At 70.7% G+C, this 57,671-nt stretch carries 46 protein-coding genes and 1 tRNA gene (1 of these 47 running past the window's edge); 32 read left to right on the top strand and 15 right to left on the bottom strand.

Features of this window, described 5'->3' with window-relative positions:
- On the bottom strand, positions 1-627 hold the 5' portion of the coding sequence (locus tag ACFFRH_RS22595) for a class I SAM-dependent methyltransferase (RefSeq protein ID WP_386159318.1). It extends 102 nt beyond the left edge of the window; 627 of the gene's 729 nt are visible here — the first part of the coding sequence; the start codon lies at positions 625-627; the stop codon falls past the left edge of the window.
- Between the two features lie 153 nt (positions 628-780).
- Between ACFFRH_RS22595 and mfd the strand changes: the two genes are divergently transcribed.
- From mfd to ACFFRH_RS22520, 15 genes are all read left to right on the top strand, one after another.
- Entirely contained in the window at positions 781-4,323 is a 3,543-nt protein-coding gene (gene mfd / locus ACFFRH_RS22590) for a transcription-repair coupling factor (protein ID WP_344749952.1), read from the top strand.
- Between the two features lie 27 nt (positions 4,324-4,350).
- Positions 4,351-4,995 (top strand): SurA N-terminal domain-containing protein, encoded by a 645-nt coding sequence (locus tag ACFFRH_RS22585; RefSeq protein ID WP_386159314.1) that lies wholly within the window; start codon positions 4,351-4,353, stop codon positions 4,993-4,995.
- A 9-nt stretch (positions 4,996-5,004) separates the two neighbouring features.
- The gene (locus tag ACFFRH_RS22580) at positions 5,005-5,949 is read left to right on the top strand and encodes a nucleoside triphosphate pyrophosphohydrolase (protein WP_344749951.1); all 945 of its coding nucleotides are present in this window, start codon (positions 5,005-5,007) and stop codon (positions 5,947-5,949) included.
- A gap of 343 nt (positions 5,950-6,292) precedes the next feature.
- Positions 6,293-7,570, top strand: a complete 1,278-nt coding sequence (gene eno / locus ACFFRH_RS22575; protein WP_350971782.1) for a phosphopyruvate hydratase — start codon at positions 6,293-6,295, stop codon at positions 7,568-7,570.
- Positions 7,571-7,867: 297 nt separating this feature from the next.
- Entirely contained in the window at positions 7,868-8,278 is a 411-nt protein-coding gene (locus ACFFRH_RS22570) for an FtsB family cell division protein (protein ID WP_344749950.1), read from the top strand.
- A gap of 40 nt (positions 8,279-8,318) precedes the next feature.
- A complete protein-coding gene (locus ACFFRH_RS22565; RefSeq protein ID WP_344749949.1) occupies positions 8,319-8,891 on the top strand; it encodes a DUF501 domain-containing protein in 573 nt (190 codons plus the stop codon).
- Positions 8,888-9,847 carry a Ppx/GppA phosphatase family protein gene (locus tag ACFFRH_RS22560; RefSeq protein ID WP_344749948.1) on the top strand — a complete coding sequence of 320 codons (960 nt, stop codon included), beginning with the start codon at positions 8,888-8,890 and terminating at the stop codon, positions 9,845-9,847. Before ACFFRH_RS22565 ends, ACFFRH_RS22560 begins: the two co-directional genes overlap by 4 nt.
- A gap of 231 nt (positions 9,848-10,078) precedes the next feature.
- Positions 10,079-11,146, top strand: coding sequence for a hypothetical protein (locus tag ACFFRH_RS22555; protein ID WP_386159308.1), 1,068 nt, complete (start codon positions 10,079-10,081; stop codon positions 11,144-11,146).
- Between the two features lie 316 nt (positions 11,147-11,462).
- A complete protein-coding gene (locus ACFFRH_RS22550; protein WP_386159305.1) occupies positions 11,463-12,263 on the top strand; it encodes a uracil-DNA glycosylase in 801 nt (266 codons plus the stop codon).
- Positions 12,264-12,410: 147 nt separating this feature from the next.
- A complete protein-coding gene (locus tag ACFFRH_RS22545; RefSeq protein WP_344749945.1) occupies positions 12,411-13,751 on the top strand; it encodes an NAD(P)/FAD-dependent oxidoreductase in 1,341 nt (446 codons plus the stop codon).
- A gap of 202 nt (positions 13,752-13,953) precedes the next feature.
- Positions 13,954-14,026: transfer RNA gene (locus ACFFRH_RS22540), tRNA-Leu, on the top strand.
- Positions 14,027-14,408: 382 nt separating this feature from the next.
- Positions 14,409-15,242 carry a helix-turn-helix domain-containing protein gene (locus ACFFRH_RS22535; RefSeq protein WP_344749944.1) on the top strand — a complete coding sequence of 278 codons (834 nt, stop codon included), beginning with the start codon at positions 14,409-14,411 and terminating at the stop codon, positions 15,240-15,242.
- Between the two features lie 357 nt (positions 15,243-15,599).
- Entirely contained in the window at positions 15,600-16,385 is a 786-nt protein-coding gene (locus tag ACFFRH_RS22530; protein WP_344749943.1) for a Bax inhibitor-1/YccA family protein, read from the top strand.
- A 187-nt stretch (positions 16,386-16,572) separates the two neighbouring features.
- Positions 16,573-16,800 (top strand): DUF4287 domain-containing protein, encoded by a 228-nt coding sequence (locus tag ACFFRH_RS22525; protein ID WP_329093696.1) that lies wholly within the window; start codon positions 16,573-16,575, stop codon positions 16,798-16,800.
- Positions 16,801-16,870: 70 nt separating this feature from the next.
- The gene (locus ACFFRH_RS22520) at positions 16,871-17,281 is read left to right on the top strand and encodes a PPOX class F420-dependent oxidoreductase (protein ID WP_344749942.1); all 411 of its coding nucleotides are present in this window, start codon (positions 16,871-16,873) and stop codon (positions 17,279-17,281) included.
- Positions 17,282-17,356: 75 nt separating this feature from the next.
- On the opposite strand, the gene ACFFRH_RS22515 is transcribed toward ACFFRH_RS22520, so the two are convergent.
- The 3 genes from ACFFRH_RS22515 to ACFFRH_RS22505 all read right to left on the bottom strand — a co-directional run bounded on the left by ACFFRH_RS22515 (position 17,357) and on the right by ACFFRH_RS22505 (position 21,224).
- On the bottom strand, positions 17,357-18,577 hold the full coding sequence (locus ACFFRH_RS22515) for an acetyl-CoA C-acetyltransferase (RefSeq protein ID WP_344749941.1): 1,221 nt from the start codon (positions 18,575-18,577) through the stop codon (positions 17,357-17,359).
- Positions 18,578-18,846: 269 nt separating this feature from the next.
- Positions 18,847-20,190, bottom strand: a complete 1,344-nt coding sequence (locus tag ACFFRH_RS22510) for an outer membrane protein assembly factor BamB family protein (RefSeq protein WP_344749940.1) — start codon at positions 20,188-20,190, stop codon at positions 18,847-18,849.
- A gap of 59 nt (positions 20,191-20,249) precedes the next feature.
- Positions 20,250-21,224, bottom strand: coding sequence for an SGNH/GDSL hydrolase family protein (locus tag ACFFRH_RS22505; RefSeq protein ID WP_344749939.1), 975 nt, complete (start codon positions 21,222-21,224; stop codon positions 20,250-20,252).
- Positions 21,225-21,354: 130 nt separating this feature from the next.
- On the opposite strand from ACFFRH_RS22505, the gene ACFFRH_RS22500 reads away from it, so the two are divergent.
- A complete protein-coding gene (locus tag ACFFRH_RS22500) occupies positions 21,355-22,725 on the top strand; it encodes a cystathionine beta-synthase (RefSeq protein WP_344749938.1) in 1,371 nt (456 codons plus the stop codon).
- A gap of 91 nt (positions 22,726-22,816) precedes the next feature.
- On the opposite strand, the gene ACFFRH_RS22495 is transcribed toward ACFFRH_RS22500, so the two are convergent.
- On the bottom strand, positions 22,817-24,115 hold the full coding sequence (locus tag ACFFRH_RS22495) for a sensor histidine kinase (RefSeq protein WP_344749937.1): 1,299 nt from the start codon (positions 24,113-24,115) through the stop codon (positions 22,817-22,819).
- Positions 24,116-24,433: 318 nt separating this feature from the next.
- Here ACFFRH_RS22495 and ACFFRH_RS22490 point away from each other — a divergent pair, with 318 nt between their 5' ends.
- Positions 24,434-25,573 (top strand): cystathionine gamma-synthase, encoded by a 1,140-nt coding sequence (locus ACFFRH_RS22490; protein ID WP_344749936.1) that lies wholly within the window; start codon positions 24,434-24,436, stop codon positions 25,571-25,573.
- Positions 25,574-25,885: 312 nt separating this feature from the next.
- Here the strand turns inward: ACFFRH_RS22490 and ACFFRH_RS22485 are convergent, their stop codons facing one another.
- Positions 25,886-26,311, bottom strand: a complete 426-nt coding sequence (locus ACFFRH_RS22485) for a hypothetical protein (protein WP_344749935.1) — start codon at positions 26,309-26,311, stop codon at positions 25,886-25,888.
- Positions 26,312-26,841: 530 nt separating this feature from the next.
- Between ACFFRH_RS22485 and ACFFRH_RS22480 the strand changes: the two genes are divergently transcribed.
- Positions 26,842-27,264, top strand: a complete 423-nt coding sequence (locus tag ACFFRH_RS22480) for a DUF6292 family protein (RefSeq protein ID WP_344749934.1) — start codon at positions 26,842-26,844, stop codon at positions 27,262-27,264.
- 40 nt (positions 27,265-27,304) lie between these two features.
- Here the strand turns inward: ACFFRH_RS22480 and ACFFRH_RS22475 are convergent, their stop codons facing one another.
- The gene (locus tag ACFFRH_RS22475) at positions 27,305-29,251 is read right to left on the bottom strand and encodes a vWA domain-containing protein (protein ID WP_344749933.1); all 1,947 of its coding nucleotides are present in this window, start codon (positions 29,249-29,251) and stop codon (positions 27,305-27,307) included.
- 9 nt (positions 29,252-29,260) lie between these two features.
- Positions 29,261-30,658, bottom strand: coding sequence for a sigma 54-interacting transcriptional regulator (locus ACFFRH_RS22470; protein WP_344749932.1), 1,398 nt, complete (start codon positions 30,656-30,658; stop codon positions 29,261-29,263).
- Positions 30,659-31,025: 367 nt separating this feature from the next.
- On the opposite strand from ACFFRH_RS22470, the gene ACFFRH_RS22465 reads away from it, so the two are divergent.
- The 4 genes from ACFFRH_RS22465 (at position 31,026) to ilvA (ending at position 37,894) form a co-directional block, all read left to right on the top strand.
- A complete protein-coding gene (locus tag ACFFRH_RS22465) occupies positions 31,026-32,207 on the top strand; it encodes an FIST signal transduction protein (protein WP_344749955.1) in 1,182 nt (393 codons plus the stop codon).
- A gap of 877 nt (positions 32,208-33,084) precedes the next feature.
- Complete coding sequence (locus ACFFRH_RS22460) at positions 33,085-34,362, top strand: pectate lyase (protein WP_344749931.1); 1,278 nt, start codon at positions 33,085-33,087, stop codon at positions 34,360-34,362.
- A 220-nt stretch (positions 34,363-34,582) separates the two neighbouring features.
- Positions 34,583-36,166: a right-handed parallel beta-helix repeat-containing protein gene (locus tag ACFFRH_RS22455; RefSeq protein WP_344749930.1), complete on the top strand. Its 1,584-nt coding sequence runs from the start codon at positions 34,583-34,585 to the stop codon at positions 36,164-36,166.
- Between the two features lie 519 nt (positions 36,167-36,685).
- Positions 36,686-37,894: a threonine ammonia-lyase gene (gene ilvA / locus ACFFRH_RS22450; RefSeq protein ID WP_344749929.1), complete on the top strand. Its 1,209-nt coding sequence runs from the start codon at positions 36,686-36,688 to the stop codon at positions 37,892-37,894.
- A 133-nt stretch (positions 37,895-38,027) separates the two neighbouring features.
- Here the strand turns inward: ilvA and ACFFRH_RS22445 are convergent, their stop codons facing one another.
- The 3 genes from ACFFRH_RS22445 to hppD form a co-directional block, all read right to left on the bottom strand.
- Complete coding sequence (locus tag ACFFRH_RS22445) at positions 38,028-39,527, bottom strand: M1 family metallopeptidase (RefSeq protein ID WP_344749928.1); 1,500 nt, start codon at positions 39,525-39,527, stop codon at positions 38,028-38,030.
- A gap of 72 nt (positions 39,528-39,599) precedes the next feature.
- Positions 39,600-40,082, bottom strand: coding sequence for an RDD family protein (locus ACFFRH_RS22440; protein ID WP_344749927.1), 483 nt, complete (start codon positions 40,080-40,082; stop codon positions 39,600-39,602).
- A 568-nt stretch (positions 40,083-40,650) separates the two neighbouring features.
- The gene (gene hppD / locus ACFFRH_RS22435) at positions 40,651-41,760 is read right to left on the bottom strand and encodes a 4-hydroxyphenylpyruvate dioxygenase (RefSeq protein ID WP_386159291.1); all 1,110 of its coding nucleotides are present in this window, start codon (positions 41,758-41,760) and stop codon (positions 40,651-40,653) included.
- Positions 41,761-41,862: 102 nt separating this feature from the next.
- On the opposite strand from hppD, the gene ACFFRH_RS22430 reads away from it, so the two are divergent.
- Both ACFFRH_RS22430 and ACFFRH_RS22425 read left to right on the top strand, forming a co-directional pair.
- Positions 41,863-42,342: an Lrp/AsnC family transcriptional regulator gene (locus tag ACFFRH_RS22430; RefSeq protein WP_386159382.1), complete on the top strand. Its 480-nt coding sequence runs from the start codon at positions 41,863-41,865 to the stop codon at positions 42,340-42,342.
- A gap of 102 nt (positions 42,343-42,444) precedes the next feature.
- Entirely contained in the window at positions 42,445-44,646 is a 2,202-nt protein-coding gene (locus ACFFRH_RS22425) for a transglycosylase domain-containing protein (protein ID WP_386159288.1), read from the top strand.
- A 105-nt stretch (positions 44,647-44,751) separates the two neighbouring features.
- On the opposite strand, the gene ACFFRH_RS22420 is transcribed toward ACFFRH_RS22425, so the two are convergent.
- On the bottom strand, positions 44,752-46,830 hold the full coding sequence (locus tag ACFFRH_RS22420) for a thioredoxin domain-containing protein (RefSeq protein WP_386159285.1): 2,079 nt from the start codon (positions 46,828-46,830) through the stop codon (positions 44,752-44,754).
- A gap of 438 nt (positions 46,831-47,268) precedes the next feature.
- Between ACFFRH_RS22420 and ACFFRH_RS22415 the strand changes: the two genes are divergently transcribed.
- From ACFFRH_RS22415 to ACFFRH_RS22405, 3 genes are all read left to right on the top strand, one after another.
- On the top strand, positions 47,269-47,826 hold the full coding sequence (locus ACFFRH_RS22415; protein WP_386159282.1) for a DUF2243 domain-containing protein: 558 nt from the start codon (positions 47,269-47,271) through the stop codon (positions 47,824-47,826).
- A complete protein-coding gene (locus tag ACFFRH_RS22410; protein ID WP_386159280.1) occupies positions 47,823-48,653 on the top strand; it encodes a cytochrome c oxidase assembly protein in 831 nt (276 codons plus the stop codon). The genes ACFFRH_RS22415 and ACFFRH_RS22410 overlap by 4 nt, the downstream gene beginning before the upstream one ends.
- 179 nt (positions 48,654-48,832) lie before the next feature.
- Complete coding sequence (locus ACFFRH_RS22405; protein ID WP_386159277.1) at positions 48,833-49,993, top strand: hypothetical protein; 1,161 nt, start codon at positions 48,833-48,835, stop codon at positions 49,991-49,993.
- Between the two features lie 229 nt (positions 49,994-50,222).
- On the opposite strand, the gene ACFFRH_RS22400 is transcribed toward ACFFRH_RS22405, so the two are convergent.
- The 3 genes from ACFFRH_RS22400 to mca form a co-directional block, all read right to left on the bottom strand.
- Positions 50,223-50,543, bottom strand: coding sequence for a GNAT family N-acetyltransferase (locus ACFFRH_RS22400; RefSeq protein ID WP_344750163.1), 321 nt, complete (start codon positions 50,541-50,543; stop codon positions 50,223-50,225).
- A gap of 93 nt (positions 50,544-50,636) precedes the next feature.
- Positions 50,637-50,834 (bottom strand): hypothetical protein, encoded by a 198-nt coding sequence (locus tag ACFFRH_RS22395; RefSeq protein WP_386159275.1) that lies wholly within the window; start codon positions 50,832-50,834, stop codon positions 50,637-50,639.
- A 34-nt stretch (positions 50,835-50,868) separates the two neighbouring features.
- A complete protein-coding gene (gene mca, locus ACFFRH_RS22390; RefSeq protein WP_386159272.1) occupies positions 50,869-51,765 on the bottom strand; it encodes a mycothiol conjugate amidase Mca in 897 nt (298 codons plus the stop codon).
- A gap of 226 nt (positions 51,766-51,991) precedes the next feature.
- On the opposite strand from mca, the gene ACFFRH_RS22385 reads away from it, so the two are divergent.
- From ACFFRH_RS22385 to ACFFRH_RS22365, 5 genes are all read left to right on the top strand, one after another.
- Positions 51,992-52,420, top strand: a complete 429-nt coding sequence (locus ACFFRH_RS22385) for a DUF4307 domain-containing protein (RefSeq protein WP_350971844.1) — start codon at positions 51,992-51,994, stop codon at positions 52,418-52,420.
- 111 nt (positions 52,421-52,531) lie between these two features.
- Positions 52,532-53,032 (top strand): transcription elongation factor GreA, encoded by a 501-nt coding sequence (greA, locus tag ACFFRH_RS22380; RefSeq protein WP_344750139.1) that lies wholly within the window; start codon positions 52,532-52,534, stop codon positions 53,030-53,032.
- Positions 53,033-53,243: 211 nt separating this feature from the next.
- Positions 53,244-54,518 carry a C40 family peptidase gene (locus tag ACFFRH_RS22375; RefSeq protein ID WP_344750140.1) on the top strand — a complete coding sequence of 425 codons (1,275 nt, stop codon included), beginning with the start codon at positions 53,244-53,246 and terminating at the stop codon, positions 54,516-54,518.
- 407 nt (positions 54,519-54,925) lie between these two features.
- On the top strand, positions 54,926-55,453 hold the full coding sequence (abmR, locus tag ACFFRH_RS22370) for an ATP-binding transcription factor AbmR (RefSeq protein ID WP_344750141.1): 528 nt from the start codon (positions 54,926-54,928) through the stop codon (positions 55,451-55,453).
- A 291-nt stretch (positions 55,454-55,744) separates the two neighbouring features.
- Complete coding sequence (locus ACFFRH_RS22365) at positions 55,745-57,544, top strand: phosphoenolpyruvate carboxykinase (GTP) (RefSeq protein WP_386159267.1); 1,800 nt, start codon at positions 55,745-55,747, stop codon at positions 57,542-57,544.
- Positions 57,545-57,671: the final 127 nt, after the last annotated feature.

Below are 57,671 nucleotides of genomic sequence, written 5' to 3'. Positions count from 1 at the left end.
GCAGGCGGCGCGGGCAAGCTTACCGAGAGGTCCGCGGAGCGCGGACCCGCTGCTGGCGGAGATGTCCTCGGTCACCATCAGCCCGCGCACCAGGCAGAAGGAGTGCATCCCCTCGCGCGAGGCGATCTGCTCGTAGACGGCGGGCAGCGGGCCCACGGTCCCGGCGGGGGCGAACCTGCGCCACACCGCCCGCCGCAGCCTCGACGGCGCCAGCCGGTCGCACGCCCCGTACGCCGAGGCCCGGTCGCGCATCCTGACCAGCAGCAGCCCGCCGGGGCGCAGCCCGGTGAGCAGCCGGTCGAGCACCAGCTCGGCGTGCTCGATCCGCTCCAGCAGGAACGACACGTAGACGATGTCGAACGCCCGCGGGGGCACCGGCACCGAGCGCAGGTCGCCCAGCGCCCATGAGTCCAGGTCCTTGCGGGCGGACGTGCTCGTGCGCAACACGGGCAGGTCCTCGTCGATCCCGATGACCCTGGACTCCGTCTCCGCCAGATCAAGCGGTTCAGGCCATCCGCACCCGGCGATCAGGATGTCGAGCCGCCGGCCGAGCTGGCTGCTCCACTGCTCTCTGATCCGCTGACTCAACAAGTCGTCTCGATCGACGACCGACCTCACCTCTGACATGTAACCAAGAGTAGTCAACTCAGCACGATTCGTCGCGCATTTACCACTCTTTGCGAGAGCGGGCGCCTGGGCAAGTAGCCTTGAGCAGGTACCCCCCGTGTCTTCCCGGCCCGGGGTTGTCGTGTTGCCGTCGTGGGGCTGTGGGCGAATCTGATGAGTCTTTCCGGACTTCTGGACCTTGTCGCCGGGGAGCCTGAGCTGGCTTCCCTTCTTCAGGACGTGCGCGGGGGCGACTCGTCCGACGTGTCGCTGGTCGCGCCGCCGGCGCTGCGCCCCTTCGCGGTGGCCGCGCTGGCCAGGGAGGGGGCCAAGGGGGCGGCCAGGACCGTTCTCGCGGTGACCGCCACCGGGCGCGAGGCCGAGGATCTCGCCTCGGCCCTCACCAGCCTCCTGGACGAGAGCACCGTCGCGGTCTTCCCCGCCTGGGAGACGCTCCCGCACGAGCGCCTGTCGCCGCGCAGCGACACCGTGGGCCAGCGGCTGGCGGTGCTGCGCAGGCTGGCGCACCCGGTCGAGGGCGACCACTCGGCGGGGCCGCTGCACGTGGTCGTCGCGCCGATCAGGGCGCTGCTCCAGCCGATCGTCCGGGGGCTGGGCGACCTGCGGCCGGTGCGGCTGCGCGCCGGGGACGACGCCGATCTCGACACGGTCGTCCACAGCCTCGTGGAGAACGGCTACCACCGGGTCGACATGGTGGAGAAGCGCGGTGAGGTCGCGGTCAGGGGTGGCCTGCTCGACGTCTTCCCGCCCACGGAGGAGCACCCGCTCCGGCTGGAGTTCTGGGGCGACACCGTCGAGGAGATCCGCTGGTTCAAGGTCGCCGACCAGCGTTCGCTGGAGGTGGCCGGGGACGGGCTGTTCGCCGCCCCCTGCCGGGAGCTGCTGCTGACCGCCGACGTCAGGGAGCGGGCGGGGGAGCTCGCCGAGGCGCACCCCTCGCTGGCCGAGATCCTGGAGCAGCTGGCCGAGGGCGTGCCGATGGAGGGCATGGAGGCGTTCGCGCCGGTGCTCGCCGGGGAGATGGACCTGCTCATCGACCACCTGCCGGGACAGGCGGCGATCTTCGTGTGCGACCCGGAGCGCATCCGGGGGCGCGCCGACGAGCTGGTGCGGACCAGCCAGGAGTTCCTGGAGGCGTCCTGGATCAACGCGGCCTCCGGCGGCGAGGCGCCGATCGACCTGGGGGCGGCGGCGTTCCGCGACCTGGAGGAGGTCCGCGACCACGCGCGGCGGCTCGGCCAGCCCTGGTGGTCGCTCGCGCCGTTCGGCGCCGGCACCGACGACGTCGCCCCGGGCGGCGGGCAGGCACTGAGGGCGCGCGAGGTGGAGTCCTACCGGGGCGACACCCAGCGGGCGCTGGCCGACATCAAGGGCTGGCTCGACTCCGACCGGGTCGTCGTCCTGCTGAGCGAGGGCCACGGCCCCGCCGAGCGCATGGTCGAGCTGCTCAAGGGCGTCGACCTGCCCGCGCGCCTGGAGCCGGGCCTCGACACCGTGCCCGACAAGAAGGTCGTCCACGTCACCACGGGCCTGGTCGAGCACGGGTTCGTCACCCCGGCGCTCGCCGTGCTGACCCACCTGGACCTGGTCGGCCAGAAGGCGTCGACCAAGGACATGCGGCGGCTGCCCTCCCGGCGCCGCAACATGGTCGACCCGCTCCAGCTCAAGGTCGGCGACCACGTCGTGCACGAGCAGCACGGCGTGGGCCGCTACGTCGAGATGGTGCAGCGGACCGTGCAGGGCGCCACCCGCGAGTACCTGGTGATCGAGTACGCCAAGGGCGACCGGCTCTACGTGCCGACCGACCAGCTCGACGAGGTCACCCGCTACGTCGGCGGCGAGTCGCCCACCCTCAACCGGATGGGCGGCGCCGACTGGGCCAAGGCCAAGACCAAGGCCAAGAAGGCGGTCAAGGAGATCGCCGGAGAGCTGATCCGCCTGTACTCCGCCAGGATGGCCTCGCCGGGACACGCCTTCGCGCCCGACAGCCCCTGGCAGCGGGAGATGGAGGACGCCTTCCCGTACGCCGAGACGGGCGACCAGCTGGAGGCCATCGACGAGGTCAAGCGCGACATGGAGCGCCCGATCCCGATGGACCGGCTGATCTGCGGCGACGTGGGCTACGGCAAGACGGAGATCGCGGTGCGGGCGGCGTTCAAGGCGGTGCAGGACGGCAAGCAGGTGGCCGTCCTGGTGCCGACCACGCTGCTGGTGCAGCAGCACATGTCGACCTTCGCCGAGCGTTTCTCCGGGTTCCCGCTGAACGTGAGGCCGCTGTCGCGGTTCCAGAGCGACGGCGAGGTCAAGGCGACCATGGAGGGCCTGCGGGAGGGCTCGGTCGACATCGTGATCGGCACGCACCGGCTCTTCTCGCCCGAGGTCAGGTTCAAGCAGCTCGGCCTGATCATCATCGACGAGGAGCAGCGGTTCGGCGTCGAGCACAAGGAGGCGATGAAGCACCTGCGCACCCAGGTCGACGTGCTGGCCATGTCTGCCACCCCGATCCCCCGCACCCTGGAGATGGGTCTCACCGGCATCAGGGAGATGTCCACGATCCTCACCCCGCCGGAGGAGCGGCACCCGATCCTCACCTTCGTCGGCCCGTACGACGAGAAGCAGATCGGCGCCGCGATCCGGCGCGAGCTGATGCGCGACGGCCAGGTGTTCTTCGTCCACAACCGCGTGGCCAGCATCAACAAGGTCTCGGCCATGCTGCGCGAGCTCGTGCCCGAGGCGAGGATCGCCGTCGCGCACGGCCAGATGCAGGAGCACCAGCTGGAGAAGATCATGGTGGGCTTCTGGGAGCGCGACTTCGACGTGCTCGTCTGCACCACGATCGTCGAGTCCGGCCTGGACGTTCCCAACGCCAACACCCTGATCGTCGACCGGGCCGACAACTACGGCCTGTCGCAGCTCCACCAGCTGCGCGGCCGGGTCGGCCGGGGCCGCGAGCGCGGCTACGCCTACTTCCTGTACCCGCCGGAGAAGCCGCTCACCGAGACCGCCCACGAGCGCCTCGCCACCATCTCCCAGCACACCGAGATGGGCGCGGGCATGTACGTCGCGATGAAGGACCTGGAGATCCGCGGCGCGGGCAACATCCTGGGCGCCGAGCAGTCGGGCTTCATCGCGGGCGTCGGCTTCGACCTGTACGTCCGCATGATGGCCGAGGCCGTGCAGGAGCAGAAGGCCAAGCTGGCGGGCACCTACCAGGAGGACGAGCGGCCCGACGTCAAGGTCGAGCTGCCGATCAACGCCCACATCCCGCACGACTACGTCACCTCCGAGCGGCTGCGGCTGGAGGCGTACAAGCGGATCGCCGCGATCGGCTCCGACTCCGACATCGGTGCGGTGCGCGACGAGCTCGTCGACCGGTACGGACGGCCGCCCCAGCAGGTGGAGAACCTGCTGGAGGTCGCCCGCTTCCGCATCCGCGCCCGCCGCGCCGGGCTCACCGACGTCACCCTGCAGGGGCAGAACATCAAGTTCGCTCCGGTGGACCTGAAGGACTCCCAGCAGGTCAGGTTGCAAAGGCTCTACCCGAAGGCGCTGCTGAAGCAGGCGGCCGGTACGTTGCTGGTGCCGGTGCCCAAGACCAGGCCCCTCGGCGGCCAGCCGCTGCGCGACCTGGATCTGCTCAAGTGGTGCGGTGATCTCGTCGAGGCGATGTTCCTCGAAACGGTGCGGGTAGAGTAAGCGGCGTTTGTCGTGAAGGGAACGCATGTGAAGTCGACTCGAATCCGCGTCATCCTGGCGGTCGCCGCCGCCGGTGTCGCGCTGACCGCCTGCACTCCGAACCAGGCCGGCGCCGCCGCCGTCGTGGGCGGGGAGCGCATCAGCTCCGGTGAGCTGGACAGGAACGTGCGCGAGTACGAGGCGGCGCTGGCCAAGGCCAAGGTCACCCCCGCGGACCTCAAGTTCCAGGACAGCGTCCCGCAGCTCGTGCTCTTCCAGATGGCCAACGCCAAGCAGTTCGCGAAGGTCGCGGAGAGCAAGGGCATCACGATCACCGAGGGCGAGATCGACCAGCTGGTCGCCGGCCAGGGTGGCCAGGAGAAGCTGGAGCAGCAGCTGCTCCAGAACGCCGTGGCCCCCTCGCAGATGCGCCCCTTCATCCGGGCGCAGCTGCTGTTCAGCAAGCTCATCGCCAAGTACGGCGGCGGCACGGACGAGGCCGCCCTGCAGCGCGGCCAGGAGCAGGCGATCAAGGACCTGCAGGCCGTGCCGATCACCTGGAACCCCCGGTACGGCACGCCGAACAAGCAGCGGAGCGAGCAGCAGCCCAGCGTCTTCGTCGACGCCGGCCGTTTCGGCGCCCCCGCCGCCCCCGGCCCCGCCGACGCGCCGCCCGCGCCGCCGCAGCAGTAGCCTCCGGGCATGCCGCTGATCGTCGTCACCACCTCGCCCCGGGTCGCCCCGGGGCTGCTCAGCCGTCACGCGTGGCGGGTCCTCGAGGAGGGCCCGGTACGCACCGGGTCCGCGGACCACCCGCACCTGCCCTACCTGGCGGAGGCCGGGGTCGACGTCGAGGTGGTCGTCCCCGACCCGGCCGCGCTGGTCCGCGAGGCCGGGGCGGCGACCGTCGTGTGGCTGGAGGCCGACGAGGCGCTGATGCGCTCCATCGGCTACGCCGCCGTGGCGCTCGACGACCCGCCGGTGATCGAGGTCGTGCCGGGCTCGTACGACCTGCCGGGCGCGCGGCTGCTCGACCTGGTCGCGGTGATGGACCGTCTCCGGGTCGAATGCCCCTGGGACGCCCGCCAGACCCACGAGTCCCTCGCCCCGTACCTCATCGAGGAGGCCTACGAGGTGCTGGAGACCATCGAGGAGGGCGACCACGCCGCGCTGCGCGAGGAGCTGGGCGACCTGCTCCTGCAGGTGGCCTTCCACGCGCGGGTCGCGAGCGACCGGCCCGACGGGTTCGACGTCGACGACGTGGCCGAGGGGATCGTCGCCAAGCTCGTCCGCCGCCACCCGCACGTCTTCGCCGACACCCGGGTGGAGGGCGCGGGCGAGGTCAGCGCCAACTGGGAGACCATCAAGGCCGCCGAGCGCGCGGCCAAGAACGGCGGCGACCCGGGCTCGGCCGTCGACGGCGTACCGATGGGCCAGCCCGCCCTCTCCCTCGCCGCCCAGCTCCTGCGCCGCGCCGAGCGTGCCGGAGCCCCCGCGACCCTCCCCGAGGGTGTTCCCGCCGACAGCCTGGGAGCGAGGCTCTTCGAGCTCGTACGGCAGGCGGGGGAGGCCGGGCTCGACCCGGAGGCCGAGCTGCGCGCGGTGGCCCGCGCCTACCGCGACCAGGTCCGCGCCCAGCCGCTCTGAGGCCGTGCCGAGGCGCTCTGAGGCCGCTCGAAGGGCGCTCCGGGGCGCTCCGAGGGGCGGGGTCCGAGGGAGTGCCGAGCCGCTCCGAGGGCGTGCCGAGGCGGCGCCAAGGCCCCTCCGAAGCCAGCTTCGAAGCCCGGTTCGGGGCTGGAGCCGCCGGCCCGGCGGCTCCGAGGTGAGGCCAGGCGCCCCTCCGATCCGGGGCGGCCCACCGCCGGGTCACCTCCCGGACCCCTTCCGGACCTTTTATGAACATCATCCGGAAACGTCCCTGCTGCCGTACCGGTAAGTAGGTCTCGGTAGGCTTCTGAGGCAAACTGTCCTGCGACTTTAGGAGCGCTTCGTGGCTTCCATCGAGGGCGTCACCGCCCGAGAGATCCTTGACTCCCGGGGCAACCCGACGGTCGAGGTCGACATCCTCCTGGACGACGGCAGCCAGGGGCGTGCCGCGGTTCCCAGCGGCGCGTCCACCGGCCAGTTCGAGGCCGTCGAGCTGCGTGACGGCGACGAGCGCTACGGCGGCAAGGGTGTCGAGAAGGCCGTTCTCGGTGTGACCGACGAGATCGCCGACGAGATCCTCGGGTTCGACGCCGCCGAGCAGCGCAGCATCGACCAGGTCATGATCGACCTGGACGGCACGCCCAACAAGGCCCGCCTGGGCGCCAACGCGATCCTGGGCGTCTCGCTCGCCGTGGCCAAGGCCGCCGCGGAGAGCGCCGAGCTGCCGCTCTTCCGCTACCTCGGCGGGCCGAACGCGCACGTGCTTCCGGTGCCGATGATGAACATCCTGAACGGCGGCGCGCACGCCGACAGCAACGTCGACATCCAGGAGTTCATGATCGCCCCGATCGGGGCGGAGACGTTCCGCGAGGCCGTGCGGATGGGCACCGAGGTCTACCACGCCCTCAAGTCCGTGCTGAAGGAGAAGGGCTACGCCACCGGCCTCGGCGACGAGGGAGGCTTCGCGCCGAGCCTGCCCTCCAACCGCGACGCGCTCGACCTGATCCTGGTCGCCATCGAGAAGGCCGGGTACGTCGCGGGAGAGGACATCGGGCTCGCCCTCGACGTGGCCGCCTCCGAGTTCCACTCGGACGGCGTCTACACCATCGACGGCAAGGGCCTGTCCGCCGCCGAGCTGATCGCCTTCTACGAGGACCTGGTCGCGAACTACCCGCTGGTCTCCATCGAGGACCCGCTGGACGAGAGCGACTGGGAGGGCTGGAACGCCATCACCCGCGCCCTGGGGGACAAGGTGCAGCTGGTCGGCGACGACCTGTTCGTGACGAACCCGGAGCGCCTGGGCCGCGGCATCGCCGAGGGCACCGCCAACGCGCTGCTGGTCAAGGTCAACCAGATCGGCACCCTGACCGAGACCCTCGACGCCGTGGACCTGGCCCACCGCAGTGGATACCGCTGCATGATGAGCCACCGTTCCGGCGAGACCGAGGACACCACGATCGCCGACCTCGCCGTGGCCACCAACTGCGGCCAGATCAAGACCGGCGCCCCGGCCCGTTCCGACCGGGTGGCCAAGTACAACCAGTTGCTCCGCATCGAGGAGCTTCTGGACGACGCGGCCCGCTACGCGGGTCGCGCCGCCTTCCCGCGCTTCCGGCGGTAGTTTCGTCTGACGGCCCGCGCCCGCTCCGGGCGCGGGCCGCACCACCGACCTCACCGTCGGCCGCACCGCGGACGAGTGCCGATCCCCCCGCTCCGACCCCGATGAGGGGACCGGCGCGCGGGGACCGGTGCGGAGCGGCCGGCACCGGGGACCGGCCTCGGCGGAGATCGGCCCCGGAGGCCGGTGCCGGAGATCGATACCGGATCGACGCGGGGAGATCGGTCCCCGCCGGTGTCGCGTCCACCGTACGGGGCACGGCGGACGACGCCACGAGAGCGTGGAGACGGAGGAGGGCGCATGGCGGCACGGCCGCAGCTGACCGGACGGGCCGCGGTGCTCGCGATCGTGGTGTGCGCGATCGCGATGAGCCTCGCCTACCCCATCAGGGAGTACGTCGCCCAGCGCCGCCAGATCGCCCAGCTGGAGCAGGAGAAGGCCAGGGAGATCGCCGCGATCAAGGCCCTGGACGACCGCGCCAAGCAGCTTCTGGACCCCGGGTTCATCAAGCGGCAGGGCAGGGAGCGCCTTTTCTACTGCGACCCCGGGCAGAAGTGCTACGTCGTGATGGGAGGCTCTCCCGCGCCGGGCAAGGGCACGGCCGGTGAGCGCAAGGCCGTCGCCAGGCCGCCGTGGTACGAGACGCTGTGGGACTCGGTCAAGGCCGCCGACAGCGGCAGGGGGCAGAAGGCGGCCAAGGCCGCCGGGTGACGCCGATACCCTGGGTGTCGTCTTTCAGGGGGTGTCACGAATGGTTGATGACCGCGACGTGGCGGCGGTGGAGCGACAGCTCGGCCGGACGCCGCGAGGACTGCGCGCGGTGGCGCACCGCTGCCCGTGCGGGCTTCCCGACGTCGTCGAGACCGCCCCGAGGCTGCCCGACGGGTCGCCCTTCCCGACCCTGTTCTACCTCACCTGCCCCAGGGCCGCCTCCGCCATCGGCACGCTGGAGACCTCGGGGCTGATGCGGGACATGCAGGCCAGGCTCGCCGACGACCCGAAGCTGGCCGAGGCGTACCAGGCCGCCCACGACGACTACGTGGCGCGCCGTGACAGGGCGGCCGCCGAGGACGGCCTGGAGCCGCTGCCCCGCGACATGCAGAGCACCGGGGGCATGCCCACCCGGGTGAAGTGCCTGCACGCCCTCGTCGGGCACGAGCTGGCCGTTCCGGGCAGCAACCCCTTCGGCCGCGAGGCCCTCGACGCGCTCGGCGACTGGTGGTCCGCCGGGCCGTGCGTCGCCGACGCCGCGGCACCGTGTGTCCAAGCCGCGGCACCGGCCACGACATCAGCCACGACACCGACCACGAAGGAGACCGAGTGATCCGCGTCGCCGCGATCGACTGTGGCACCAACTCCGTCCGCCTGCTCGTCGCCGACATCGGCAGGGACAGGCTGATCGACCTGGAGCGCCGGATGGAGATCGTCCGGCTGGGCCAGGGGGTCGACCAGACCGGCAGGCTGGCGCCCGAGGCCCTGGAGCGCACGTTCGCCGCCATGCGCGGCTACGCCGGGCTCATCGACCGGCACGGGGCCTCCTCGGTCCGCGTGGTCGCCACCAGCGCGACGAGAGACGCCGCCAACCGGCAGGACTTCGTGGACGGCGTGCGCGACATCTTCGGGGTGGAGCCCGAAGTGATCACCGGTGCGGAGGAGGCGGAGCTGTCGTTCGCCGGGGCCACCCGCGATCTGGTGCGGTTCTCTGAGGAGACGGGCCTGCCCGCCCCCGACGGCACCCGCCCGCCGTACCTCGTGGTCGACATCGGCGGCGGCTCGACCGAGTTCGTGCTCGGCTCGACGCACGTGGAGGCCGCGCTGTCGGTCGACATCGGGTGTGTCCGGCTGACCGAGCGCCACCTGCGCGACGCGGGTGACCCTCCGTCACCGGAGGCGATCGAGGCGGTGACCGCCGACATCGACGACGCTCTCGACCGGGTCGCGGCCGAGGTGCCCGTGGAGCGGGCGATGACGATGGTCGGGCTCGCCGGATCCGTCACCACCGTCGCCGGAATAGCGCTCGACCTGCCGGAATACGATCCGCAGAAAATCCACCACTCGCGAATTGCCGCAGGTCAGGTGCATGACATCGCCGAGCGCTTGCTTGGAATGACTGTTGAACGGCGGGCGGCGATTCCCCTCATGCACCCCGGAAGGGTCGACGTGATCGGGGCGGGCGCGCTCATCCTGGACCGGATAGTGACCCGGTACGGTTTCGGCGAGGTGGTCGCGAGTGAGCACGACATCCTCGACGGCATCGCGTGGTCACTCGCCGATTCATAACAAGACCTAGACAATTCGCCTGTTTAGGGAGTATTGAGGAAAGCTTCCCGTTTATGGTTAGGTAAAGAAGCTTTAGTGGGGCTTTGCCGTGGGGCCCGGCACAGCTATTGCCGGCCCGGCAACCGTCTCCTTAGCGATCTTGCTTCCCAACGAACGGAGCATCCCCTCATGAAGTCCGGACTAGCCAGAAAGCTAGCCGCAGCAGGAGCCAGCGCGGCCATGCTGGCGACCATGGCAGTAGGCATGCTGGCCACGCCCGCAGCGGCGGTCAGTGGATCGAGCCAGGCGGGGAAGGTGGCCTCGGCCGCCGCCAAGCCGAGGCCGGCCGTCTCTGCCGGTACCCCCAAGGCCTCCCCCGCGAAGTACGCGGGTGAGTGCCCCGTCAACGTGACCTTCTCCTCGAAGATCAAGGTGAAGGCCGTCAAGAGCAAGACCACGGTCGCCTACCGGTGGCTGCGTGGAGACGGCTCCAAGGGCAAGGTGAAGTCCTTCACCTTCCGCGGCAAGGGCACCAAGAGCTTCACCGTCGCCGAGAAGGCCACCTTCAAGGGCGACGTCAAGGGCTGGCAGGCCATCCAGGTCCTGGCCCCGCGCGGCGTGAAGTCCTCGAAGGGCTACTTCTCGGTCTCCTGTGGTTCCGGCGAGGACGACCACGAGATCAAGAGCCCCCCGCGCGTCAGCGCTGACGTGTGGGTCGACGAGGGCAACTGCGAGGCCACTCTGATCGGCCGCATCCACGCCTCCGGTACCCGCTGGGTGCACTACCGCTGGGTCGTCAACGGCCGCGTCGTCGACCGTGACTCCGTCCGCGTCGACGGCTCGCGCAAGGTCTTCCACGTGATCAGGCCCCGTGACGACTTCAGGGGCTGGGCCTCGCTCGAGATCGTCGGCCCGGTGGAGGCCTCCTCCAACCGCGCCTACTTCAAGATCTGGTGCAAGGACACCTCGCCGAAGGTCTGGGCGTCCGTCGACGCCCCGACCACCTACGAGGGCACCTGCCCGACGACCCGTACGTTCAGCGGTGTGATCAGCGCGACCGGTCGCACCACCGTGAAGTACCGCTGGATCACCAACGGCGTGGCGGGCGACTGGAAGTCGCTCTACTTCGGCGGTCACGGCACGCAGAGTGAGCGGGTGTTCGACAGCTGGACGACCTCGGTCTCCGGCGAGTCCAAGCGCGCGATCGACATCGCCGGCGGCCCGACCACCGGCACCGTGGTGGCCAAGGTCGTCTGCGTCGTTCCCCCGACCCCGACTCCCACGCCGTCCCCCACCCCCAGCGCGACCCCCAGCGCCTGATGGCACGGTAGGTCGAGGTAGCGCGCCCGGCGTCTGACGCCGGGCCGCGTCCCGAGTGAGACGAAAGGCGGCGTCCGCACCCAGCGGACGCCGCCTTTCGCGTTCCCGCGCCCATCTTCCGGACCCCGGACCCCGGACCCCGGACCCCGGACCCCGGACCCCAGAGCCCTGGTCCCGGAGCCCAGAGCCCTGGTCCCGGTCCCGCAGCCCGGAGTCCCGGTCCCGGGACCCCGCAGCTCCGGTCCCGCGGCCCGCACGGAGCGAGCGGCGGCGGGGTGTGGGCCCCGTGGGCTCCCGCGTCGGGCACCATCGAAGGATGACCCACGTTCCTCCCGGATCCGGCTGGCCCGACGATCCCGCCCGGCCCGACACCCCCGTCGCGCACGACCCCGCCGAGGTGCGGAAACTCGCGGGGGAGAGCCGTACCCTCGCGGAGCTCACCGCCGCGCAGTCGGTCTGCCGGGCCTGCCCGCGCCTGGTGGGGTGGCGCGAGGAGGTGGCGACGGTGAAGAGGCGGGCGTTCGCCGAGGAGACCTACTGGGGCCGGCCCATCGCCGGATGGGGCGACGAGAGGCCGGAGATCCTCATCGTCGGGCTGGCGCCGGCGGCGCACGGCGGCAACAGGACCGGCCGGATCTTCACCGGCGACCGCAGCGGCGACTGGCTGTTCGCCTCGCTGTACCGGACCGGTCTGGCCGTACAGGAGACCAGTCTCCGCGCGGGTGACGGCCAGCGGCTCGTCGGCGCGCGGATGGTGGCGGCGGTCCGGTGCGCTCCCCCCGCCAACAAGCCCGAGCCCGCCGAGCGGTCCGCCTGCCTCCCCTGGCTGTCTCGCGAGGTCGCGCTGGTCTCGGCGGACGTACGGGTGGTCGTCGCGCTCGGAGGGTTCGCCTGGCAGGCGATCTGGCCCGCGCTGAAGGACGCCGGATACGCCCTGCCACGGCCGCGACCGCCCTTCGGGCACGGCGCCGAGGTGGAGATCACCTCTCCGCGGGGAGACTCCGCGCATCTTCTCGGCTGCTACCACCCCAGCCAGCAGAACACCTTCACCGGCCGGGTGACCGCCCGGATGCTCGACGATCTCTTCGCCAGGGCGAACGCGCTCCGCGGCTTGTGAACTCGATCACAAAGAGAAGATCGGCGGGAATTCTGCCGAGAAGAGCGGGTGTTTCTAGCCGATAGCGGAAATTCTGGTCAGATTGCCAGATGTGCGGCTGGCGTGATCGGAGTCCCGGGCGTATGCTTGTGAAAGGTTTCACAAGCTATGAAACTTAAGGATGGCGTCGAAGTGAACCGCAACTCCAAGCACATCGTGGTCGTCGGTGGGGGCTACGTCGGCCTCTACACCGTGCTGCGCCTGCAGCACACCCTCCGCAGGGAACTCCGCGAAGGAAGCGTGCGCATCACCGTCCTGACCCCCGAATCCCACATGACCTACCAGCCCTTCCTCCCCGAGGCCGCCGCGGGGAACCTCTCGCCCCGGCACGTGGTCGTCCCCCTCCGCCGCGTGCTGTCGAAGGCGACGATCCTCAACGGCAAGGTCTCCAAGGTCAACCACGCGGCCAAGTCCGTCACCTTCGCCCCCAACGTCGGCACCCCGCACGAGATCGACTACGACATCGTGGTCATGGCCGCCGGATCGATCTCCCGTACGCTCCCCATCCCCGGCCTGGCCGACTCCGCGATCGGTTTCAAGACGGTCGGCGAGGCGATCGCGCTGCGCAACCGCGTGCTGGAGCTCCTCGACCGGGCCGAGAGTGACGAGGACGAGGCCCTGCGCAGGCGCGCCCTGACCTTCGTCGTGATCGGCGGGGGCTTCGCGGGCGTCGAGGCGCTCGCCGAGCTGGAGGACATGGCGGTCGACGCCACCCGCTACTACCGGAACATCTCCCGCGAGGACATGCGCTGGATCCTCGTCGAGGCCACCGACCGCATCCTCCCCGAGGTCGGCCCCGAGATGGGCGCGTGGACCGCCGAGCAGCTGCGCGAGCGCGGCATCGAGGTCAAGATGAACACCCGCCTCGAATCCTGCGTGGGCGGCCTGGTCAAGCTCTCCGACGGCGAGGAGTTCGAGGCCGCCACCATCGTGTGGACCGCCGGGGTGAAGCCCAGCCCGGTCGTGAACGCCGGGGACCTGCCGCTCGACGAGCGCGGCCGGATCAAGACGACCTCCCGCCTGACCGTGGCCGGCGTCGAGGACGCCTACTCGGCCGGAGACGTGGCGGGGGTGCCCGACCTGACCAACCCCGGCCAGTACTGCGCGCCCAACGCCCAGCACGCCGTACGGCAGGCCAAGGTCCTCGCGGACAACATCACCCGGAGCCTGCGCGGGCAGGAGCTCGCCGACTACCGGCACAAGTACGTCGGCTCCGTCGCCGGGCTCGGCCTGCACAAGGGCGTCGCCAACGTCTATGGGATCAAGCTCCGCGGGCTCGCCGCGTGGTTCATGCACCGCACCTACCACCTGTCGCGGGTGCCCACCGTCAACCGCAAGGTCCGCGTGACGGCCGACTGGACCCTGGCGCTCTTCTTCAAGCGCGAGACCGTCTCCCTCGGCGAGATCGAGGAGCCGCGCACGGAGTTCCGCGCCGCGGCGACCAACTGAACCCCCGCCCGGAGAGCGGACCCGACTCCCGAACCCGGTGGTGGCCGACGAGGCCCACCTCCGGGTTCGCCGTTCCCCGCGGTGTGCTATTCCTTGACCGGGTCCCTCCGAAGCCAACGCGGTCCACGGGTTTCCAATGGAAGTGATGCGACGGTTGCCTTGAGCAGTTACGCATGAGTGGTCCGTTACGTATGATTACGGCGCCCCCGTAGCCCAATGGCAGAGGCAAACCCCTTAAAAGGGTTCGAGTGAGGGTTCGAGTCCCTCCGGGGGCACTCATGACGATCTGCCGAACAAGGCCCATGACCAGTGGAAACGCGGTCGTGGGCCTTTCCTCGTTATCCGGCTCTCCGCGGCCGGTTCCGAACGGCCACGGCCGCCCATCCCAAATGCGTCCGTGAAACTTTCGGGGTTACCTAAATGTGATCGGTCTCCTCGGGGGCGTTCCGGATTCGCCGGCGGGCGAGGCGCTCCGGCCTCTCGCGCCCTTCGCGTGGCCGGATGCGGACAGATCTGGCCGGATGTGACCGTACGGCGGCCGGGCGAAGTGCGGCGCCGCCGTACGGCGCCCGCTCGGCGGCCTGGCGGCTGGCGCGTCGGCGGGGCGGGCGCCTCGGCGCGCTTTCCTTCTGACTGGCCTGACCGTAACTTGACATTATGGACGGTGAGAATCCGCTCGGGGCGTTTCTCCGCGCTCGGCGGGAGGTCACGACCGTTGACCAGGTGGGGCTGCCACGCACCCCCCGCCGGATACCCGGACTGCGCCGGGACGAGGTCGCGACGCTGGCCGGTGTGAGCACCGACTACTACATCCGGCTGGAACAGGGGCGGGAGCGCCATCCGTCGGCCCGGGTGCTCGAAGCTCTGGCACGGGCCTTCCGGCTCGACGCCGAGGCGACCGCGCACCTTCACGATCTCGTACACGGCCGGAGACCCTGCGAGGGGCCGGTCGGGTGTGCCGACGAGTTGCGCCCGGGCGTGCTGCGGTTCGTGGAGGGATGTGATCACGCGGTGGTGTTCGCGCTTAACCGCCGGCTCGACGTCCTCGCCATGAACTCACTGGCCACCGCCCTTTACCGAGGGCTGGAGGACCGCGGCAACGGGCTGCGGCTGGTCTTCCTCAATCCCGCCGCACGCGAGTTCTACGTGAACTGGGAGCAGCAGGCCCATGCCCTGGTGGCGCACCTCCGCGCCCTCGGGGGAGCGGGTCCCGCGGACCCGTTCGTGCTGGAACTGGTCGACGAGCTCTCACGCGAGAGCGAGGACTTCCGGCGGATATGGGCCCGTCACGACGTCCGGACCAGGACGTACAGGTCCGTTTCCTATCGCCACGGCGAAGTCGGCGAGATGACCCTGCACAACGAGGTGCTCCGCCTCGGGGCCGCCGCCGGCCAGCAGCTCGTCGTCGGCCAGCCCGAGCCGCACACCCCCTCCGAACGCGCTTTCGAGGCCCTGGGCAGGCTCGCCGGCATCGGAACCCGTCGGCGCTGAGGGGGACCCGCCCGGTCGGTGAGCGGGGACGGGGCGGGGGGCTCGAAGGGGCTCGAAGGGGCTCGAATCCCTTCGCGCGGGCACCGCGTGGCCTGTCCGGCGAGCGGCCGGCGGGCGGCCGGCGGGCGGTGCGGACGTGATGTCGAACCGTCCGGGATTCGGCAGGGACCCGGGCGCGGATTCGACGAGCGATCGGCGAAACAGGCGTGGTGGCCGGGAACCAGGTGTGCCACCCGTTCGTTGACCACATCGGCGGTAGCCGTACGGCCACTTGGACAACATAGATATCAGCACGATACGGCCGTGTGACAACCGATCTAATACGCTGATCGCGTAGGTCGCAGCGTGGAGGCAGCGATGGAGAGCAAGAACCCCGTATTCAGTCGGCAGGCCAAGAACCAGCAGCAAGGCTGGGGCTCGCCGCCCCCCACCCCTGAGCAGCTTCAGGGCATGTACAACACGCCGTCGTACGCGCCGCCCGCGCAGCGGACGATGACGATCGACGACGTGGTCGTGCGTGGTTTCATCACGCTTGGCACGCTCGTCGTCTCTGCGGCGGTCGCCTGGGTGCTCAACCTCGGCATGGTCGCGGCGATCGCCGGTGTGATCGTCGGTCTGGTGCTCGCCCTGGTCATCTCGTTCAGGTCCAGCACCAACCCCGCGTTGATCCTCGGTTATTCGGTCGCCTACGGCGTCGCCGTCGGTGTGATCAGCCACGTCTACAACGATCTGTACAGCGGCATCGTCTTCCAGGCGGTGGTCGGTACGGCTCTGGCGTTCGCCGCCATGCTGACCGTTTACTCGCTGCGCATCATCCGCGTGACGCCGAAGTTCACCAAGTTCGTCGTGGCCGCGGGGCTGGGCCTGATGGGCCTCATGCTCATCAACCTGGTCGCCGGTTTCTTCATCCCGGAGGGCATCGGCATCCGCTCCGGTGGCGTGCTGGCCTACGTGTTCAGCATCGCCGCGATCCTCATCGGCTGCTTCTTCCTGCTCCTCGACTTCGACGAGGTCGAGCGCGGGGTGCGCAACGGCGCCCCGGAGAAGTACTCGTGGCTGATGGCCTTCGGCCTGACCGTGACCCTGGTCTGGATCTACCTGGAGATCCTGCGCCTGCTGAGCTACTTCTCGAGTAGCGACTGACGACAACGCCGGGAGGCCTCGCCGGACACGTTCCGGCGGGGTCTTCCGTTTTTTCCGGGCGGACACGTGAGTGAACGGAAGGCAACGGGGGATAGACGAACCGCGACGGAAGAGAGCATCTCGGGGCTTGCTATCTGGGCTTTCGTGATGCACTGTCGAGCAAAGGAGCCTATCCGTGGAGGTGCCCATGTCGTTGAACCACTCACTGGAGACGCAGAGCAAGCTGATCGCAAGGGTCCCGGACATCACGGGACGCGCACTCCCAGAGTGGTTCCAAGCAATCGACAACGGCCCGTCGTTCCTTCGCTGTGACGAGCGAGCCACCTGGCTCGCCGATGAGCACGGGCTGACCCACGGCTACGCCGCCGCCATTGTGCACGAGCACGAACGGCATCGCCGTACCCGTTACCTGTAAGTCGCCTATCTCCGTGAAGCCCGCGCCACTCCGGTGGTGCGGGCTTTGATGTGCGCGCCATGATGGGGTCATGGATCATGACAAGGCACGCGGGTTCGTCCGCGCCAACCACCGCGCGGTCATGCTGACCTCGCACGCCGACGGGCGCCCGCAGCTCTCCCCGGTCACCGTGGGGCTCGACGCTCGCGGGAACGTGATCGTCAGCACCCGGGAGACCGCGGCGAAGGTGCGCAACCTGCGCAGGAATCCGCAGGTCTCGCTCTGCGTGACGACAGATGGGTTCTTCGGCGAGTGGATCCAGGTCGACGGCGTCGCGGAGATCGTTCCGCTGCCCGAGGCGATGGACCTCCTGGTCGACTACTACCGCGACATCTCCGGCGAGCACCCCGACTGGGACGACTACCGGGCCGCGATGGAGCGGGAGCGGCGGGTGATCGTGAGGATCGCGATCACCCGCGCCGGCCCCGACGTGCACGGCTGACCGGCCGCCCTCGGCGCGGGGAACGCCACGGCCGGGTCGTCGGGGGCTCCGATGACCCGGCCGGCTCCGGCCGTCTCAGCTGAGGCGCTCCAGGACCATGGCCATGCCCTGACCGCCGCCGACGCACATGGTCTCCAGGCCGATCGACCTGTCGTGGAAGGCGAGGCTGTTGATCAGCGTGGAGGTGATCCGGGCGCCGGTCATCCCGAAGGGGTGGCCGACCGCGATGGCGCCGCCGTTGACGTTGAGCCGGTCGATGTCGATCCCGAGGTCCTGGTAGGACGGGATGACCTGGGCGGCGAACGCCTCGTTGATCTCGACGAGGTCCACGTCGCCGATGGCCATGCCCGCCCTGGCCAGGGCCTGCTTCGAGGCCTCGACCGGGCCCAGGCCCATGATCTCGGGGGACAGGCCGGTCACCCCGGTGGAGACGATCCGGGCGAGCGGGGTGATGCCGAGCTCGGCGGCCCTGGTGTCGCTCATCACGATCACGGCGGCGGCGCCGTCGTTCAGCGGGCAGCAGTTGCCCGCGGTGACCGTACCGTCCGGCCGGAAGACCGGCTTGAGCTGGGAGACCGCCTCGTAGGTGGTCCCCGCCCGGGGGCCGTCGTCCTTGCTCACCACGGTCCCGTCGGGCAGGGTCACCGGGGTGATGTCCTTCTCCCAGAAGCCGTTGGCGAGAGCCTTCTCCGCCAGGTTCTGGGAACGGACACCGAACTCGTCCTGCTCCTGCCGGGAGACGCCCTTCAGCCCGGCGAGGTTCTCCGCCGTCTGGCCCATCGCCACGTAGACGTCGGGCACCTGGCCGTCCTCGCGCGGGTCGTGCCAGACTCCCTTGCCGCCCTCGGCGGCACTGACCGAGCGGGCGTGGGCGTCGCCGAACAGCGGGTTCATCGTGTCGGGCAGCGAGTCGGAACTGCCCTTGCCGAAGCGGGAGACGCACTCCACGCCCGCCGAGACGAACACGTCGCCCTCGCCGGCCCTGATCGCGTGCAGGGCCATCCGGGTGGTCTGCAGCGAGGACGAGCAGTAGCGGGTCACGGTGGTGCCCGGTACGGTGTCCAGGCCGAGCAGGGTGGCGACCACCCGGCCCATGTTGAAGCCCTGCTCGCCGCCCGGCAGGCCGCAGCCCAGCATGAGGTCGTCGATCGTGGTCGGGTCGAGCTGGGGGACCTTGGCAAGCGCGGCCTGGATGATCTGTACGGTCAGGTCGTCGGGGCGGATGTCCTTGAGGGACCCCTTGAAGGCGCGTCCGATGGGCGAGCGCGCGGTCGCGACGATGACTGCCTCGGGCATGTGGCTCTCCTGGGTTCGTGTCTGCTCCTCCAGCGGAGCGTACCGCGCGGTATGCCGGAAGCCACGCCCGGGGGGCGTAGAAACAGAACTTTGTACGGTAAGCACAAGGCCCCGTCCGGTCCGGTCCGGTCCGGGACAGGACGGGGCGGGGCCTCGCCGCGCGTCGGCGCCCCTCCGGCCGCGAAGGCCGACAGAGGAGCCGGCCGGGGAGCCGGCCGCGAAGGCCGACCGGGGAGCCGGCCGGGTGGACGGTGGCGGGCGCGGGGTGGTCAGCCGTACATGCCGGGAGAGGTGCCGTCGCCGTCCTTGATCCCGTGAAGGCCGCCCTTCTCGTCGCGCCACATCCGCCAGCCGTTCTGGCTGCCGGTGAACCACAGGGGCGGGGCGCCCGAGCCGGACACCCGCGTGCCGTCGGCGAGCCTGAACTGGCACAGCGAGGCCACCGAGTAGAAGCCGGGGTTCTGGCCCTTGAGCGCGAGCGGCTTTGGATCGGTCACGCAGAAGGACCAGGCCCGCTCGTCCTTCACGTCGGCGTTGCGGCCGGTGGGCAGGTCGAAGGCGTTGCCCGGCTTGCCGTGCCGCAGGAAGCCGACCTTCTCCATCCGGGGCGGGAAGGCCAGCCACCAGCCCGACTCGGGAACCTGCTCGGCGGAGATCTGGCCGAGCACCCGGCCGCTGCCGGCCTCCAGCCGGGCGAACCCGCCGTAGCGGCCCTCCTGGTCGACCGGGCGGACCACCGGCGCGAAGCCGGGGCTGCCGCTGGGGTAGACGCGGACCACCGACGGGCGCATCCAGTTGACCGTGCCGTCGGTGAGTTTGACGGAGAACAGGCCGAAGGCGGAGACCTTGCTCGTCTTCGGATTGGTGTAGGGGGCGACGTATCCGACGAGGTTTCCCGCCGTCGCGCCGAAGGACCAGCCTCCCGACAGGTCCACCCCGGCGCCGAGGGGCTGCTCGACGGGGGTCCGCCAGATGGTCTTGCCCGTCTTCAGGTCGTGCGCCTCCAGGACGGGATGGCGGGCCAGGCGGAGGAACACCACGCGCGAGGCGTCGGACCACTCGGCCTCGGCGATGCCGGGGATCTTCCACATGACCTTGCCGGTCGCCGGGTCGAGGACGACGACGCGGGCGCTCGCGAGCGCGGTGTTCTCGGGCACGCACACGAGCGCCCCGCACCGCTGCGGGCCGAAGGTGGAGTGCACCGGGCGGCTCCACCTGCGCGCCCCGGTCCTGCCGTCGAGGCCGACGAGCGTGGCCTTCCAGCGTCCCCGCCTGGCGGGGTCGATCGTCACCGCGACGGCCTGCCCCGCGGAGGTCTCGACGATCGCGGGGGCGGGCACCCCCATCCCCGGCAGGCGGCCCGCCATGGTCGAGGGGTGGGCCCACAGCTTCCTGCCGGTGGCGAGGTCGAGGGCCACCGTCTCCAGCGTGCCGTCGGGCCTCATGGAGGTCGTCGTGGCGACGCCGGCGGCGGTGGTGGTGCGGCTGACCGCGTTCACCTCGGTGTTGTGCCAGGTGGGATGGTCGGGGGTGGCCGCTTCTGTGCCGGAGCAGCCGCCCAGGGCCAGAGCTCCGGCGAGCACCAGGGCCGGGTTCGCGAGGGGCCGGATCACGGGTATTCCACTCCAATGCGGGCGAGGCGTTACGGCTTCGCAGCGGAGGGTGACCGTGGTCAGGCGTCGTTGGGCCGCATCCACGGCCTGCGGCCGAGCATGGTCACCCACCGTCCGTGAGGTCCGGTCGCTCGTCCGGCGACCCGGGTCGCGGAGACCTCGGCGCCGGGCTCCTCCGCGGCCTTGGCCGCCGCGAGGTAGATCGACTCAGTGCGCCGGGCCCGGGGTTCGGGCCAGAGTTCCAACGCACTGCATACGGAAGGTAGCACCGCGTAAGCGATCTGGAGATAGCCTTGGGCAGATGGGTGATAACGATCAAGGCCGAACATCTCCGCGGGGTTCGTGTCGAACTCCGGCCCCAGCAGGTCCGCGAAGGCCACCGTCCGCCCGCCCGCCTCGACCACGGCGACGGTCTGCGCGGCGGCCAGCTGGCGGCTCCACCTCCGTGTCACCCAGCGCAGCGGCTGCGCGATCGGCCGGACCGTCCCGAGGTCGGGGCAGGTGCCCACGACCACTTCCGCCCCCGCCTCACGCAGCCGCCTGACCGCCTTCTGCAGGTGCCGTACGGCATGGGCGGGCCTGCTCTGCGAGGTGACGTCGTTGGCCCCGATGAAGACGACCGCGATCTCGGGACGGGCCTTCAGCGCCTTGTCCACCTGCTCGCCCAGCTGCGCGGAGGTCGCTCCCGACATACCCGCCACGGTGAGCCGCACCGGCCGCTCGGCGATCACGGCCAGCCCGTTGGCGATCAGTACGGCGGGCGTCTCCGCGGGGTCGGAGGTGCCCAGGCCGACGGAGGTGGAGTCGCCCAGCATGACCATCCTGAGCGGCTCGCCGCCGAACGCCCCGTACACACCGTCCGAGGGCGGTCCCTCCATGCCGTGCGGGCGTCCGACGGTGCGCCGGGCCACCAGCGCCTCGGCCAGGAGCAGGCCGTAGGTCGCCGCGCCGAGCGCGGTGAGGCCCCCTCCGCCCAGCGCGGCCGCCGCGGCGATGCGGCGGGCGGTTCTCGCCACTCCGGGTGTCCAGATCACGTGGCGTCGCTCCCTCCGTACGGGGCGGTAGCGTTGCCTTTGGTAGCACAGCCGAGTCCCTGCCACCGCCATGGGATCACGGTGACCACAACAAGCCGACCGAGCTTTGGTATTTCGAGGTGATATCCCGGTGCGCGTACATGACTCGCTCGTCGAGCTGATGGGCAACACCCCTCTCGTCCGACTGAACAAGGTGACGGAGGGCATCTCCGCCCAGGTACTCGCGAAAGTGGAGTACTTCAACCCGGGCGGATCGGTGAAGGACCGCATCGCGGTCCGGATGATCGACGCCGCCGAGCGGTCTGGGGAACTGCGCCCGGGGGGCACGATCGTGGAGCCCACCTCGGGCAACACCGGGATCGGCCTCGCCATCGTGGCCCAGCAGCGGGGATATCGCTGCCTGTTCGTGGTGCCGGACAAGGTGGCCCAGGACAAGATCTCGGTGCTGCGCGCCTACGGTGCCGAGGTCGTGGTCTGCCCGACGGCGGTCTCTCCCGACCACCCCGACTCCTACTACTCGGTCTCCGACCGGCTGGCCAAGGAGACGCCGAACGCCTGGAAGCCCGACCAGTACTCCAACCCGCACAACACCGAGAGCCACTACCACTCCACGGGCCCGGAGGTCTGGGAGCAGACCGAGGGGAAGATCACCCACTTCGTGGCGGGCGTCGGCACCGGAGGCACGATCAGCGGCACCGGCCGTTACCTCAAGGAGGTCTCCAGCGGCCGGGTCAAGGTCATCGGAGCCGACCCGGAGGGCTCGGTCTACTCCGGTGGCACCGGGCGGCCGTACCTGGTGGAGGGGGTCGGCGAGGACATCTGGCCGGCCAACTACGACACCACGATCTGCGACGAGGTCATCGCGATCTCCGACAGGGACTCCTTCATCATGACCCGCCGCCTGGCCCGCGAGGAGGCGCTGCTGGTGGGCGGCTCCTGCGGCATGGCGACGGTCGCCGCGCTGCGCGTGGCCGAGCGGGCCGGGCCCGACGACGTGATCGTGGTGCTGCTGCCCGACGGCGGCCGGGGCTACCTGTCGAAGATCTTCAACGACGAGTGGATGGCCGACTACGGCTTCCTGACCACCTCCAGCGAGGAAGGGCTGGTCAGGGACGTCCTGACGCGCAAGAGCTCGGGCATGCCGGAGTTCGTGCACACCCACCCGCACGAGTCGGTCGACACGGCCATCTCGATCATGCGCGAGTACGGCGTGTCGCAGCTTCCGGTGATGAAGGAGGAGCCGCCGGTCATGGCCGCCGAGGTGGTCGGCTCGATCCTGGAGCGCGACCTGCTCGACGCCCTCTACCGGGGCCGGGTGCGGCCGACCGACCCGCTGGCCGCCCACATGTCGCAGCCGCTGCCGACGATCGGCGCGGGGGAGCCGGTCTCCATCGCCGTCGAGGCGCTGGAGAAGGCCGACGCCGCGGTCGTCCTCGACGACGGCAAGCCCGTCGGCCTGATCACCCGTCAGGACCTGCTCGCCTTCCTCGCCAACCACTAGGGCCCGCCGACCACCAGGGCTCGCCGCGCCACCAGGGCCGTGCCCTCGGCAGGGTCTCCCGGGTCCTCCGGGTCCTCCGGGTCCTCCGGGGTCAGAGGGGGAACTCCGCCATCACCTCCCAGGCCCCGGAGGGGGTGGGCCCGGCCATGAGGCGGCCGCCGAGCGCCTCGACGCGCTCGGCCATGCCCACCAGGCCGAAGCCGCCACCGAGGCGGGAGATCCTGATGTCGGCCATCGAGCCGTAGTTGCGCACCCGCAACCGCACGGCACCCCCGGTGGCAGAGGTGGCGCCGGGAATCGAGGTGGCACCCATGCCCCCACCGGCCGAGGTGCCCGCGGAGACGTAGGCGGCACGCCGGGCGCGGGGGGCCTGGCCGTTGCTCGCGCGTACGCCCTCGGCCCACGCGCGCAGGTCGGAGCCGTCGGTGAGCTTCAGGTCCGCCTCGACCCAGCCGGTGCCCGGGGCGTGCCTGCGGACGTTGGTCAGCGACTCCTGGAGGACCCGGTGGAGGGTGGTCATCACCTCAGGGGCCACGCTGCCGTCGGCGATGCCCTGGCCGATGTCGAAGGTGACCCGGGGGCCCGCGGCGGAGAAGCGCTCGACCATCGTGCGCATGTCCATGAGGGTGCTGCCCGGTGAGCGGGCGGCCTCGTCCTCCGAGCGCAGCACGCTGACCAGGCGGCGCATCGAGGTCAGCGCGTCGGCCCCGGCGTTGGCGATCGCCTCCAGGGAGGGCACCACGGCCTCCGGCTTCTGCTCGGCGACGACCTTGGCGGCCTGCGCCTGCACCACGATCCCGGTGATGTGGTGGGCGACCAGGTCGTGCAGCTCCCTGGCGAGCTCCAGGCGCTCGGACCGCCGTACCGTGTCGACGGCCTCCCTGCGGCGCTCCAGCTGGAAGCGGAGGTAGGCGCCGATACCGGCGGCGAAGGACCAGCAGACGAAGAGCAGGAAGCCGACCGCCACCGCCGGCTCCGGGGCCACGGAGTTTATACGGGAGGCGGAGGCTTCGAGCACGATCATCGCCGCCAGGGAGAGCAGCGCGGCCCGCCGTACCGGTTCGATCGCGCGCAACCCGCCGACGGTGAGGATCAGCAGCGACCCGATCTCGGCCGCGCCGGGAGCGCCGTCACCACCGGTGATCCCGATGACCAGGGAGGACAGGAACGACACCGTCATCAGGGTGACGAGCCCGCCGACCCTTCGGCGGCGGCGTCGCACCACCGCCACGACGCCCACCAGGCCGCACACCGGGCTCAGCAGGGTCGCCGCGTTGAGGTCGTGCATCGCCACTATCACGTCGATCAGCAGGAGCAGGACGAGCCAGCCGATCAACGCGATCTCGCTGAGTCGTTTGATCCAGTAGACCAGCCGGCTCGTTTCTCCCACGGTCCCCGAGCCTAGGCCCCGCGGAGGAGATGTCATATCGGCCGTTCGGCCGAATCGCCCTCACCGGAACCGGCTCTTCAGCGGAGGCGGCGCGGGGAGCCGGTGACCGACTCTTGAGAGGTCGAAGGGGGAAAGAGATGACCGTCATCGGGATAGTGCTGCTGGTCGCCGGGCTCGTGGTCGGTGCGGCCCTGACGCTCGCGGACCCGGTCCTGCTCTCGCGGATCAACAGGGAGCGGGCCGAGTAGGCGGCGGAGGGCCGCGGCGGGTGGTTTCCGAGGCCCTGGGGCCCCCGCCGCTGCGAGTAGCGTTGACCCTATGAACCATGGATTCGAGACGCTGGCCATCCACGCAGGTCAGGAGCCCGACCCCACGACCGGGGCCGTGGTGCCGCCGATCTACGCGGTGTCCACCTACAAGCAGGACGGCGTGGGCGGGTTGCGCGCCGGATACGAGTACAGCCGGTCGGCCAACCCGACCAGGGCCGCGCTGGAGGAGGCCATGGCCGCCGTCGAGGGTGGCAGCCGTGGCCTGGCCTTCGCCTCGGGGCTGGCGGCCGAGGACGCGATCCTCCGCACGATCTGCAGGCCGGGTGACCACGTGATCATCCCGAACGACGCGTACGGCGGCACCTACCGCCTGTTCGCGAAGGTCCACGAGCGCTGGGGGCTGCACTACGACCCGGTGCCGCTGGGCGACCTGGCGGCGGTGGCGGCCGCCGTGACCCAGAAGACCAAGATAATTTGGGTGGAGACGCCCACCAACCCGCTGCTCGGCGTCGCGGACATCGCGGCCCTGGCCCAGCTCGCGACCGAGTGCGGCGCGCTGCTGGTGGTGGACAACACCTTCGCCTCCCCGTACCTGCAGCAGCCGCTGGCGCTGGGCGCGGACGTCGTGGTGCACTCGACCACCAAGTACGTGGGCGGTCACTCCGACGTGGTCGGCGGCGCGCTCGTCGCGCGGGACGCCGGGCTGGGCGAGGAGCTCGCCTACCACCAGAACGCGATGGGCGCGGTGGCGGGGCCGTTCGACGCCTGGCTGACGCTGCGCGGCCTCAAGACGCTCGGCGTGAGGATGGATCGCCACTGCGACAACGCCGAGCGGGTGGTGGACCTGCTGCTCGCCCATCCGCGGGTGACCTCGGTGCTCTACCCGGGCCTGGCCGACCACCCCGGCCACGAGGTGGCGGCCAAGCAGATGAGGCGTTTCGGCGGCATGGTCTCCTTCCGCGTCGCCGGGGGCGAGGCCGAGGCGGTCGAGCTGTGCGACCGGACCAAGCTGTTCATCCTGGGCGAGTCGCTCGGCGGCGTGGAGTCGCTGATCGAGCACCCGGGCCGGATGACCCACGCCTCCGTGGCGGGCTCGCCGCTGGAGGTTCCCGGCGACCTGGTACGCCTCTCGGTCGGCATCGAGTCGATCGACGACCTGCTGGCCGACCTCACCCAGGCGCTGGGGTAGGGAGGGAGGGTACGGGCTCCGGCAGGGCCCTGGCAGGCCGTGAGAGGCCCTGGCAGGCCGTGACGGGTTCGGGGCGGGAGCGCGGGTCCGGCGCGAGGACGGCGGGGACGGTGGGGACGGCGAGGCTCGGATGGGCTTGCGCCGGGCCACCGGACCATCGGGTCACCGGGCCGTCCGGGCCAGGTGCCGGGCCACGGGGCCACCGAGGACACCGGGGCCAGAGGCCGGGTTGCCGGGGCGGAGGGCAGGGCTGTCGGCCCGTGGGCCACTGGTGCGGGCCACCGGCCGGCCAAGGCCGGGTCGGCGGGTGGCTCAGACCGGGTCGCCCCAGACCATCAGCACCAGGATGACCATCCAGATCAGCACGATCACACCGGAGAGCGCGGCGATCCGGCCCACCTGCACCTTGGCGTCGTCGTCCGGGTTCTCGCTGGCGAGGACCCGGATGGCGGTGCTCTGGTCCCGGTCCACCATGATCAGCAGCACCGCGGCGACGATGAAAAGCGTCATGGAAATCGACAGGTACGGCCTTCCGAGAAATTCGCGGCCCAGCAGCAGCCCGAACAGGAAGACCCCGATGGACGCGAAACCGTAGAGACGCGTGGTCTTGTGCAGATAGCGCAGGACGCCGACGTCCTTGGCACGGATGAATCGAGGAGTGGACATCGTGGCGGCGGTGATCGGCCCCAGAGCGAAGATCGCAAAACCGATGTGCAACCAGAGCAGCAGGTCTGTCATGCGCCAGACATTAGTAGCCGGTGATCTCGTCTGGGTACGGCTCGCACGGCATCACTCGGCGGCGGGGTCTTTCTCAATGATCATTTGAAGGACATTCCGGCGTGGCGGGACGCGGCCACCGTCCAGGACAGGGCCGGATCACTCGCCTTCGACGGTGTCGTGCCTGTCGTGCGTGGGCGGGACCATGCACAACTCGAAACAGACGCAGACGATGAGCATCAGCGCCACGAGAATTCCCGCGAGCATCGGACTCACTTCCTCCCCTTCCGGGAACCGTGTTTCTCCATAACTGGGTAGACGGCGTTTGTTTCGAGGTGGTTGTTACGGAAGGGTCACGGTTGAGCCGAGGAGGGGGTGTCCGGCGTACGAGATTGTCGATCTTCGCATTCCGCGCGGAGCACCTCCGCGGGGTTAGTAGGATCGTGGGCGAGCTCGTTCCCGTGTGATGAGACCGGCGGCGGTGAAGCCGTGGTCGTGCCGGGCGGGCGTTCCATCGGACAGAGTAAGACGGCACAAGGGAGTGCCCCGCCGTGGGTGTCAAACATGTCGAGCCGTACACCGAGGAGTGGCGGGAGCAGCCGTCCCGCTACGCCGCCCTCGTCGTCGAGGCGCTGGGTGACCAGGTCGAGAGCTGGTGGCAGGGGCCCTGCGACCCGCGCACCGTCACCATCCGCCTGACCGGCGGCGACGCGCTGGTCTGGGACGAGGAGAGCGGCTGGCGCCGTGGCCGCTACGCGAGCGGCGACCCCGCCACCCCCACGGTCCTCACCGACGACCGCTATCTCGGCGGCGGTCTCCTGCTCTCTCCCGAGCGGGTCCCCTCCGCGATCGCCGACGCCCGCGCGGGCGTCGGCAACAGCACGGCGTGGCGGCCCTGCTACCGCTCCCACCGCCACCACCGCGACGGCTTCGATCTGGCGCTCGACGGCTACGTCGCCTACGTCAACGCCTGAGACTCACGGTCAACGACTGAGACCCTGAGACTCACAAGAATCAGCGGGTGCGGCGGGTCCGCAGGAAGTCGCTGACGACGTACTCTCCCAGGCGGTCGGCGCCGGGGGAGAAGACCCGGCCGCCGTTGCGGCGCCCGACCTCGTTCACGAACTCCTTCAGGCGCTCGTCGTCGGCGAGCATGAAGACGTTGAGCGTCGCCCGGCGCCGGGTCATCTTGTCGACCTCGGCGAGGGTCAGCTCCAGCGTCTCCTGGGTGGGGGGCCACTCGAAGGCCGCCGAGCCGTTGCGCCGCAGGTGGGCGGTGGGCTCACCGTCGGTGACCACGAGCACGACCGGCTCGAAGTCGGGGTGACGGTCGAGGTGGCGGCCGGCGATCAGCAGGGCGTGGTGCAGGTTCGTCCCCTGGACCATGTCCCACTCCAGGCCCGCCAGCTCGTCGGGCTGCAGCACCCGGGCGTAGTTGGAGAAGCCGATGATCTGCACCGAGTCCTGGGGGAACTTGGAGGTCACCAGCGCCTGCAGCGCCATCGCCGTCTGCTTGGCGGCGGCCCAGGTCCCGCGCAGCGCCATCGAGTAGGACAGGTCGACCAGCAGGCACACCGCGGCCGCCGTGCGCCGCTCGGTCTCGGCCACCTCGAAGTCGTCGACCGACAGGGTCACCGTGCCGCCGCTCCCGCCGCGCCGGACACCGTTGATCACCGTGCGGACCACGTCGATCGGCTGCTCGTCGCCGAACCGCCAGGGCCGCGTGGAGCCGGTGAGCTCGCCGGCCGAGCCCGCGTCCACCTGGTCGTGGTCGCCGCGGCGCCCGCTCTCCAGGGAGGCGAAGACGCGGCGCAGCGCGGTCTCCCCCAGCCGCCGTACGGCCTTGGGGGTGAGCTCCAGCTTGCCGCGCCGGCGCAGGAGGTAGCCCTGCTGCTCCAGCTCGCGCTCGATCTGCTTGAGCGCCTCCAGGTCGTCGACGGCCGACCGGCCCAGAGCGCGGCGGATCGCCGCCTCGTCGATGTCGTCCATGCGGGCGCCGGGGTAGTCCTGGCGGAGCGCGGCCTCCAGCTGGGTCAGGTCTGCGAGCTCGTCCAGCGCGCTCACCGCGTCGGACATGCCCATCGGTTCGTCGCCGCTCAGCCGCTCCGGGGTGTTCCAGGCCAGGTCGGGGCGGCGGGCGTAGAGGGACTCGCCCAGGCGGCGCATCTGCTCGTCCAGCCCGGCCTGCTGGAGGGTCTGCTCGATCAGCTGGTCGAGCTCCTCGCGCTGGGCCGGGGTGAGGGAGGCCAGCAGGCGCTGGGTGGCCGCGGCCCGCCGGGCCAGGGCGTCGACCAGCTCCTCCAGGTTCCGGGGCGACTCCGGGAACATGTCCCCATATTTCGACATGAACTGCTCGAAGTCGGCCTGAGTGTGCTCGCCCCGGGAGTCCCGGTCGAGCATGTCGTTCAGATCGGACATCATCTCCCTGACCCGCTCCATGGCGGCCGGGTCGGGGTTGGCCAGAGACTGCCGCATGCCGCGGAACTGGCTGTCGAGCACCTCCCTGCGCAGCAGGTCGCGCAGCTCCTCGAAGGTTCGCCGGGCGGCGGCCGAACGCCACTGGTAGGTGCCCAGCTCCCGGATGGCGCTCGCCGTGTCGTCGGGGAGGGCGGCCAGCTCCGCCTCGCGCAGCCGGGCCTCGTCCGGGGGGTCGGGGAACAGCTCGGCCCGCTCCTGGCCGATCGCCTTGTCCAGCAGTGCCCTGGCCCGCTCCAGCGTGCCGTCGAGACGGCCGCGCTCGCGCAGCTCGCGCCGCCGCCGTCGCACCTCGCGGAGAAGATCCTCCAGGCCGCGACGGTCCCGCGCGCCCGGCAGGCCCTCCTTGAGGAGGTCACGCAGGGCGTGCGCGGGGTTGGAACCGGACAGGATCGCGTCACCCATCCGGTCCAGCGCCGAACGGACGTCGTACGGTGGGGCGAGCGGGTCGGGCCCGTCCCGGTATTCGCCATAGCGATAGCTCATGCAGACACCTCAGGTGCGGTAAACCGTCGTGCCGTCCACCTCGTCCTTGGACAGCCGGCGCAGGAGGTAAAGGCCCTCCATGGCGAATTCCAGCGCGGCGGCGGCGTGCCCGGGGGACTCGTCGCCGATGCCGAGCTGGGACATGATCCTTGCCAGACCCGGGACCGGGCCGATCCTGCGCAGCAACTCGGCCGCGGGGACCGTCACCCCCGACTCCACCTGGATGCCCTCGGAGAACTTCTCCAGCAGCGGGTTCAGGTCCGTGCCGCCGAGCGTGCCGCGGAACGTCTCGGCCACCGCCCTGCGCAGCAGGTGCGAGAGCACCTCGGTCTCCCGGCCCTCCTCGCTGACCTCGAACTCCACCTTGCCGCGCAGCGTGTGCACGATCCCCGGCAGGTCGGCGACCCTGGCCACCGCGTGGTCCTCGCCGGTCAGCGCCGCCCGCCGTACGGCGGAGGCGGCGGCGGTCTCGGCGGCGGCGATGGAGAAGCGGGCCGAGACCCCCGAGCGGGCGTCCACCGCGGTGGACTCGCGGACGAGCCGGGTGAACCGGGCGATCACCTCGATCAGGTGGTCGGGCAGGTCGGCACCCACCTGGCCGAGCGCGGCCTCCTGGCGGATCAGGACCAGCTCGGTCTCGATCGAGAGCGGGTAGTGGGTACGGATCTCGGCGCCGAAGCGGTCCTTCAGCGGGGTGATGATCCGGCCGCGGTTGGTGTAGTCCTCGGGGTTGGCGCTCGCGATCAGCAGGATGTCCAGGGGCAGGCGCAGGTTGTAGCCCCTGACCTGGATGTCGCGCTCCTCCAGCACGTTGAGCAGCGACACCTGGATGCGCTCGGCCAGGTCGGGCAGCTCGTTGACGGAGAACACCCCGCGGTTGCTCCTGGGGACCAGGCCGTAGTGGACGGTCTCCGGGTCGCCGAGCGTGCGCCCCTCGGCGATCTTGATGGGGTCGATGTCGCCGATCAGGTCGCCGACGGAGGTGTCGGGGGTGGCGAGCTTCTCGCCGTACCGCTCGTCCCGGTGCTTCCAGGAGATCGGCAGCTCCTCGCCCGCCTCGTCGGCCAGGCGGCGGCAGCGGACGCACGAGGGTTCGTAGGGATGGTCGTTGATCTCGCAGCCCTCGACGACGGGGGTCCATTCGTCGAGGAGCCCGGTCACGGTGCGGATCAACCGGGTCTTGCCCTGACCCCGCTCACCGAGCAGGACCAGGTCGTGCCCGGCGAGCAGCGCTCGCTCCAGGTATGGCAGGACGGTGTCGTCGAAGCCCACGATGCCGGGGAACCGCGGCTCTCCTGCCCGCAGGCGGGTCAGGAGATTCTCACGGATCTCGGCCTTTACCGTACGGTGAATATGGCCGCTCGCGCGCAGCTCGCGCAGAGTTCGTGGCTCTGGGATGTGAGGCACGGGATCGAGCCTACGTCCACAACGCCCGATCCGGCACTCTCATCCCTCTTTCGGATCTTGACTATCGCGTGAGGGACAACGTGAGTGCTTGTGGCCCCAGTGGGGAGAATCGCTCCAAGACAAGGCATCGCCCCGGCCCCCGGCCGGGGGCCCGGACGGCCCCGGAAGGGGTCGCGACGTGAGATCTCCGGCGTCCACGGTTCTGTGGCGCCGAGGGACTTCACGGCACCACGGCAGTTCATGACAGACTTCACGGCAGTTCAGGCAGGATTCGGGGCTTCGAAGTGAGTTTCGGGTGAGATCCGGACACTCTCCGGCGGGCCACCGGACAAGGGATCAAGAAGGAGAGGCGAGACGAGTGGCGCTGATGACGAGCCGTTTCGCCGACGGCCTCGCGGTGGGGTCCGATCTGGTCTCCGCGGCCGAGACCGCGGTGCGTCAGGCCCTGTCCGGCCTTTCCGGACCGGCCGACCTGCTCTGCTTCTTCATCTGCGGGGACGATCCCGACGACGTCTCCCGCGCCGGGCTGCGCGCGATGAGCATGGCGCCCGGCGCCGCCGTCCTCGGGTGCAGCGCCACCGGGGTCATCGGCGACGGGCAGGGGGTCGAGGTCACCCCCGCGGTGAGCGCCTGGGCCGCCTCGCTGGGCGGGGCCCGGCTCACGACCTTCGCGCTCGACACGCTGAGGACCGACGACCGGTTCGTCGTGGTCGGCCTGCCCGACCGCGCTCCCGACGACCACGCGGCCATCCTGCTCGCCGACCCCTACAGCTTCCCCACCGACGGCTTCGTCGAGCGCTCCGAGGAGGTCATGGGGAACCTCCCCCTGATCGGCGGCCTGGCCAACGCGATCCAGGGCCGCGGCGCGGTCCGGCTGTTCGCCAACGGGGAGATCCACACCGAGGGGGCCGTCGGGGTGCTGCTCAGCGGCGCCCTCAACGTCAGCACCGTCGTCAGCCAGGGCTGCCGCCCGATCGGCCCGACGATGGCCGTCACCTCCGCCGAGGACAACCTCCTGCTCGAACTCGCCGGGCAGCCCGCCCTGGCGCGGCTGGAGGAGATCGTCAGCGCCCTGGACGAGGACGACCGCGACCTGGTCGCCTCGGGGCTGCAGATCGGCATCGCGATGGACGAGTACGCCGAGAAGCACGAGCACGGCGACTTCCTGATCAGGGGCGTGCTCGGCATCGACCCCGAGCGGGAGGCCGTGGCCATCGGCGACGTCGTCGAGATCGGCCGTACCGTCCGCTTCCAGGTCCGCGACGCCGCCACCGCCGACGAGGACCTGTACGAGCTGCTGGACGCCCACCGCGAGGAGTTCGGCCGGGTGGACGGCGCCCTGCTGTTCTCCTGCAACGGGCGGGGCTCGGCCATGTTCGGCAGCGCCGACCACGACGCCGTCGCCGTACGCGACACCCTGGGCCCCATCGGGGTGGCCGGGTTCTTCGCCGCCGGAGAGGTGGGCCCCGTGGGCGGCCACAACCACGTCCACGGCTTCACCGCCTCCGTCCTGGTCTTCTCCTCCCACCAGCCGGCCGGGGGCTCGTGACGTCCACGGGGGCCGGGGACGTCACGAGCAGGACCGCCGGTGGCCGGGGCGATGTCCGGCAGGCCGGAGCCGCCGGTGGGGGTGAACCGGATCGTGCCGCCGCCCGCGTTCGGGTCGGGTCGGGTCGGTTCGGGTTGGGTTGGGTCGGTTGACGGTCAACGTCTCGGCGACCGATAGCGGCTTCGAGGCGCATCCTTCGTCTCCACAGGGCTAGGTAAGCGCTTTCCCTCGTCAAGCGAAGCTAAGCACGCGCCGGCGGGCGATGGGAAGGCCCGGATGTGGACGAGACCACTCGCGGACGTCGGCCTCACGGGCGGGCGGCGAGCCGGTCGAGGCCGCGGGCGGAGAAAAGGGGAACGTGTCATCGTCGCGTCAGGCGGCCAGGCGGCCAGGCGGCCGGGGGCCTGGGTCGGGGTCGGGGGCGGGCGGTCGGAGAGCCAGGAGAGCCAGGAGGTCCGAAGATCCGGAGGTCCGGTGGCCTGGCGGCCGTGAAAGTTTCACGGAGAGTGTGGTGGGTGTGAACCGGGCAGCGTGACCGCGCGAGCCCCCTCGCCTGCGTTTTTGCAAACGGTTGTTGCAGGAATCAGGGAATGACCAGGAGAAATCTCCGTTCCCGTTTGCAGTTTTACTTGAACGTATTGACGTTTCCTCCATGTAACGCGACTGTGTCTGCAACCGGTTGTTCACAAATGTGATCTCTGAGTGGCCCGCGTGACTGCTGTGTCGAGGCGGTGCGGCCGGCAACGGCATGCGTCACCACCCGACGGCGCAGGGCTCCTCCGGTTCACCTTCACGCAACCCACCTCGGGCCGCCGCGGCTCGCGACCTCTGTTTGCCATGCCCTGAATCCACACAGATCGCAGAAATGGAGTTGGAAGTGCGTAAAAAAGAACATTTCGGTAGGAGGCTGGCGGTCGTCCTGACCGCCGGTCTCATCACCACCGGCGGGCTGGTGGTCACGTTCAACACGCCCGCCTCGGCAGCCCCCTCCAACGGCAACTACACGCTGGCCAACGCGGGCAGCGGCCTGTGCGCCGCCGTACCCGGGCAGAGCACCGGCGACGGCGTCCAGCTGGCCCAGAGCGCCTGCGCCGACACCGCCGGGCAGGTCTTCACGCTCACCTCCTCGGGCGGCGGCTATCAGATCAAGGCGGCGCACAGCGGCAAGTGCCTCGGGGTGCGGGACGCCTCCACCAGCGCGGGCAAGGCGGTCCAGCAGGAGTCCTGCACCTCGGCCGCCTCGCAGACCTGGCAGCTCACCGCCTCGGGCTCCAACTACCGGGTGGTCAACGGCAACGGCGGCAAGTGCCTCAACGTCAAGGACAACTCCACCTCCTCCGGCGCCCTGCTGCAGCAGAACTCCTGCGACTCGGCGGCCACCAAGCAGTGGACGCTGCGGCCCGCCGGCGGAGGTGGCACGCCCGGCCCGACCCCCACTCCCACGCCCACCCCGACCGTGACGCCTCCCCCGGGCGGCGGTGACGGCAGCGGCCCGTGGCCCTCGGACACCGGCAGCGTCCACCAGACCACCACCCGCGACGCCGGCACGTTCTTCGACGGCGGCATGAAGCGCTACTACGGCATCGGCGACGGCGGTCAGGGCGAGAGCCAGGACCCGATGTTCGTCGTGGCCAACGGCGGCACCATCCAGAACGTCATCCTCGACGCCCCGGCCGGCGACGGCATCCACTGCGAGGGCTCGTGCACCATCCGCAACGTCTGGTGGAACGACGTCGGCGAGGACGCCGCCACCTTCCTCAGCTCCAGCTCCTCGGCCACCTACCTGGTGGACGGCGGAGGCGCCAAGTCGGCCACCGACAAGGTCTTCCAGCACAACGGAGCCGGCAAGCTGACCATCCGTAACTTCCAGGTGCACAACGCCGGCAAGCTGTACCGGGCCTGCGGCAACTGCTCCACCTCCTACCAGCGCCACGTCGTGCTGGACGGCGTCACCGCCCGCTCCACCAAGGTGCTGGCCGGGATCAACTCCAACTGGGGCGACACCGCGCGCTTCAGCCGGATCACCGTCTACGGCAGCGCCACCATCTGCGAGCGCTACAAGGGCGTGCCCAAGGGCAGCGAGCCCAGCAAGATCGGTGAGGGCCCCGACGGCACGCACTGCCTGTACTCCGAATCCGACATCACCCGCCGCTAGAGCTCCGGGCAGGCGGGCCGCCCCCGCCCGCCTGCCCGGCACTCCCGAAAGACGTCCCCGGCCGGAACGGTGAGACCACACCGAGCATCGGAACGCGCGACGGTGGCGGCTTCTCGTGTCGTACTCCTCACCGGAGCCGACCCAGGTGCCGGAAAGGTCGACCCGCGGCGGTCCCTCCCGCACTCGTCATCCGACGACCCGACAATCCTGGAGACCGACGATGCGCTTGACGCCTTTGCTCGCGTGCGCCGCTCTGTTGGCCGGCGTGCTCGCCGCACCGCCCGTGAACGCGGCACACGCCGCGACCACCCGATACGAGGCCGAGACCTCGCCCGCGGTCTGCACCGGCACCATCGACTCCAACCACGCCGGCTATTCCGGCAGCGGCTTCTGCAACGCCACCAACGCCGTAGGCGCCCACGCCCAGTTCACCGTGACCGCCTCCACCGCCGGCACGGCGACCCTGGGCATCCGGTTCGCCAACGGCACCACGGCCCGCCCGACCGATCTGGTCGTCAACGGGGCCACCGCGCAGGCCCTCTCGTTCGAGGGCACCGGCGCGTGGTCGACCTGGGCCACCAAGACCGTGACCGTCTCGCTGAACGCCGGCGCCAACACCGTCCGGCTGACCCCGACCGCCGCCACCGGCCTGCCCAACCTCGACCACCTCGACGTCGAGACCGGCGACCAGCCGCCACCGACGACGAACACGTTGTACGTCGCGACCACCGGCGACGACACGGCCCCGGGCACGCAGGCCTCGCCGCTGCGGACGATTCAGCGGGCCGTGGACCTGGCGCAGCCGGGGTACACGATCGTCATCCGCGGTGGCACCTACGCGCCGAGCACGAACATCCAGATCCTCAAGAACGGCACGTCCAGCCAGCCCATCACGATGCGCAACCACGACGGCGAAAAGGTCATCCTCGACGGTGAGAACATGCCCTACACGCCCGGCGCGGTCGGCTCAAGCATCCCCCGCCCCGAGCGGGGCGCCGTTCACATCGAGGGCGACTGGTGGCGCCTGAGCGGCCTGGAGATCATCCATGGTCCGTACGGCGTCTTCGGCCTGGACGTCAACAACACCGTCTTCGACCGTCTGGTGACCCGGGACAACTACGAGTCGGGCCTGCACCTTCAGGGCGCCTCCGGCAACAACCAGATCGTCAACCTGGACGCCTACGGCAACCGCGACCCGCGCAAGAACGGCGAGAGCGCCGACGGCCTGGCCATCAAGGAGGGCTCGGGCAGCGGCAACGTGGTGCGTGGTGCCCGGCTGTGGAACAACTCCGACGACGGCCTGGACTTCTGGATGTTCCTGTCCCCGATCACCGTGGAGTCGTCGGTGGCGTGGGGCAACGGATTCAACCGGTGGAACCTGCCCGACTACACCGGAGACGGCAACGGCTTCAAGCTCGGCGGCGGCGACCCCGACCCGGCGGCCGACCACGTGATCCGCAACTCCATCGCGTTCGACAACGCGGTCGGGGGCTTCATCGACAACGGCAACCCCGGCCGGTTCACCGTCGACCGCAACACCGCCTGGCGCAACGGCGGCACCGGTTTCGACTTCGCCGACTCCGACTCCACCCTCACCAAGAACCTGTCGGTGGCGAACGCGACGCAGGTCTCGCTCGGCTCGTCGTCCTCGGGCTCGGGCAACTCCTGGAACCTCGGCGGCACCTGGACCTTCGTCAGCACCGACGCGAGCACGATCACCGGACCCCGCGCGGCGAACGGTTCGATCCCGTCCTCCGTCTTCCTGCGCCCGTCCAACGGCGCCGACGTCGGAGCACGGATCTGACCTGGGCGGATCCGCGTTTCGCGGCACGGCCTCGCTCCTCGGCCGTCCCGGGAAAGACATCGCAGGCCCGCTCCTGACCACGATCGGTCCGTAGGTGATGTTCACCGCCCTTCCGGCAGCGGGCACCCCGGGCGCTGACGTGATCCCGCGACAGACCGATGCGGCGGGCCCGGAAACGGGTCCGCCGCATCGGCCGGAAAGAGAGGCCGGACGGGGAGGAAACGCGTTCGCCATTCGACGACGAAGGCGAGACGAGCGGTCGCGTCGCCACTCCAGGGTGTCCTCACCCCCGGCATGCCCACCGGGTGGAATCGGGTGGGCCACACGGCGAGCGGGAGGACTCCGATCTCCAGCCCGGCCCGGATCGCGGTGTGCGGGCCCGTGCCCTCGGAGGGGGGCGAGGCCCGCCCGGTCCGCCCCGGCGAGCAGCGGGGTCCTCGGAAGCGCCCCGCCGAGTGCCCGCGCGCCCCGGTCCGCGCCCGTCCGGTTCACGGGCGCGCACGCCGTACGATGATCCGCATGTCAGACCCCCAGGTGACCTACGACGACGTGGTCGCCGCGCGTGAGCTGCTGGCCGACGTCGCCCTGCGCACCCCGCTGCTCCACTCCCACGTGCTCTCCGAGATCATCGGCGGGCCCGTCCACCTCAAGTGCGAGAACCTGCAGCGCTCGGGTTCGTTCAAGATCCGGGGGGCGTACGTCAGGATCGCCGGGCTGACCGGGGAGGAGCGGCGGCGGGGGGTGGTCGCGGCCAGCGCGGGCAACCACGCGCAGGGGGTCGCGCTCGCGTCGGGCCTGGTCGGCACCGGGGCGACGGTCTACATGCCGCGGGGGGCTCCGCTGCCCAAGGTGGCCGCGACCCGGTCGTACGGCGCCGAGGTGCTCTTCGCGGGTGACACCGTGGACGTCGCGCTGGAGCGGGCGAGGGAGCACGCGAACCGGACCGGGGCCGTGTTCATCCACCCCTTCGACCATCCCGACGTCGTCGCCGGGCAGGGCACGATCGGGCTGGAGATCGTGGACCAGCTGCCCGAGGTCGGCACGATCGTGATGTCGCTGGGCGGGGGCGGGCTGGCGGCCGGGGTGGCGCTCGCGGTCAAGTCGCTGAGGCCGGGCGTGCGGATCGTCGGGGTCCAGGCCGAGCGGGCCGCCGCCTACCCGGCGTCGCTGGCCGCCGGGCACCCGGTGCAGGTCAGGCCCGCCTCGACGATGGCCGACGGCATCGCGGTGGGCCGTCCGGGCGAGCTGCCCTTCGAGCTGATCCACTATCTGGTCGACAGCGTCGTCACCGTCACCGAGAGCCAGATCTCCCAGGCGCTGGTGCTCTGCCTCGAACGCGCCAAGCAGGTCGTCGAGCCCGCGGGCGTGGCCGGGGTGGCCGCGATCCTGGCCCACCCGCAGGTGTTCGAACCGCCCGTGGTCGCCGTGCTGTCCGGGGGCAACATCGACCCGCTGCTGCTGGCCAAGGTCCTCCGGCACGGCCTGGCCGCCGCCGGACGCTATCTCACCCTGCGGGTCCCGCTCTCCGACCGGCCGGGCGCGCTGGCGGCGCTGCTGTCGAGGCTGGCGGAACTCGGCGCGAACGTGCTCGACATCGTGCACGAGCGGCTGGGCATGCACGTGGGGGAGGTCGAGGTCCAGCTCCAGCTGGAGACCAAGGGGCCGGTGCACTCCGAGGAGGTGCTGGGCTCCCTGCGCGTCGAGGGATACAAGATCACCGTCACGTGAGCGGCGAGGGGCTGGGGACGAGGGCGGGGGCCGGTGCCTGTGCCTGTGCCGCCCCTCTGTTTTCCTCGCGCCTCCCCGCCCCCGCCGTCTCACGGGGGCGCGAAGGGAGCGAGGGGCGTCAATACCGGTTACGTCACCAGGTGGTCGGCTTCTTCGCGGTGAACAGCCAGGCGTCGAAGAGGGGGTCGAGCTCCTTGCCGGAGATCTTCTCGGCCATCGCGACGAACTCCGGGGTCGTGACGCTCCCGTACTTGTGCGCGGCGTTCCACTCCTTCAGGAGCATGAAGAACGCCGTGTCGCCGATCCGCTGCCTGAGCGCGTGCAGCGTCATGCCGCCCCGGGTGTAGACGGAGTTGTTGAACAGGTCGTCGGGCCTGGCCTTACCGGGGGCGTAGCTCCAGATCGGGTCGTCGGCCCCGGCGCTGTAGTGCCTGCGGAAGAGCTGCTCGGCGGTGGCCTGGCCCTCGTGCTCCGACCAGAGCCACTCGGCGTAGGTCGCGAAGCCCTCGTTGAGCCACAGGTCCCTCCACCGGGTGATGCTGAGGCTGTCGCCGAACCACTGGTGGGCCAGCTCGTGGGCGATGATGGCGTCGTCGGGGGCGAAACCGCCGTACATGGGCTTGGTCTGGTTCTCCAGCGCGTATCCGGCGGGGAAGTCGTCGACCACGCCTCCGGTGGAGGAGAAGGGGTAGGGGCCGAAGACGGTGCTCCAGTAGTCGGTGACCCTTCCCGACACGTCGTACAGCTTCCGCAGCGAGCCGCGGAACCTCGGGTCGACGGCCGCGACGTTCTTCAGGCCCCCGGGGGTCGTGCCCTGGAGCATCTCGAACCTGCCCAGCGTCATGGTGGCGAGATAGCTGGCCATCGGGTGGCTCTCCCGCCACTGGAAGGTCGTCCTGCCCCCGGTGGTCTTCGGCGCGCCGACGAGCTCGCCGTTGGCCAGCGCGGTCAGCCCGGCGGGCACGGTGATCTCGAAGTCGTAGCTCGCCTTGTCGGAGGGGTGGTCGTTGCCCGGGAACCAGGTCTTGGCCCCGTTGGGCTGGCAGGTCACGAACGCGCCGTCCTTGGTCGGGATGAAGCCGTACGTGCCCAGGTTGGAGGAGCCCCGGACCGGTTCGGGCTCGCCGGCGTACGCGACCTCGACGGTGAACGCCTTGGCGTTCGGGATGGACGCGGCCGGGGTGACGCCGAGTTCGGTCCCGGCCCTGGCGAATTTCGCGGGCCTGCCGTCCACGGTGACCCGTTTCACGGTGAAGCCGGAGAGGTCGAGGTTGAAGCTCGCCAGGTTCTGGGTGGCCCGCGCCGAGATCCGGGCCACTCCCGACAGGTGCTTGGAGGCCGGGTCGTAGCCCAGCTTGAGCCCGTAGTGGCCGACGTCGTAGCCGCCGTTGCCGTCGGTGGGGAAGTCGGAGTCGCCGATCCCCGGGGCGCCGGGGGCGGCCTCGCGGCCGGTGGCGATGTCGGAGGCGGAGGCGACCGGCTTCAGGGGGCTCACGACTGAGGCGTCCGGCCTCGCGGGGCTCGAGGCGGGGACGCTCTCCCCGTTCGACGCCGAGCAGGCGACCGTGCCGACGGTCCCGAGCGTGCTGAGAAGAGCGGCGGTCGCCGTGGTGGCCAGCCGTTTGGACGCCATACGTTAAAGCCCCTTTCCCGGCCGGACGGCCGAGCCCGTGGAATGGCACACTACGCGACTGACCTGCGTCGATCAGGCGTCTATGACAAGCGTCCTGGCCGCGAGGTCGTGTACGGCCTGTTTGCGTGAGTGGAAAAGGATGAAAGCCACATCTATCCAGCCCAGGCAGCAGGTGGAGTACATCAACCACGTGACCAGCTCACGGAGCGCGACCTGCCCGACACCGGCCTTCTGTCCGCTGATGTCCGACACGCGCAGCCGGAAGATCCTCTTGCCGAGCGTCTGACCCTGCCAGAAGGCGGTCAGCAGCCAGTAGTACAGGAAGCCGATGACCGCCACCAGGAGAGTCTCCGCGTAGGGTACCTGCACCGACAGACCATTCTCCGCGCCCGTGATGGTGCTGACGGTCCGGTAGGTGAAGGGCGAGGAGATGAATCCGATGACGAGAAGGTCGAGGATCCCAGCGAAGAGGCGGCGCCAGCGTCCGCCCAGTCTGATGGCACCGGGCCAGGGAAAACCGCCGGGAGATTCCCCGGCGGGCGGGTAGCCGAACACGGGATCGTGACCCGGTCCATGATCGCGACCGGAGCCGGAGCCGGAGCCGGGGTTGGGGCTCGGTCCGTGGCCGGGGAGGGGATCGTGACCGGGGCCGTGACCCGGGCCGGGTCTGTGGCCCGCGTCGGGGCCGGGGTCAGGTTCGTGACCTGGGCCGGGGCCGGGGCCTTCGTGGCCCGGCCCGGGCGGTGCGGGATCGGACCACGGGTCCGATCCCCGGCCGTCCGGCGGTAGCGGTGCTGATCCCATTCAAGGGTGATCACCACAAGGCCGCCATCGCAAAGCCAAGGGTGGTTATGCGTTGCTCCCGAGCCGGTCGCCTCCGAACTCGGTCGCTTCGAAGGCGGGTGGCTTCCGAGCCCGGTCGCCTCCGGGCCGGTCGCCCTGAGCCCGGTCGCTCCCGGACCCGCCGCTTTGGAGCCGGTCGCTCCTGAGCTCGACCGCTTTGGAGCCGGTGGCTCCGGAGCCGTGGCCGGCCCCGGTCAGCCCGATCGTTCCTCGGCTGCGCCGCCCGCCTTCTCAGCGGCCCGGCAGGGGAGAATCCCCGCCTTTCAAGGTGGGGAGGACGTCAAAGGTTGCCCCGAAGGTCCTGCTCGCGCTCGATCGCCTCGAAGAGCGCCTTGAAGTTGCCCTTGCCGAAGCCGAGCGAGCCGTGCCGCTCGATCAGCTCGAAGAACACCGTCGGGCGGTCCTGCACCGGCTTGGTGAAGATCTGCAGCAGGTAGCCGTCCTCGTCCCTGTCGACCAGGATCCCGCGCTTCTTCAGCTCCTCGATCGGCGCGCGGACCTCGCCGATGCGGGCGCGCAGCTCGGGGTCGTCGTAGTAGGAGGCGGGGGTGTCCAGGAAGCTCACACCGGCCGCGCGCATGTGGTCGACGGTGCTGAGGATGTCGTTGGTGGCCAGCGCGATGTGCTGCACGCCGGGGCCGACGTAGAACTCCAGGTACTCGTCGATCTGCGACTTCTTCTTGGAGATCGCCGGCTCGTTGAGCGGGAACTTCACCTTGCGGGTGCCGTCCGCGACCACCTTGGACATGAGCGCCGAGTACTCGGTGGCGATGTCGTCGCCGATGAACTCCGCCATGTTGGTGAAGCCCATGACCCGCTTGTAGAACTCCACCCACTCGTCCATCTTGCCGAGCTCCACGTTGCCGACGCAGTGGTCGACGGCCTGGAACAGGCGGCCGTTGCGCACGTCGGGGGCCGCCACGATGGGCTCCGCCGCGACGTAGCCGGGCAGGTACGGGCCGCTGTAGTTGGACCTGTCGACCAGGGTGTGCCGGGTCTCGCCGTAGGTCGCGATCGCCGCCGACACCACCTTGCCGTGGTCGTCCTCGGCCACGTGCGGCTCCACCAGTCCCCGCGCGCCCTGGGCGAGCGCGTGGGCGTAGGCCGCCTCCACGTCGGGGACCTCGATGGCGAGGTCGATCACGCCGTCACCGTGCTCGGCCACGTGGCGGGCCACCCCGGTGCCGGGACGAACCGCCCCCCGGAACTCGAACCTGGCCGAACCCGAGGTGAGGACGTACGCCACCTCGTCACGGCTGCCGTTCTCCGGGCCCCGGTAGGCCACGAGCCGCATGCCGAACGCGCTGGAGTAGTAGTGGGCGGCCTGCTTGGCGTTGCCCACCGCGAAGACCACACAGTCCATACCGTTCACAGGAAAGATGTCGCTCATGCGAATACTGTCGGTTTTCCTGGGCTGTTTGTGCAACACTGTCTTCAAGTACTGCGCAAAATGCACACCTACTCACCGGTCACCGCGGAGTATCTGTACATCATGACGATCGACCAGCTCGACGCCCGGCTCATCGCCCTGCTGGCGGCGGAGCCCCGGCTGGGGGTGCTGGAGTGCTCGCGGCGGCTCGGTGTGGCCAGGGGGACCGTGCAGGCGCGCCTCGACCGGCTGGCCGCCCGCGGGGTGGTCACCGGGTTCGGCCCGGACATCGCCCCCGCGGCGCTCGGCTACGACGTGACCGCGTTCGTGACCCTGCAGATCCGCCAGGTCAGCGGGCACGACCCGGTCGCCGACCAGCTCGCCGCCATCCCCGAGGTGCTGGAGGTGCACACGATCACCGGCGGCGACGACATGCACTGCCGGGTGGTGGCGCGCAGCAATGCCGACCTGCAGCGGGTAATTGACCTGATCGTTGACGTCCGGGGCGTGGTCAGGACCTCGTCGGTGATCGCCTTGGACACCCCTGTGCCATACCGTGTTCTGCCTTTGGTGGCCGATGTCCCGCGCAAGGGGAAGAGCTAGCCTTACCATGCCAAGCAGGGGCCAGACACCGTTATCCATCGTTTACCCTTAACGGTCCGCAGCCGTCGGGGGTGAGCGGAGGGTCCTATCGGGGGGTCACGCGTGTTAAAGGGCGGGACGGGCAGTCCCAGGAGGAAACTCCTGAGGATCACACTCGTTGTCTTCGGCGTCGGGCTGATCTCGGCGATCGGCCTGCTCGGGGTGGTGTGGGCGATCACCCCCATCCCCGACAGCACGCAGCCAAGGGCCACCGCGCAGGGCTCGGTGATCTACTACCGCGACGGCAAGACCGTGCTGGCCAGGCAGGGCGTGAACCGCAAGAGCGTGGCCCTCGACAAGGTGCCGCAGAGCCTGCGCAACGCGGTCATCGCCGCGGAGAACCGCTCCTTCTACGAGGACCAGGGCGTCTCCCTCTCGGGCACCTTCCGCGCCATGTGGTCCACGGTCAGCGGCCAGCAGCTCCAGGGCGGCTCCACGATCACCCAGCAGATGGTCCGCAACTACTACAGCGGCCTCAGCCAGGAACGTTCCATAATCAGGAAGCTCAAGGAGGTCATGATCTCCTTGAAGGTGGACCAGTCGAAGTCGAAGGACTGGGTGCTGGAGCAGTATCTCAACACGATCTACTTCGGCCGGGGCGCCGACGGGGTCCAGGCGGCGGCCGGAGCCTACTTCGGCAAGGACGTCAGCAAGCTCACCCTCGCCCAGGGCGCCTACCTCGCCGCGGTGATCCAGCAGCCCTCCAGGTTCGCCGACCCGCAGGGCCCCGACCTCTACGCGGCGAGGGACCGCTGGAGGTCGGTGATCGACGGGATGGTGGCCACCGGGGCCATCACCTCCCAGGAGGCCGCCGAGGTGACCTTCCCCACCCTCCGCAAGCCCAAGGCGATCTTCGCGCCCAAGGGGCAGGAGGGCTACATGCTCGACCAGGTGACGGCCGAGCTCAAGAGCAGGGGATACACCGACGAGGTCATCAACCAGGGCGGGCTGAAGATCGTCTCGACCTTCGACAAGAACCTGATGGCCGCCGCCGAGCGCGCCGTCACCTCGGTCCTGCCGGAGGGCACCCCCAAGAAGGTCCGCACCGGGCTCGCCGCCGTCGACCCCGCCACCGGTGAGGTCGTGGCCTTCTACGGCGGGCGCAGCTACACCGCCAACAAGTTCGACAACTCCTTCTCGGCCAAGGTGCAGGCCGGATCGACGTTCAAGGCCTACACGCTGGCCGCGGCCCTGGACAACGGCTTCGGCCTCGACACCAGGGTGAACGGCAACTCGCCGCTCCGGATCGCCTCCGCCGACATCCCCAACTCGGGCGGCTACTCCTACGGCGAGATCAACCTCGTGAAGGCGACCCAGAGCTCGGTGAACACCGCGTTCGTCGACCTCGCCCAGAAGGTCGGCCTGAACAAGGTCGTCAAGGTCGCCGAAGGGGCCGGAATCCCCGCCGACCAGCTCGACCCGCACCGGGGCGCCGCCACGCTCCCGCTCGGCGTGGCCTCGGTGAGCGCCGTCCAGAACGCCTCCGGCTTCGCCTCCTTCGCCGCCGAGGGCATCCACCGCGAGGCCCACGTGATCCGCTCGGTCACCGACGCCGAGGGCAATGTCGTCAAGAGCTCCACCAAGGGCAAGCGCGCCTTCGGCGAGCAGGCCGCCATCGACGCCACCTACGCGCTGACCCAGGTCGTCGAGGGAGGCACCGGCTCCGGAGCCCGCCTCTACGACCGTCCCGTGGCGGGCAAGACGGGCACCACCGACGAGTCGGCGGCCGTGTGGTTCGCCGGGTTCACCCCGCAGCTGGCCGTGGCGGTCGACATGTTCCGCGACGACAACAAGCCGGTGACGGTGAACGGCAGCGCCCTGTACGGCGGCTCCTACCCCGCGCAGATCTGGCGGGCCTTCATGACCGAGGCGATGGAGGGCAAGCCGGTCAAGGAGTTCAAGGAGCCGTCCAACTACGGCTACTCCGACTCGTACGGCGACTACGCCCCCGAGGACGAGTACGGCGACCAGCAGGGCGACGGCCAGGACAGGAGCACGCCCGGCCCCGAGGAGACGGGCACTCCAGGCCCCGACCAGAGCGCCACCCCCGGCCAGGAGACCCCGGGGCCCGACCAGCCCCCGGTGCCCGAGGACACCGGCGAAGGGCCGGGCGGTCCCGGCGACGGCCCCGGGCCCGGCCAGGGTGACGGCCCCGGCGGGCGCGGTGGCGTGGACGGCGGCGACAGGGGTGGAGACAGGGGCGCCGGCGACTTCGGCGTCGAGGGCCTGGGCCACAGGCTCGGCGACCCCGTCCAGGGCGACTGACCCCCGTCCAGGGCGACTGACCCCGGTCCAGGGCGATTGACGAGAGACCGGGCGGGGGCGCACGGGGGGCGTCGAGAACCCGGTCCGTCACGCCCGCCCGGTTCGTTACGCCCCGCCCGCCAGTTCGGCTCGCAGGGCCTCCGGGGTGGTGACGGGCATCCTGCAGGTGAATCCGCGGCACACGTAGGCCGCGGGCTCGCCGCCCACCAGGCCCCTGCCTGCCAGCAGCGGGACCTCCCCGGCACCGGCACCGGCGTCGGAACCGGCATCGGAAGCGACACCGGCATCGGGTTCGCCGAGTGCCAGGACCAGGCCGGGCAGGGGTGACAGCAGCGCCGCCCTGTGCAGGGCCGCCGTCGCAGGATCGCCCGCCGGGCCCACGATCGCGACCTCGATCGGGCCGGACAGCGCGGCCTGGGCCGCGGCCAGTCCCCACCCGGCGAACCGCGCGTGCTTGTCGGCCAGCACGGTGACCGTGCCCAGGGCCGCCTCGGCCGCCTCCCGGTGCCGGGCCGAGCCGGTCAGCGCGGCGTACGAGAGCAGCGCGCCCGCGGCGGCGAACTGGCCGGACGGGGTGGCGTTGTCGGTCGCGTCCCGGGGACGCTGGAAGAGCCGCTCGGCGTCGTCGGCGGTGTCGTAGAACCCGCCGGAGCCGTCGGAGAACCGCTCCAGGACGGTGTCGAGCAGCGCCTCGGCCCGCCGGAACCAGCGGACCTCCCCGGTCACCCCGTACAGGGCGAGCAGGCCCTCGGCGAGGTCGCCGTAGTCCTCCAGGACTCCGGCGTTGGTGCCCGGCCTGCCGTCGCGGGAGGTGCGCAGCAGCCGGTCGCCGTCCATGTGGAGCTCGTCGACCAGCACCGCCGCCCCGCGCGCCGCCTCGACGAGGTCCGGCCGCTCGAACAGGGCGCCGGTCTCCGCGAGGGCGGCGACGGCCAGGCCGTTCCAGGCGGCCACCACCTTGTCGTCCCGTCCCGGCCGTACCCGGTGGGCCCGCGCGGCCAGCAGCGCGGCGCGGACCCGGGCGAACCGGTCGGCCTCGCCGGGGTCGGGGTCGGCGAGGAGTTGCAGCACCGAGGTGCCGTGCTCGAACGTCCCGGTCACCTCGAACAGCTCGATCGCCCAGAGCCCGTCCTCCTCGCCGAGGACCTCGCGCAGCTCCTCGCGGGTCCAGGCGTAGAACTTGCCCTCCACGCCCTCGCTGTCGGCGTCCAGGGCGGAGGCGAAGCCCCCCTCGGGGGTGCGCATCTCGGCCAGCAGCCAGTCGGACGTCTCCAGCGCCACCCTCCTGCCCAGGGTGGAGCCGGTGGAGCGCCACCAGTGCGCGTAGACCCGCAGGAGCAGGGCGTTGTCGTAGAGCATCTTCTCGAAGTGCGGGACCACCCACTCGGCGTCCACGCTGTAGCGGGCGAACCCGCCGCCGAGCTGGTCGTAGATGCCGCCGCGCGCCATCGCCTCCAGCGTCCGCCCGGCCATGGACGTCGCCGCCTCGGCGGTCGCCCGCCGCTCCCCGTCGCCCTTGTCCCCCGTGTCTCCCGTGTTCCCGGTGGCCGCCGCGCCGTAGCGCAGCAGGAACTCCAGGGCCATCGACGGCGGGAACTTCGGCGCTCCGCCGAAACCGCCGCGGACCGGGTCGAAGGACTCGGCCAGGCTGTGCACGGCCCGGGTGAGCGTGTCCGGTGTGGGCAGCGGCCCGGACGGCAGCGCCGACCGCTCGTTCAGCGCCTCCACGATCTTCGAGCCCTGCTCCAGCACGGCCTCCCGCTCGTCGGTCCAGGCGCTCGACACCCCGGCCAGCAGCCGCTGGAACTGCTGCCTGGGGAAGTAGGTGCCGGTGTAGAAGGGGTGGCCCTCCGGGGTGGCGAAGACCGTCATCGGCCACCCGCCCTGACCGGTCATGGCCTGGGTGGCCGCCATGTAGACCGCGTCGACGTCCGGCCGCTCCTCGCGGTCGACCTTCACGTTGACGAAGCGCTCGTTCATCAGCGCGGCCGTGGCCCGGTCCTCGAAGGACTCGTGGGCCATCACGTGGCACCAGTGGCACGCCGAGTAGCCGACGCTGATCAGCAGCGGCACGTTCCGGCGGACGGCCTCGGCGAACGCCTCCTCACCCCATTCGAACCAGTCGACGGGATTGTCCGCGTGCTGGAGCAGATAGGGGCTCGTCGCGTCCTTCAAGCGGTTCATGAAGACCTTTCCTGCGTACGCGGTGCGTGCGTTCTTCCCGTGAGGTGCGTTCTTCCCGCGCGCCTCCCGCGAAACGCGCTTCCGGTGAAAAGCGCTTCCGGTGAAACGCGCGCCTCCCGCGAGGCGTGCTCCCGCGAAACGTGTGAAGATCGCGCGTCGCGGTTCCGCTCACCCGGTCCTTCTCACCCTAAACCGGGAGCGGGGCGACGCCGCGGGTGCGGGCGGGCGGGATGCCCGTCGCGTGGCCGCCGGTGCCGTGATCGTCCTCGCGCGGTCGTGACCCGTTCCCCGCGCGGTCGTGGCCGAAATTTTAGGTCGTGGATGACGTGGGCGGGTGCGTCGCTCCCGTACGCCCGCCGGTGGCTCTGGTGAGGTTTGGCGGAATGGACGCCCGGTGTCGTCGGCGCCGGGTCCGGACCGGGGAACGAGGGGGCCGCGATGACGGGCAGGTCGGCGGGGAGGGGCGGTGCCGGGCGGATCGCCGTGCCCGGCGCGATTCTGGGCGTCGGGCTGGGAGGGTTCGTCGACGGCATCCTGCTGCACCAGATCCTGCAGTGGCACCACATGCTGTCCAGCACGAACACCGACAACATCGGGGTGAGGTACTACCCGGCCGACACCGTCCCCGGGCTGCGGATGAACACGCTGTGGGACGGCCTGTTCCACGCGTTCACCTGGCTGGCGGTGCTGATCGGCCTCGGCCTGCTGTACTCGCGGGTCCTGCGCTCCCGCGGCCGGGTGTGGAGATCGCGGGAGCTGTGGGGCTGGATCCTCGTCGGATGGGGGCTGTTCAACCTGGTGGAAGGCGTCGTCGACCACCATCTGCTGGGCATCCACCACGTGCGGACCGGCCCGTACCAGACCTGGTGGGACCTGGGGTTCCTGCTCCTGGGCGCGGTGCTGGTGGCCGCAGGCTGGCTGCTACAGCGTGGCGGCGGCGGCCCGGTGGAGCTGTGTGACGAGGACGGGCGCGCCCCCGCCGCGCGAGCACGATGATCGCCCTGGCGCACGAGGCCCACCAGCACGGCGGTGGCCTGGCGGCGGTGCCGCCACCGGCGATCCTGACCGCTCTCGCCGTGGTGGCGGGCGGGTACCTGCTGCTGGCGGTACGGCGCGCTCGTGAGCCCAGGGGCTGGAGCCGGTGGCGGACGGCGGCCTTCCTCACCGGTGTCGCGCTGGTCGCCGCCGCCGTGACCGGGCCCGTCGCCGCGTTCGCCGGGACGGACTTCCGCGGGCACATGCTGCAGCACCTGCTGATCGGCATGCTGGCGCCGCTGGGCCTGGTGCTGGGCGCCCCGGTGACGCTGCTGCTGCGCTCGCTGCCGCCGGTCCACGGGCGGCGCCTCGGCGCCGTGCTGCGCTGCCGGGCGGCGCACCTGCTCGCCGGCCCGTGGAGCGCGCTGCTGCTCAGCGTGGGCGCCATGGTGGCGCTGTACTGCACCCCGCTGTACCGGATCGCCTCCACCGGCGCGCTGCCGCACCACCTGGTGCACGTGCACTTCCTGCTGGCGGGGTGCCTGTTCGCCTGGGCGATCGCCGGTCCCGACCCGGCGCCGCGGCGCCCTTCCGTCCCCCTCCGGCTGGTCGTGCTGGGGGTGGCGATCACCGTGCACGCCACGTTGTCGCAGCTGATGTACGCGGGGCTCGCCGTCGACGTGCCGGTGCCGGCCGCGCAGCTGCGCGGAGCCGCGGAGATCATGTACTACGGCGGCGACATCGCCGAGCTGCTGCTGGCCTTCGCGCTGGTGAGCACCTGGCGTCCCGTCCGGACCACCGCCCCGCGCCGTACGCACGCCCCGGCCGTCGCGTCCGGTGTCTCCTGACCTCGCTTCCCGGCCTCCTCCCCGATCTTCCCGGATCTTCCCGGTGCGATCGTCGCGCGTTTCGTGAGCGTGCCGTACGGCTCCCGTGGCTCCCCGGACGGGTGCGGTGCGCCGGGTGCGTGAGGTGACACCGGGCGGGAAGGTGTGTTCACCGCGCTTCCGGCGTAGGCTCACTGGGCGTGGATCTCGACTTCGTCTGTGTGCACGCCGGAAGGGCGGCTTCCGAGCTGACCCGGCGTGATGTTGCCCGTGCGCTGCTCGCCGTGCCGTCCGGTGTGGCGCTGGTGGCGCTGCCCGACCTGAGGAGGGCGATGCTGGCGGCGGGCAACCCGCTGTCGGTGCCCTTCTGGGACTCCGCGAAGGCGACGCTCAGCGCGATCGAGTCCGGCGGCGCGACCGTGGGAGACGTGCAGCGCTGGATGGAGTCCACCGGCACCGAGCCGCTCCTGCTCACCCCGAGCTTCTTCGTCTGGCCCGAGGAGGACGAGCGAGGACCGGTCGGCGAGGAGATGTTCCACGGGCTCGTCGCCTACCTGGAGGAACGGGTCGCCGCCGGGGAGATCGACCCGGACGCGCTCGCCCGGGGCGACGAGGGGGCCAGGGAGGCCTACGCGGACCTTCAGGAGCGCTGGCTCACCGGCCCGCTGCCCGACGGGCGGGTCCCCGGGACCGCGGTCTCCGACGAGCAGGACGAGGAGCTGTTCGCCGCCTGGGACGAGGAGGAGGCGTTCGCGCTCGCCGAGCTGCGGCGCATCCTGGCCGAGCTGCCCGACCCCGAGCGGCCCGTCAGGGAGCTGCGGGCCGCGGCCACCCGGCTGCGCGAGGTGCTGGGCAGGCCCGGCTATCCCGGCAACGTGCTGCGGGCCTGCGCGGGGTACGAGGGGGAGCCGCTGCCGGCCGACGACGAGGAGCTCTGGCTGACCGTCACGGCGGGCATCGCGGGGCCGATCTCCGACCTGCCCGACGAGGAGGACCGGCTGGAGGTCTTCTCCGACCTGGACGGGGAGCTCAGCCACGAGGACTCGGTGCTGGCCGCCCTGTGCGCGATCCACCACGCCGACTGGCTCGCCGTGGTCGCCGCCCTGGCCAGGCGCGGCCCCGGGGTGCTGGCGTCGCCCGAGCGGATCGCGAGGCTCATCGCCGAATCGGAGGACATCGACGTCGATCTGGACGAGCCGGAGGACCTGGAGGCGGCCGAGACGCTCTTCAGCTCGGTCACCCCGCTGTGGGCGTGCCTCGGGATCGTCGACAGGACCGAGGTCCTCACCTCGCTGGGCCGCTGGGGGCTGCCCAGGGCGCTGGAGCGCGCCTGGTCCTCGACGGACACCCTCGGCGACTGACGGACGCGTACGGCCCCGTACGGCTCGGAGGGGCCGGTGAGCCAGGCCCCAGGGAGGCCGGTGCGCCGTCGCGCACGGAGGTCACGCGTGGAGAGAGCCGGTGCGCCGTCGCGACCCGTGGGCGTGATCGTGGTGGTGCCGTCCGCCAGGCGGGCGGTCCTGGCGCGGGTGGCGGGTGGTCCTCACGCGGCTCCGGGCGGGAGCAGGCAGGGGGCCGGGAGCCGCGAGGTCAGCCCTCCTCGTCGAGGAGGTCGCGATAACCCTCGGGCACCAGGTCCTTGTACTCGGGGTGGCGCCGGATGTAGCGGGCGACGAACGGGCAGAGCGGCACGACCGCCCGGCCGGCCGAGCGGCTCGCGTCGAGGGCCGCGGAGGCGAGCCGGCCGCCCAGGCCCTTGCCCCCGTGCTCGGGGAGGATCTCGGTGTGGGTGAAAATGATCTTCCCGGCGCGCAGGCGGTACGCGGCGAACCCGGCGATCTCGCCGTCCAGCCGGATCTCGAAGCGCAGGGCCTCGGGGTTGTCGGAGACCTCGATGTCGTCGGCCATGATCGTCCTTGCTCGCTCTCGGGGTTTTCGGGTCGGCGGAGCCCGCCCCTCGCGCGTGTCGCGCGGTGGCCGGTCAGGACCGCGGATCCGGCGGGGCTAGGGAGCGGTCGGCGTCGTGGTGCCGGCGCCGTTCCGCTCCCTCAGCTCGGCCTCGGAGGGGACCTCGATCCTGGAGATCTGCTTCCTCATGGACTTGACCAGCACGTAGAGGGCGAACCCCAGGCCGGCCACGACGAGGAAGCCCAGGAGACCCGGGCTGACGTCACCTTTGGTGACGGTGTCGAATGCAATCACACGTCAAGTTTGCCACCGCCACCCCATGGTCGCGTCAGTGGCAGGCGTGCGAGACGGTGTCGGCCGCGACCTCCACGTGGACGCCCGTGAACAGGTCGTCCTCGGGAAGCTCGACGTCCACGAGCGAGCGGGCCAGGTGGTAGTCCTCGGTCGGCCAGACCTCGCGCTGCAGGTCTCGTGGGCAGACGAACCAGAAGCCGTCCGGGTCGACCTGGGTGGCGTGCGCGAGCAGCGCCTCGTCGCGGAGCTCGAAGTAGTCGCCGCAGGGGACGCGGGTGGTCACCGGCCACTTCTGCGGGCGGTCCTCCCAGCGGGAGATCCACTCGGCGTACGGGGAGCCGATGCCGCGGGAGTTCATCGCCTCGTGCAGCGCCTCGAACCGCTCCTTGGTGAAACCCATGTGGTAGTAGAGCTTCAGGGGCTGCCAGGGCTCGCCGGAGTCCGGGTAGCGGTCGGGGTCGCCGGCCGCCTCGAAGGCCTCGACCGAGACGCGGTTGGTCATGATGTGGTCGGGGTGCGGGTAGCCGCCGTCGTCGTCGTAGGTCAGGATCACGTGCGGCCTGAACTCGCGGACGGCCGCCACCAGCGGCTCCGAGGCGATCTCCAGCGGCATCAGCGCGAAGCAGCCCTCGGGCAGCGGCTCGCTCTCGTCCTCCGGCAGGCCGGAGTCGACGAACCCCATGAAGCGCTGCTCCACGCCGAGGATCTCCCGGGCGCGCTCCATCTCCAGACGCCGGACCTCGCCGATGTTCTCAAGGATCTCCGGACGCTCCATCTTGGGGTTCAGGATCGACCCTCGCTCGCCTCCGGTGAGCGTACAGACCAGCACGTCCACGCCCTCGGCCACGTAGCGCGCCATGGTGGCGGCGCCCTTGCTCGACTCGTCGTCGGGATGCGCGTGAACGGCCATCAGCCTGAGCGGTGCACTCACGGGCTCGGTGTCTCCTTATGTCGGTCACGCTTCGGATCGTCGTCGGTCGCCTCGCGGACGGCCCGCCTGGCCGTGTGTTCCGCTCCGCTCGACGCGGGTCCCCGCGCGCCCTCGGCTTACGTAACTCTAGGGAGAGGTTAGTTTCTCTTGGGCGGTCGCGAGGGCGAGGCCCCCGCGGGGGACAATTGTCTCGGATAACACCGAGGTAGTGCAGGGAGATTCCGTCATGGCCACCAGCGAAGCCGAGAAGGGCCGTCAGGACGGTCCTGTCCTCGGCACCCCGGGCGACTTTCCCGACCGCCCGGAGCGCAGGGGGCGCTTCGTCGTGCACGTCGTGATCGCGATCCTCTGCGCCGTGTGCGCGGGGGGATGGGGCTACGTGATGTGGGCGGCGAAGGGCAACACGGAGGTCATCGACCAGGTCATCGCGTTCGACACCAGTCGCGGCGATTCTGTGCAGATCACCTTCGAGGTGGTCAAACCGTCTGATCGCGCGGCGCTCTGCCGCCTGCGGGCCACCGATGTCAGCCACGTCGAGGTCGGCAGCAAGGAGGTCAATATTCCGGCTGGTGAGGGGTATGTTCGGCTTACTGAACGGCTAGAGACCAGTGCTCCCGCCACTTCCGGTCATGTCCAGTACTGCTATCTCGTATAGTGAGACATTTGGGGAGGCGGTCGAGGGGTTAACTTGTTAGCCTTTCGAAATTCGACCGACCGCAACCCCCAAGTACCAAGCACGAAGCCCCCGAGGAAGCAAGGAGAACCCGTGGCCGACTCCCACAGCGAGAGCGTCACCTGGCTCACTCAGGAGGCGTACGACCGCCTGAAGGCTGAGTTTGAGCACCTCTCGGGGCCCGGGCGCGTCGACATCGCCAAGAAGATCGAGGCGGCACGCGAAGAAGGTGACCTGAAGGAGAACGGCGGCTACCACGCCGCCAAGGACGAGCAGGGCAAGATGGAGGCCCGAATCTTCCACCTCCGCCAGATCCTGGACAGTGCCAAGGTCGGCGAGGCGCCCCGCACCGAAGGTGTGGTCGGTCCCGGCATGACGGTCACCGTCCGTTTCGAGGGCGATGACGAGGAGGTCGCGTTCCTGCTGGCCTCGCGTGAGGAGAGCGGCGCCCCGATCGACGTCTACTCGCCCAAGTCGCCGCTCGGTGCGGCGATCAACGGCAAGAAGATCGGCGAGAAGGCGACCTACACGATGCCGAACGGCCGCTCCAACACGGTCGAGATCCTTGAGGCCGTGCCGTACATCGGCAACTGACCTCCCCGCTCTCTGACCCATACTCCGATCGATTCGCTGATCCGCCGGGACGGGCGTCCCGGCGGATTGCCGTGTGTCAGAGGGTTTGGTGGGGTTTCGTAAGTCATGCGGCCACATTGCAGATAGGGCGCTTTTCGGTGGGTTCGCGTGCATCTGGGGGCGGTCTGCGGCACCCTCGTAAGGCTGGAGTCCACGGAGAAGGGGAGATGTCGTGTTCGATCGGCGGCCACGTGTCTCCGACCTGATCCGGGAGGCCCGGCAGGACCTCGCCTACAGCCCCCGCCCCCGCTACAGCCACCGCACCGCCCGCCTGATGAGGCGGGCCGTCCCGGTCCTGGCCGTCCTGCTCGTCGGCCTGCTGGCCACCGGGCTGATGGTCTTCACCCAGATGCCGGAGGCCGAGCCGGAGACGATCACGATGCGCAGGTCCGTCGCCACCGCGCCGGCCCAGGTGGCGAAGCCCGCCCAGGGCGGGCAGGCGGCACCCGAACCGGTGGCGCCGCTCACCTCGATGCGGCAGCCGCACCTGTTCGTCGTCGCGCACCGGCCGCTCAGCGCGACCGTGGTCGCCAGGGTCGCCCAGCTCTCCGGGGTACGGGCGGTGGAGCGGGCCGACGCCGCGGAGGTGGTCCTGGACGGCAAGCGGGTGCAGACGCTCGGGGTGAACCCCTCGACGTTCCGCGCCTACACCCCCAAGCCGACCGCGCGCTCCGACAGGCTCTGGCGGAACGTCTCGGCGGGGGAGGTCGCCGTCTCCTTCGTCCTGGGCAACGACGGGGGCATGCCCCTGGGCAAGACCTTCACCACCGCCGGGCGCAACCTGCGCGTCGGCGCCTACGCCACGATGGGCATGGGCGCCATCGACGCCGTGGTCTCCCGGCCGACCGCCCGCGCGCTGGGCATCCCGCAGAACAACGCGCTCGTGGTGAGCGCGCCGAAGGCCGACTCCGCGAAGCTGCGCCTCACCCTCCTGCGCGCCCTCCCCAAGGGGGCCCAGGTCGCGGTGATCAACCCGGTGCTGACGGCTCCGGGCAAGACCGCCGCGGAGACCCCCGACAAGGCCGTGACCTGGTCGGCGAGCTCCTTCATGACCGCCTCCCAGGTCACGGCCGCGCTCACCGCCGCGATCGGCAAGCTCGGCCGCCCGTACGTGTGGGGCGCCGAGGGCCCTGACAGCTTCGACTGTTCGGGCCTGGTCCAGTGGGCGTACGCGCAGGCGGGGATCAAGGTGCCCCGGGTGACGCACCAGCAGTTCGTCTCCGGCCCCCAGATCCCGCTCTCCCAGGCCCAGCCCGGTGACCTGCTGTTCTGGCGGCACGACCCCACCAACCCCGGCTACGTCTCGCACGTGGCCATCTACTGGGGGGACGGCAAGATGCTGCACGCCCCCAGGACCGGTGACGTGGTCAAGCTCGTCCCCGTCACCACCCGCAACTTCGCCGGGGCCGTACGGATCAGCCCGCAGGTCGCCGCCCGGGTCCGCTAGCCGTACCGCTCACGGAGACGGTTTCCACCGGGTCTCCACCTTCACCCGGCACCTTCACCCGGTGCCCGGCGAGGGGGAGACCCGCGGCGACCCGGTCGGCGGTCGTCCGCCGCCCCTCGCGTCCGCGCGGCCCCGAGGGCGGCTCCGCGAGCGTGGAATCTCCGTGGAACCTCTCCGGGAAGGCTGACGGAAGCCGGTTGAAGCCGGTCGAAGCCGATCGAGGCCGGTCGGAGCCGGGTGAGACCGGCCGGAGCCCGGTGTGGCCGTCCTCGTCGCGGACATCGCCGGACGCGAGCATGCTTCCGGCTTCTTCGCCGTGCGTTCCCACTTCTCATCCGCGTACCCCGCCCGTGTTCGGCGTGGCGTGATGCTGGCTTCGTTCGATGAAGCGTTGTAATCTAAATTACATGGAAAAGGATGAAGCAATAGCGAAGCTGCGCGGGTGGTTCGCGGGGAGGCTGCCCGAGGAGTGGTTCGAGGGCGCGGTCGAGATCGTGCTGGACCGTGAGGAGATCGCGGTGGTCGGCAGGCTCCGGCCTCCCGCGCTCGACGAGGACGTCTCGGAGGTGGAGCGCTCCGCCGCCGTCGAGGGCGGCATCCTGCGTTTCCGCGAGGAGACCAGGGAGCGGCGCGTCGAGATCGCGTTGGAGGCCGAGCGGCGCTTCCGCAGGAAGGTCTCCTGGGGGGTCGCCGTCGGTGACGAGACAGTGATGTTCACCACACTCTCGGTGCCTGTCATGACCCGCCTCAAGCAGTCGGAGCGTCAGGTGCTCGACACCCTCGTCGCGGCCGGGGTGGCCCGCAGCCGCAGTGACGCGCTCGCCTGGTGCGTGCGCCTGGTGGGCAACCACACCGACACCTGGCTGGCGGATCTGAGGGACGCGCTCCAGCACGTCGACCGCGTCCGCGCGGCGGGTCCGGACATGAATTCCTGAGGTGGGGCCGCGGAAATGGCCGGTAAATTGGTCTGAACCTGTTCGCTGATTGGTTTAGACCTTTCTCATTGGCCTATACCACTGTCGGGGCGGGCTTTTTTAGATTCACTTCTTTTGGGTAGGGGTTTCAAAACCCTGCGTCTCCTGCCAGGCCATACGTCACCGGAGACGCCGGGACCGGAGCGCCGTGACGTGTGATCGCGCGAATTCACTGGTCTACGCCAATTGGATTGGGTGCGGTCCGGTCGTCAATGATGTTTTGGCCCGGAGAAGTGTAAAGGAGCCCCAGTAGTGTCCGTTACCGCAGATGTCACCGCCGTCAGCCCGACCAGCCACGAGGAGCTCGCCGGGTGGGTCAAGGAGATCGCCGATCTGACCCGGCCGGACCGGATCGAATGGTGCGACGGCTCCGAGGCCGAATGGACCCGCCTGACGAACCTGCTGGTCGAGCAGGGCACCTTCACCCGCCTGTCCAAGCGACAGAACAGCTTCCACGCCACCTCCGACCCCAGCGACGTCGCCAGGGTCGAGGATCGGACCTACATCTGCTCCGAGCGCGAGGAGGACGCGGGGCCGACCAACAACTGGATCGCCCCCGCCGAGATGCGCCGCACCTTCGGCGAGATCTTCAAGGGCAGCATGCGCGGCCGGACGATGTACGTGGTGCCGTTCTGCATGGGCCCCCTGGGCGGCGAGATCTCCCAGCTCGGCGTGGAGATCACCGACTCGCCGTACGTGGTCGTGTCCATGCGCGTCATGACCCGCATGGGCGACGACGCCCTGCGGCTCATCGAGGAGCGCGGCGGCTACGTCAAGGCCGTCCACTCGGTCGGCGCCCCGCTGGAGCCCGGCCAGGACGACGTGCCGTGGCCGTGCAACCCCACCAAGTACATCAGCCACTTCCCCGAGACCCGTGAGATCTGGTCCTACGGCTCCGGGTACGGCGGCAACGCCCTGCTCGGCAAGAAGTGCTACGCCCTGCGCATCGCGAGCACGATGGCCCGCGACGAGGGCTGGCTGGCCGAGCACATGCTCATCCTCAAGATCACCCCGCCCGCCGGGGAGACGCGCTACGTCGCGGCGGCCTTCCCGAGCGCCTGCGGGAAGACGAACCTCGCCATGCTCCAGCCGACCCTCCCCGGGTGGAAGGTCGAGACGATCGGCGACGACATCGCCTGGATGCGCTTCGGCGACGACGGGCGGCTGCGCGCCATCAACCCCGAGGCGGGCTTCTTCGGCGTCGCCCCCGGCACCGGGGAGTCCACCAACGCCAACGCGATCAGGACGCTCTGGGGCAACAGCATCTTCACCAACGTCGCCCTCACCGACGACGGCGACGTGTGGTGGGAGGGGCTCACCGACCGGCCCCCGGCGCACCTGACCGACTGGAAGGGCCGCGCCTGGACGCCGGACTCCGGCGAGCCCGCCGCGCACCCCAACGCCCGCTTCACGGTCCCGGCCGCGCAGTGCCCGACGATCGCCCCCGAGTGGCAGGACCCCGCGGGGGTGCCGATCTCCGCGATCCTGTTCGGCGGGCGGCGGGCCAGCGCGGTCCCCCTGGTGACGGAGTCGTTCGACTGGCAGCACGGCGTCTTCGTGGGGGCCAACATCGCCTCGGAGAAGACCGCCGCCGCCGAGGGCAAGGTCGGCGAGCTGCGTCGCGACCCGTTCGCGATGCTGCCCTTCTGCGGCTACAACATGGGCGACTACTTCGCCCACTGGCTCAGGATCGGCCGGCGGGAAAACGCCCGGCTGCCGCGCATCTACTACGTGAACTGGTTCCGCAAGGACGACGAGGGCAGGTTCATCTGGCCCGGCTTCGGCGAGAACACCCGCGTGCTCAAGTGGATCGTCGACCGCCTCAACGGCCGCGCGGAGGCGGTGCGGACCCCCATCGGCCTGCTCCCCGCCGAGCTCGACACCGAGGGCCTCGACGTCTCCGACGAGAACATGCGGACGCTGCTCGGCGTCGACGAGGACATCTGGCGGCAGGAGGCGTCGCTCATGCCCGCCTTCTTCCAGACCTTCGGCGACCACCTGCCCAGGGAACTCTGGGAGGAGTACGAGGCCCTCGTCGCCCGCCTGGGCTGAGCGCCCGAACCGGCTGAGCGCCCGCCTGGGCTGAGCGCCCGCCTGGGCTGAGCGCCCGCCTGGGCTGAGCGCCCGCCTGGGCTGAGCGCCCGCCTGGGCTGAGCGCCCGCCTGGGCTGAGCGCCCGA

Source organism: Streptosporangium vulgare, from assembly GCF_042428775.1.
Classification (GTDB): Bacteria; Actinomycetota; Actinomycetes; order Streptosporangiales; family Streptosporangiaceae; genus Streptosporangium; species Streptosporangium vulgare.
This window is presented reverse-complemented; position numbering and strand designations above follow the sequence as displayed.

Excerpts from the sequence above, each read along its gene's own strand:
- mfd (WP_344749952.1), top strand. The coding sequence starts at position 781 with ATGAGTCTTTCCGGACTTCTGGACCTTGTCGCCGGGGAGCCTGAGCTG.
- ACFFRH_RS22580 (WP_344749951.1), top strand. The coding sequence starts at position 5,005 with ATGCCGCTGATCGTCGTCACCACCTCGCCCCGGGTCGCCCCGGGGCTG.
- ACFFRH_RS22570 (WP_344749950.1), top strand. The coding sequence starts at position 7,868 with ATGGCGGCACGGCCGCAGCTGACCGGACGGGCCGCGGTGCTCGCGATC.
- ACFFRH_RS22565 (WP_344749949.1), top strand. The coding sequence starts at position 8,319 with ATGGTTGATGACCGCGACGTGGCGGCGGTGGAGCGACAGCTCGGCCGG.
- ACFFRH_RS22555 (WP_386159308.1), top strand. The coding sequence starts at position 10,079 with ATGGCAGTAGGCATGCTGGCCACGCCCGCAGCGGCGGTCAGTGGATCG.
- ACFFRH_RS22550 (WP_386159305.1), top strand. The coding sequence starts at position 11,463 with ATGACCCACGTTCCTCCCGGATCCGGCTGGCCCGACGATCCCGCCCGG.
- ACFFRH_RS22545 (WP_344749945.1), top strand. The coding sequence starts at position 12,411 with ATGAAACTTAAGGATGGCGTCGAAGTGAACCGCAACTCCAAGCACATC.
- ACFFRH_RS22535 (WP_344749944.1), top strand. The coding sequence starts at position 14,409 with ATGGACGGTGAGAATCCGCTCGGGGCGTTTCTCCGCGCTCGGCGGGAG.
- ACFFRH_RS22530 (WP_344749943.1), top strand. The coding sequence starts at position 15,600 with ATGGAGAGCAAGAACCCCGTATTCAGTCGGCAGGCCAAGAACCAGCAG.
- ACFFRH_RS22525 (WP_329093696.1), top strand. The coding sequence starts at position 16,573 with ATGTCGTTGAACCACTCACTGGAGACGCAGAGCAAGCTGATCGCAAGG.
- ACFFRH_RS22520 (WP_344749942.1), top strand. The coding sequence starts at position 16,871 with ATGGATCATGACAAGGCACGCGGGTTCGTCCGCGCCAACCACCGCGCG.
- ACFFRH_RS22515 (WP_344749941.1), bottom strand. The coding sequence starts at position 18,577 with ATGCCCGAGGCAGTCATCGTCGCGACCGCGCGCTCGCCCATCGGACGC.
- ACFFRH_RS22490 (WP_344749936.1), top strand. The coding sequence starts at position 24,434 with ATGAACCATGGATTCGAGACGCTGGCCATCCACGCAGGTCAGGAGCCC.
- ACFFRH_RS22485 (WP_344749935.1), bottom strand. The coding sequence starts at position 26,311 with ATGACAGACCTGCTGCTCTGGTTGCACATCGGTTTTGCGATCTTCGCT.
- ACFFRH_RS22475 (WP_344749933.1), bottom strand. The coding sequence starts at position 29,251 with ATGAGCTATCGCTATGGCGAATACCGGGACGGGCCCGACCCGCTCGCC.
- ACFFRH_RS22465 (WP_344749955.1), top strand. The coding sequence starts at position 31,026 with ATGACGAGCCGTTTCGCCGACGGCCTCGCGGTGGGGTCCGATCTGGTC.
- ACFFRH_RS22455 (WP_344749930.1), top strand. The coding sequence starts at position 34,583 with ATGCGCTTGACGCCTTTGCTCGCGTGCGCCGCTCTGTTGGCCGGCGTG.
- ilvA (WP_344749929.1), top strand. The coding sequence starts at position 36,686 with ATGTCAGACCCCCAGGTGACCTACGACGACGTGGTCGCCGCGCGTGAG.
- ACFFRH_RS22445 (WP_344749928.1), bottom strand. The coding sequence starts at position 39,527 with ATGGCGTCCAAACGGCTGGCCACCACGGCGACCGCCGCTCTTCTCAGC.
- hppD (WP_386159291.1), bottom strand. The coding sequence starts at position 41,760 with ATGAGCGACATCTTTCCTGTGAACGGTATGGACTGTGTGGTCTTCGCG.
- ACFFRH_RS22430 (WP_386159382.1), top strand. The coding sequence starts at position 41,863 with ATGACGATCGACCAGCTCGACGCCCGGCTCATCGCCCTGCTGGCGGCG.
- ACFFRH_RS22420 (WP_386159285.1), bottom strand. The coding sequence starts at position 46,830 with ATGAACCGCTTGAAGGACGCGACGAGCCCCTATCTGCTCCAGCACGCG.
- ACFFRH_RS22415 (WP_386159282.1), top strand. The coding sequence starts at position 47,269 with ATGACGGGCAGGTCGGCGGGGAGGGGCGGTGCCGGGCGGATCGCCGTG.
- ACFFRH_RS22410 (WP_386159280.1), top strand. The coding sequence starts at position 47,823 with ATGATCGCCCTGGCGCACGAGGCCCACCAGCACGGCGGTGGCCTGGCG.
- ACFFRH_RS22385 (WP_350971844.1), top strand. The coding sequence starts at position 51,992 with ATGGCCACCAGCGAAGCCGAGAAGGGCCGTCAGGACGGTCCTGTCCTC.
- abmR (WP_344750141.1), top strand. The coding sequence starts at position 54,926 with ATGGAAAAGGATGAAGCAATAGCGAAGCTGCGCGGGTGGTTCGCGGGG.